We start from the raw sequence: 57,671 nt of genomic DNA on the forward strand, positions 1-57,671 counted from the left end.
AGCTCTGGCCCAACATCCTGGAAGCCGTCAAGAACCGCCGCCGCTTCACGTGGATCCTGCTCAGCCAGAACGCCCACGTGGCCGGCTTCGACGGCACCACCCTCCAGCTCGGCTTCGTCAACGCGGGTGCCCGCGACAACTTCGCGACCAGCGGCAGCGAAGAGGTGCTGCGGCAGGCGCTGGCCGAGCAGTTCAGCGTCCAGTGGAAGATCGAGGCCGTCATCGACCCGTCGGGCGGTGGAGGGGCGCCCCCGGCATCCGGCGGCTTCAACGGCGGCGGGGGCTACGGCGGAGGCGGCAACACCGGCGGCGGCAACACCGGCGGCTACGGCACCGGAAGCACGGCAGGCTACGGCGCCCCGGGCCCCCAGGCCCCCTCCTCCCCCCAGCCGACACCCGCCCCGGCGGCCCGGTCCACGCCGACGCCGGCCCCCGCACCGGCCCCTGCCCCGCAGCGGTCCGCGCCGGAACCCCCGCCGGTCTCCATCGAGGACGACATCCCCGAGGACGACGACCCCGATCTCAACGAGGCCGCCCTCTCGGGTCGCGAACTGATCGTGCGCGAGCTCGGGGCGACCGTGGTGGAGGAGATCACCAACGAATAAGACGAACAAGGGGACGCCCGAGGGACGCGCGCGAGAGCTCATCCGGTCTCATCTGGGAGGAACCTACGACTCCCCTCCCTCCACCCCTTAGTAACCCCCCACAAAAACCCCGTTAGGCTGACCCCGTGAAGGTCCTCGTCATCGGTAACGGCGCCCGCGAACACGCCCTGTGCCGCTCCCTGTCCCTCGACCCCGACGTCAGTGCCCTGCACTGCGCCCCCGGCAACGCCGGCATCGCCGAGGTCGCCGAGCTGCACCCGGTCGACGCCCTCGACGGCGCGGCGGTGACCGCGCTCGCACAGCGACTCGGTGCCGACCTGGTCGTCGTAGGCCCGGAGGCCCCGCTCGTCGCGGGGGTCTCCGACGCCGTGCGCGAGGTGGGCATCCCCGTCTTCGGCCCGTCCGGGGAGGCCGCGCAGCTCGAGGGCTCGAAGGCCTTCGCCAAGGACGTCATGGCCGCGGCCGGAGTCCCGACCGCCCGCTCCTACGTCTGCACGACCCCCGAGGAGGTCGCCGAGGCACTCGACGCCTTCGGCGCCCCGTACGTCGTCAAGGACGACGGACTCGCCGCGGGCAAGGGCGTCGTCGTGACCAGCGACATCGAGGCCGCGGCAGCGCATGCCAACGCCTGCGACCGGGTCGTCATCGAGGAGTTCCTGGACGGCCCCGAGGTCTCCCTCTTCGCCATCACCGACGGCGACACCGTTCTGCCCCTCCAGCCGGCCCAGGACTTCAAGCGCGCCCTGGACGGCGACGAGGGCCCGAACACCGGCGGCATGGGCGCCTACTCCCCGTTGCCCTGGGCCGACCCCAAGCTGGTCGACGAGGTCATGCAGACGGTCCTGCAGCCGACGGTCGACGAGATGCGCCGCCGCGGCACCCCCTTCTCCGGTCTGCTCTACGCCGGTCTCGCGATCACTTCGCGAGGCGTGCGGGTCATCGAGTTCAACGCCCGCTTCGGCGACCCCGAGACCCAGGTCGTCCTGGCCCGCCTCGAGACCCCGCTGGCCGGCATCCTGCTCGCCGCGGCCACCAGCAACCTGGCCGACCTGGAGCCGCTGCGCTGGAGCGGGGACGCCGCGGTCACCGTGGTCGTCGCCTCGCACAACTACCCCGCCACCCCGCGCACCGGCGACCCGATCACCGGCCTCGACGAGGTGGCCGCCGAGGACGCCCCGCACGCGTACGTCCTGCACGCAGGCACCAAGCGGGACGGCGACACCGTCGTCAGCGCCGGCGGCCGCGTCCTGTCGGTCACGGCGTCCGGCAAGGACCTCACCGAGGCCCGCGAGCGCGCCTACCGGGCGGTGGCCCGCATCCGGCTCGACGGTTCCCAGCACCGGACGGACATCGCGGCCAAGGCGGCGTCCGGAGCCTGAGAAGCTCGAAAACCGGGGCGAAAACCCCGCTGCCGAACAACCCGACCGGCCCCGGATCCGTCTAAGGATTCGGGGCCTGATCTTTGCTGTACGTCATCCACCTCTCCCCAAAGCCATTCCATCGAGTGACCGGGGCCCCATACGGCTGACGGGGGCCCGGGGCCCAACTAGGGTGCGGCGCAAGCGGTCCGGCACTTGGCCCACCGGCATTGCGATGTCAGTGACGGGTGCCACAGTGGGGGAGTGAGCAACGCCAGGACAGCTGGGCATTCAGGACGGCAGGGAGGGGGCGAGGTCCGGTCATGACCGGTATCGGTGTCGAGGTAGCCGCGCAGGCCGCGCGCTCCCGTGCCCTCGCCGTGCTGCGCATCCGCAGCCGTGCGCTGGCCGTGGCGCTGTTGCCCGCGGCGGTGGCCGTGGTGCTGCTCGCCGGAGGGTCCACCAGTCATCTCGTGGGCGGGTTCTGGGACACCGCCCGCCTGGCCATGACCGTTCTCGGGGCCGTGGTGCTGCTCGCCGCCGGAGCAGTGGCTCTGGTCATCGCCCGCGCCCGCCCCGCCGTCAGTCCGACCGTCGCGATCGCCGAGGAGTCCGCGCCCGACCTGTACCGCATGGTGCGTGACCTCGCCGACCGCCTGGACGTCCCGGCCCCCTCCGCGATAGCGCTCACCCCGGACTGCGACAGCTGGCTGGAGGACCGCACCCACCCCGCCCACGGCCCGCCCCCGCAGGAGGGCCGGGACGACGAGATCGCGGGCGTCCGCGGCTCCCACCGCCGTGTCCCGGCCGCACCGGTGCTGGTCATCGGCTCGCCGTTCCTGTGGTGGATGCGCGTCGGCGAACTGCGGGCGGTCCTCGCACCGGTCGTCGCCGGTACGGGCCCTTCGGCGCACCCCGACATAGCGGCGGCCCGCCGTTTCGTGCGGGGTCTGGACGCGGCTGTGGCCGTCGGCTCCGTCCCGGGCCGCTGTCCGCTCACCCGTGTGATGTGCGCGGGTGTCGCCTGGGTGGCCCGCCTCCTCCTGCGCAGCTGCCGGGAGCACGCGACCCAGATGGAGCGCGGGGTCGCGGCCGCGGCCGCCGAGCGTGCACAGGCTGTGGACTACGGCCTCAGGATCGTGGCCCAGGAACAGGTGGGCCTGGCGTACGCGGGCTGGGACCGGCTGCTGACCCGGGTCGCGCTCCCCGCCTGGAGGATGGGCCGCTGGCCCTCCCGCCTGGACGCGGGCGTGGTGGCCGCCCTCACCGAGCTGTCCCGCCGCGACCGCCTGGCCGAGGGTTTCGCCTCCCGCCTGGGTGAGCGCCCCGCCTGTGACCTGCTCGAAGAGCCCGGCGCGATCGACGAGGCCACCTCCCTCCTCGCCGCCCGCCTCTTCCACGGCGGCCCCGCGGAGACCGGCCAGGACTGGTCCCCGGTGGACTGGCAGGAGTACCCGGAAGAGGTCGTGGACCGAAAGTGGCGCCTGGACGCTGCCCGCCTCCACCGAGTCCTGGACGCCCAGGGCGTGAGCCCCACGCCGGGAACCGCCCCGCCGGAAGCCCACGGCCCCACCCTCTCCCGAGTCCTGGCCCACCTGTCGGCTCCCGGGCACACCGGCCCCACTCCACACCCCCCGACAGCCAACCGACCCGCCACCTCGACACCCACGTCGTCACCCGCTCCCACCACGACGGCCGGCGGCGGACTGACCTCGACGGACGACCCCGGCGCCGTCGAGCAGGGTCCGGCGTCCAGTGAGACCGCAGCATCTCGGCGTGATCCCGCTTCCATGGACCGCGCGGCGATGGCCGGTGGATTGACTTCGGCGGCGGACGCCGGCGCCGTCGAGCAAGGGCGCGAGCAGGGGCCGGCTCGGGCAGACGCGGGCGGTCCGGCGTCCGGCGAGAGCGCAGCACCTCTGCGTGATCCCGCTTCCACAGACCTCACCTCGATTCCGCCGGCCGACGGCGTGGCGACGACCGGTCGACCCGCCTCCCCGGACGCCGCCGGAGGCGCGCAGCACGAATCGGCTCAGGCGGACGCCGCACCCGCGACCGCCGCCCCTGAACCGATCCGGCACGACCGGACTCCCGCCACCCCCGTACCGGCTCCACCGGACGGCGCCGTGACGCCGGACCAGGACCGTGAACCGCCTTCGGCTGAGGCCCTGGCGGCCGCACAGCACGACGCGCCTTCGGCTGAGGCCCTGGCGGCCGCACAGCACGACGCGCCCTCGGCTGACGCCCTCGCGGCCGCACAGCACAACCCGGTCCCGCAGGACGAGCCCGCGGTAGCCGACCGTGAGACAGCTGCCGCCCTCCAGGAGCCACCCGCAGCCCCTGACGAATGTGACGCGGGTGGCGAAGGTGCCGTAGGCGAAGGCGCAGACGGCGAAGCCGAGACCCTCGCCGCGGCGCTCACCGCCGAGCTCGCCCGTGAGGAAGCCGCCGCCCCGCAGTCCCGCAGCACGCCCGACATCACCCCCTGGGACGACACCGCCCTCCCCCTCTTCCCGCTCCAGCCGCCCCGCAGCGCCCGAGAACTCCTCACCGACCACGTCACCGCGATGGTCTGCTGCGCCGCGATCGACACCGCCGGCGCCGCCCCGGGCCTGGACTGGCTCGACGGCCCGTCCCTCCTCATCAACGGTGAACGCGCCGCGGACCTCACCCCCCGCGTCCTCAGCCTCGTGGAGGACGGCGACCCGGCCCCTCTGCGCGCATGGCTGGTCAAGTCGGGGATACGGCCCGAGAAGCCGGTCCGCCTCGTCTGACGGATCCGGAGTGCCCGCTTCCACTTTCGGCCAATTCGCAACGAATAGTGACAGTCTGGGTGCGGAATGTGATGTGCTGAGACCGATCGCGCACATGGCACGGGCCTGTGCCAGCACAAAGCGCCGGGCAGGACGAACAACGGGGGCACGAGGGAGGGGAGCGACCATGGGCCCAGGACCGGAGCACATCCGCCGCTGGGAGTCGGGAGCACTCGCGCACGCCGTGACGGACCCCTTCGGCCAGGGCCCCGTCCCCTGGCTGCGCGGCAGCGAGACGTACTTCGACGACACCGGCCAGGTGGTCCCGTGGTACGTCGAGACGGACCCCGCCCACACCCCGAAGGAGGGCGCCCCGCGCATCCCCTCCCCCCGCACCGCCCCCGGCGGCGGCCCCCGTTCCGCCGACGACGTCCGCCGTCAGATCAAGGGCTTCACCTCGACCGGCGCGGTCGCCCCGGGGGAGGCCGTCGACTTCCACATCACCGTCGACCCGCCGCAGGAGTTCAGCGTCGACATCTACCGCATCGGCCACTACGGCGGCGACGGCGCGGCGAAGATCACCACCAGCCCCCGCCTCTCCGGCATCGTCCAGCCCGCGCCGCTGACCGCGGACCGCACGGTCTCCTGCCACCACTGGTGGCTGTCCTGGCGGCTGCAGATCCCGTCCTACTGGAGCGTCGGCGCATACGTCGCCGTCCTCACGACCGCCGACGGCTACCGCTCACACATCCCCTTCACGGTCCGCGACAACCATCCCGCGGACTTACTTCTCCTCCTGCCCGACGTCACCTGGCAGGCGTACAACCTCTATCCCGAGGACGGCCACACCGGCGCCAGCCTCTACCACGCCTGGGACGAACAGGGCCGGCTCCTCGGCGAGGCCGACGCCGCGACCATGGTCTCCTTCGACCGGCCGTACGCGGGCGCGGGCCTGCCGATGCACGTCGGCCACGCCTACGACTTCATCCGCTTCGCCGAGCGCTACGGCTACGACCTGGCCTACGCCGACGCCCGCGACCTGCACGCCGGCCACCTCGACCCCACCCGGTACCGCGGCCTGGTCTTCCCCGGCCACGACGAGTACTGGTCGACGGCCATGCGCCGCACGGTCGAGCGGGCCCGCGACAGCGGCACCTCTCTCGTCTTCCTGTCCGCCAACACCATGTACTGGCAGGTCGAGTTGGGCCCCTCGCCGTCCGGTGTCCCCGACCGTCTGCTGACCTGCCGCAAACGCAGGGGACCGGGCAAGCCGGCGCTCTGGCGCGAGGTCGACCGCCCCGAACAGCAGGTGGTCGGCATCCAGTACGCGGGAAGGGTGCCCGAGCCCCACCCCCTGATCGTCCGCAACGCCGAGCACTGGCTGTGGGAGGCGACCGCTGCCCACGAGGGCGACGAACTCGCCGGCCTGGTCGCGGGCGAGGCCGACCGCTACTTCCCGCGCACCCCGCTGCCGGAGCACGACGACCGCATCCTGCTCGCCCACTCGCCGTACGCCGACAGCGAGGGCGCCCTCCGCCACCAGGAGACGTCCCTCTACCGCGCCCCCTCCGGCGCCCTGGTCTTCGCCGCCGGCACCTTCGCCTGGTCCCCGGCACTGGACCGCCCGGGCCACGTCGACACCCGCGTCCAGCGCGCCACCGCCAATCTCCTGGACCGCATCTGCAAGCGTGACTGAGTTCTCACCCAGCAGCACACCAGCAGCACACCCACAGCTCCCTCAGCGCACCCCACGTCCAAGGTCAGCGCCCCGTACGGGACAATCGACCCGTTGGACATACTCACGGGGAGGAACCGTGTCCGGATTCGTAGAAAAGCCCGAACCGCTCCAGGTTCCGGGCCTGGTGCACCTGCACACCGGCAAGGTGCGCGAGCTGTACCAGAACGAGGCGGGCGACCTCGTGATGGTCGCCAGTGACCGTATCTCCGCCTTCGACTGGGTGCTGCCGACCGAGATCCCCGACAAGGGCCGCGTCCTCACCCAGCTGTCTCTGTGGTGGTTCGACCAGATCGCCGACCTGCTGCCGAACCACGTCCTGAGCACAGCCGTACCGGAAGGCGCCCCCGCCGACTGGGCGGGCCGCACCCTGGTCTGCAAGTCGCTCCGGATGATCCCCGTGGAAGCCGTCGCCCGCGGCTATCTCACCGGCTCCGGACTGCTGGAGTACAACGAGTCCCGTACGGTCTGCGGTCTCGCCCTCCCCGAGGGCCTGGTCGACGGCAGCGAGCTCCCCGCCCCGATCTTCACCCCGGCCACCAAGGCCGCCGTCGGCGAGCACGACGAGAACGTCTCCTACGAGGAGGTCGCCCGCCAGGTCGGCGCCGACACCGCGGCCCAGCTGCGCCAGGCGACCCTCGCGGTGTACTCGCGCGGCCGGGACATCGCCCGGGACCGTGGGATCATCCTCGCGGACACCAAGTTCGAGTTCGGCTTCGACGGGGAGACCCTCGTCGTCGGGGACGAGGTCCTCACCCCGGACTCCTCCCGCTTCTGGCCGGCCGATCAGTGGGAGCCGGGGCACGCGCAGCCGTCGTACGACAAGCAGTTCGTGCGCGACTGGCTGACCTCGGCGGAGTCCGGCTGGGACAGGAAGAGCGAGCAGCCCCCGCCGCCGCTGCCGCAGGAGGTCGTGGACCGCACCCGCGCCAAGTACATCGAGGCGTACGAGCGTCTGACGGGCACGAGCTGGTCGTAACGGAAAAGCCCCCCGGCGAAAACCGGGGGGCTTTTCCATGGAGCGAACGACGAGGTTCGAACTCGCGACCTCAACCTTGGCAAGGTTGCGCTCTACCAACTGAGCTACGTTCGCATGCGCCGTGGCGCGAGAACCACTATACCCAACCTCGCTCGCGCGCGAGCCGCACGGCCGTGTGACGGTTCTCCGCGCCCAGCTTGGAGACGGCCGACGAGAGGTAGTTCCGTACGGTCCCCTGCGACAGCGCGGCCCGTTCGGCGATCTCCGCGACGGGCGCCCCGTCGGCGGCGAGTTCCAGTACCTCGGCCTCCCGCACGGTCAGGGGAGAGGCCCCGGCGGAGATCGCGTCGGCGGCCAACTCGGGGTCGACGTAGCGGTTTCCCTCGTGCACCGTGCGGATGATCTCCGCGAGCCGCTGCGCGCTCACGGTCTTCGGAACGAAGCCCCGCACACCGGCCTCGAGCGCCCGCTTGAGATGCCCGGGCCGCCCGTGACTGGTGACGATCAGCACCTTGCACGAGGGCAGTTCGGTCCGCAGGGATGTGGCGACCTTCACACCGTCCGCGCCGGGCATCTGGAGATCGAGTACGGCCACGTCGGGCTCGTGCGCCCGGGCCATCGCCAGCGCCTCGGGACCGGTCGCCGCCTCCGCGACGATCGCGAGGTCGTCCTCCAGGGAGAGCAGCGCGGCGAGAGCGCCCCGAATCAGATGCTCGTCATCAGCGAGCAACACCCGCACGCTCACGAGCCCATCCCCTCCCACACCACGTCCACGGTCACGAGCCCGCCTGTACGGTCACGGACCATCTCCTCCAACGCCACGCGCCGGTCACGAGCCCGCCTCCGACACATCACCCGTACGGTCACGGACCATCCCCTCGAACAACGCCACGCGCACGCTCACGAGCCCAGCCCCTCCAACGCCACGCGCCGGTCACGACCCCGCCTCCGACACATCACCCGTACGGTCACGGACCATCCCCTCCAACGCCACGCGCACGCTCACGAGCCCAGCCCCTCCAACGCCGCCCGCACGGTCACGAGCCCACCCCCTCCGACACCACCCGCCCAGTCACGAGGCCCCCTCCGTCGTCACCAGCGGCACCTCCGCCATCAGCCGGAACACGCCCTCGCGGACCGGTCCCGCCTCCAGCCTCCCGGTCACGGCCGCGAGCCGCTCCCGCAGTCCCGTGAGTCCGGACCCGCCGGGGCCCTGCGACCGCGACGCCCCGTCGTTCTCCACGGTCAGCACCACCCGCTCCCCCTCTCTCCGCAGAGCCACCACGCACAGCTTGGCGTCCCCGTGCCGCAGGACGTTCGTGGTCGCTTCCCGCACCACCCAGCCGAGCGCCGACTGCACCTCGGCGGGCAGCCCGTTCGGCTCCCCGGTGACCACGCAGGTGATGCCCGCGGCGGTCAACACCCCTTGCGCTCCCGTGAGTTCGATCCCGAGATCGGCCTCCCGGTATCCCCGTACGACATCCCGCACCTCGCGCTGCGTCTCACTCGCGATCCGCTGCACCTCGGTCATCTGGTCCATGGCCTCGGCCCGTCCCCGACGCGCCAGCTGCACGGCCAGTTCGCTCTTCAGCGCGATCACGGCCAGGTTCCGCCCCATCACGTCGTGCAGGTCCCGCCCGAACCGCAGCCGTTCCTCGGCGACGGCGAGCCGCGCCCGGGTCTCTCGGGCCGTGTCGAGTTCGTAGACGGCGTTCAGGAGCCAGACGGAGAAGACGGAGGTGAAGGCGAGGAACCCGGCGGCGACCAGCACCACCATGCCGGTGACCAGCGACTCCGGGACGGCGTAACCCAGGGGAAAGCCACCGAGGACGGCGCCCGCGGCGAAGCCGCCCACCAGCGCGAGCACCCGCCGTCGCCTGCGGACGCCGAGCGCACCGATACCGGCCGCGAAGGTCAGCACGCCCACGAAGACCGCGCCCGCCGCCCTGTTCAGACCATCGTCGTCCGGACCCCGCTCGGCGATGCCGATCACCGCGACGGAGATGACGAGCGTGACCGCCGCGAGCACCCACAGCGTCCGCACCGGCTGCTCGCGCCGCCCCCGCGTCCAGTCGAGCGCCCGCGACGCGGTCACCGCACACACCACGGCATGCGCGCACACCAGCAGCACCAGCCAGACCGCGAGCTGCCCCGTCACCTGCCCGAAGACCGGCAGGCCGATCGAGGCGACGTAGATCAGCGCGAAGAAGTGGAACGACCAGCGCGTGTACGTCTCCACCTTCGCCGGCGTGCTCTTCCGCCGCCACCAGCCCCCTGCCTCGCGCATGCTCTCCCCGTACGTCAGCGCCTCGGCTCCCACCGGAACCACCGCTGTACAGCAAACACGGCCAGCACCGTCCAGGCCACCGCGGTCCCGATGGCGCCCAGGGCATCGTGCGCCGAGAGCGTGCCCGCCCAGCCGCCGCGGATCAAGGTGATCACGGGGGACAGCGGCAGCAGCTCGCACACCGACGCGAACCTGTCGGGCAGCATTTCCAGGGGCACGGCGACGCCCGAGAGGACCATCGAGATCATCACGAACGGCAGCGTGGTGACCTGCGCGCTCTCCACGGTCCGGGTCACGGCCGCCGTCACGGCCGCGAGCGCGACGCACAGCACCAGACCCAGCAGCAGTCCCAGAGCGGCGAGATGGGGCGCGCGCGGTGCGGGCACGTCGAGCAGGGCCGTGCTCGCGGCCACCAGCACCAGGGACTGTGTGAGCCCGGTCGCGCCGATCGGCAGCGCGGTGCCGCAGAGGATCTCGACGTCCCGCAGCTCCCCGGTGCGCAGCCGCTTGAGCACCAGTTCCTCGCGTCGGGAGGTGTAGATCCCGACGAGGGCGCCGTACACACCGAACAACAGGGCGAAGCCGACCGCGGCCGGCAGCAGCACCAGGCCGACGCTCAGCCCGGCCTCCTCGACGTCCATGTCGTCCACGACGGACCGCAGGCTGAACGGCAGCGCGAGCGGCACCAGCACGGCCGCGACGAGCGTGGCCTTGCTGCGTCCGAGCAGCGTGAACTCGGCGCGGGCGAGGGCGCCCAGCCTGCTTACGGGAGTGCTGGGAGTGGTGACCGTGCTCATACCGAGACCTCCTCGCGCGCCGCGATCCCCAGGAACGCCTCCTCCAGCGAGGCCGACCGCACATCGAGCCGCCGCAGTTCGACCCCGGCCCTGTCGGCCCACACCAGCAGTCCGGTGGCCGTCCGCTGCAACTCCCGCGTCCGCAGCCGTACGACGCCGCCGTCGATCTCGTGCCCGCTCACGCCCAGCTCCCCGAGCGGTGGCAGATCTCCCACGAAGTACCCCTCCGGCAGCTCGAACGAGATCCGCGCCGGCTGGGCGGCGGTCACCTCGGCAGGTGTCCCCGTGGCCGCGATCCGCCCCTCGTGGAGGATCGCCAGCCGGTCGGCGAGATCCTCGGCCTCCTCCAGATAGTGCGTGGTGAGCAGCACGGTCGTTCCCCGGTCCCGCAGTGCCCGCACCAACTCCCAGGTGTCCCGGCGCCCTTCGGCGTCGAGGCCGGTCGTCGGCTCGTCGAGGAACAGCACCTCGGGGTCGCCGAGCAGCGCGAGCGCCAGGTCGAGGCGCCGCCGCTCGCCTCCCGACAACTGCTTGACCCGTACACCGGTCCGCCGCGCGAGCCCGACGAGTTCCAGTACCTCCAGCGGCGGCCGGGCCCCGCTGACGCAGCCCGCCCACATCCGCGCGGTCTCGTCGACGGTCAGCTCGGACGGGAAGCCGCCCTCCTGGAGCATCACGCCGGTACGCGGGCGTACGGCGGCCCGCTCGGCGTACGGATCATGGCCCAGGACGCGGATCCGTCCGTCGGTCGGCCGGGCGAGCCCCTCGAGGAGTTCGACGGTGGAGGTCTTGCCGGCTCCGTTGGTGCCGAGCAGGGCGAAGACCTCTCCGCGGTCCACGGCGAAGCTGATCCCGCGCACGGCCTCGAACCCGCCCCCGTACACACGCCGCAGGCCGGTGACCTCAATCACGTGTTCGTGTTCGTCGGTGTTCATGAAGCCAGCGTCCCGGCGGACCGGATGCCACAGCAGTGCGCGCTGTCACCACTCCGTATGACAAATGTCAGACGGTGCACCGGACATGAAAAAGACCCCGGTCGCGATGACCGGGGTCTTCTTCATGGAGCGGACGACCAGGTTCGAACTGGCGACCTCAACCTTGGCAAGGTTGCGCTCTACCAACTGAGCTACGTCCGCATTGCCTCCGACCGGCTCTCACCGATCGGCGCGAGCATCATCCTACCCGATCCACCAGAGTGGTCCGGACGGTGATGCAGAGCGGGTGACAGGAATTGCACACTGCGCCTTCCCCCTGGAAGGGGGATGTTCTACTACTGAACTACACCCGCGTGTACTCCGTGAGCTGGGCCTTTCGGCCTCGCCCCTCGGCGTGCTCCAGACTCTAGCTGACCAGGTGGGGTGCAACGCAAGTCGGTTGGTCCGAGGGGCGGGTGACCCGGTGTCGGCAGGCCCTACTGGGCCTCGGTGAACGCCTCGTAGACCTTCTTGGGGATCCGTCCGCGGGCGGGGACGTCCATCTTGTTGGCCTGGGCCCAGGCCCGGACCGCCGCCGGGTCGGGAGCGACCTCGGTCTGCCGGTACGCCTTGCCGGACCTGGACCGCTTGCGGCCGGCCTCCACGTAGGGCTCGAGTGCCTTACGCAGTTTCTTGGCATTGGCTTGATTCAGGTCGATCTCGTACGACTTGCCGTCGAGTCCGAAGGCGATCGTTTCCGCCGCTTCCGAGCCGTCGATGTCGTCAAAGAGAGTGACCACGACCTTCTGCGCCACGAATATCGGTCCCTTCGTGCGGCACGCTGTCAATTCATTTGTACAGTGCCCGACAATGCATTGTGAAGCTCGACTAAATCCTTCCGCGTGTCCGAGCGCAATAGGTATCGGGTGTCGATCTGAGATCTTTCCGGGAAATTTTCACGGACGTCCGCCTCCATGCCGTGTCGTGATGGCCGTCACGTAGATTCCTCCAACTCAACGCGCGTAGAAATTTTGTGCGGGTAGTCTGAAGGAACCTGCTCAGCACCACACCACCGGGAGTGCCAGTGGCACGCGTCGTAGTCGACGTCATGCTCAAGCCGGAGATCCTCGACCCCCAGGGCCAGGCGGTGCAGCGTGCACTGCCGCGACTGGGTTTCGACGGCATCTCCGACGTACGTCAGGGAAAGCGATTCGAACTGGAAGTTGACGGACCGGTCGACGAGGCCGCGCTCGCCCGCATCCACGATCTTGCGGAATCCTTCCTCGCCAACACCGTGATCGAGGACTTCACCGTCAAGGTGGAGGAAGTCGCGGAGGCCGCGAAGTGACCGCTCGTATTGGCGTCGTCACTTTCCCCGGCAGCCTCGACGACCGGGACACCCAGCGCGCGATCCGCCTCGCGGGCGCCGAACCGGTCGCTCTCTGGCACAAGGACAAGGACCTCCACCAGGTCGACGCCGTGGTGCTGTGCGGCGGTTTCTCCTACGGCGACTATCTGCGTGCCGGTGCCATCGCGCGCTTCTCGCCGGTGATGGAGCCCCTCATCGAGCAGGCGAAGGCCGGCCTCCCGGTCCTCGGCATCTGCAACGGCTTCCAGATCCTCACCGAGGCCCACCTCCTCCCGGGCGGGATGCTCGGCAACGACCACCTCCACTTCATCTGCCGCGACCAGAAGCTGCGGGTGGAGAACGCGGACACCGCCTGGACGACCGACTACTCGGCCGGCCAGGAGATCAACATCCCGCTGAAGAACATGGACGGCCGGTACGTCGCCGACGAGTACACCCTCGACAAGCTGGAGGGAGAGGGCCGGGTCGCGTTCCGGTACCTCGACTTCAACCCGAACGGCTCGCTGCGGGACATCGCCGGCATCACCAACGAGGCGGGCAACGTCGTAGGCCTGATGCCGCACCCGGAGCACGCCGTGGAGCCGCTCATCGGCACCGGCCGCACCGACGGCCTCCCCTTCTTCACCTCGATCCTCAAGAAGCTGGTCAACGCATGAGCCGGACGCCTCTGGACACGGTCGAGCACGCGGCCGCGACCCCCGACGTCGAGCTGCCCTGGGCCGAACTCGGCCTGAAGAAGGACGAGTACGAGCGGGTCGTGGAGATCCTCGGCCGCCGGCCCACCGGTGCCGAGCTCGCCATGTACTCGGTCATGTGGTCCGAGCACTGCTCGTACAAGTCGTCGAAGGTGCACCTGCGCCAGTTCGGCGAGAAGGCCCCGCAGTCCGACGCCCTGCTCGTCGGCATCGGCGAGAACGCGGGCGTCGTGGACGTCGGCCAGGGTTACGCCGTGACCTTCAAGGTCGAGTCGCACAACCACCCCTCCTACGTCGAGCCCTACCAGGGCGCGGCCACGGGTGTCGGCGGCATCGTCCGCGACATCATCGCGATGGGTGCGCGGCCGGTGGCCGTGGTCGACCCCCTGCGCTTCGGCGCTGCCGACCACCCGGACACCAAGCGCGTGCTCCCCGGCGTCGTCGCCGGCATCGGCGGTTACGGCAACTGCCTGGGCCTGCCGAACATCGGCGGCGAGGTCGTCTTCGACGCCTGCTACCAGGGCAACCCGCTGGTCAACGCCGGTGCCATCGGCGTCATGCGGCACGAGGACATCCACCTCGCGAAGGCCTCCGGCGCGGGGAACAAGGTCATCCTGTACGGGGCCCGGACCGGCGGTGACGGCATCGGCGGCGCCTCGATCCTGGCGTCCGAGACCTTCGACGACGCCAAGCCGTCGAAGCGCCCCGCCGTGCAGGTCGGCGACCCCTTCCAGGAGAAGCTCCTCATCGAGTGCACCCTGGAGGCCTTCCAGGAGAAGCTGGTCGTCGGCATCCAGGACCTGGGCGCGGCCGGTCTTTCATGTGCCACCTCCGAGCTCGCCTCCAACGGCTCCGGCGGCATGCGCGTGACGCTGGACGACGTACCGTTGCGCGACTCGACCCTCTCGCCCGAGGAAATCCTCATGAGCGAGTCGCAGGAACGCATGTGCGCGGTCGTGGAGCCGGAGAAGGTCGACCGGTTCCTGGAGATCTGCGACAAGTGGGACGTCATCGCCACCGTCATCGGTGAGGTCACCGACGGCGACCGGCTGGAGATCTACTGGCACGGCGGCAAGATCGTCGACGTCGACCCGCGCACGGTCGCGCACGACGGCCCGGTCTACGAGCGCCCGTACGCCCGCCCGTCCTGGCAGGACGAGCTCCAGGCGGACGACGCGAACAAGCTGCCGCGGCCGGCGTCGAGCGAGGAGCTGAAGGACCAGGTCCTGAAGCTGGTGTCCTCCCCGAACCAGGCCTCCAAGAAGTGGATCACCTCGCAGTACGACCACTTCGTGCAGGGCAACACCGTGCTGGCCCAGCCGGAGGACTCCGGCATGATCCGCATCGACGAGTCGACGGGTCTGGGCGTGGCGATCGCGACGGACGGCAACGGCCGTTACGCGAAGCTGGACCCGTACACCGGCGCGCAGCTGGCGCTGGCGGAGGCGTACCGCAACGTGGCGACGACCGGCGCCAAGCCGCTCGCCGTCTCGGACTGCCTGAACTTCGGCTCCCCCGAGGACCCGGCCGTGATGTGGCAGTTCGCGGAGGCGATCCGTGGACTGGCCGACGGCTGCCTGCAGTTGGGCACGCCGGTCACGGGCGGCAACGTGTCCTTGTACAACCAGACGGGCGAGGTCGCCATCCACCCGACCCCCGTGGTCGCGGTCCTGGGTGTCATCGACGACGTCGCCCGCCGCACGCCGGCCGCCTTCCAGGAGGAGGGCCAGCTGCTCTACCTCCTCGGCGACACCCGTGAGGAGTTCGGCGGCTCGGCCTGGTCCCAGGTGATCCACGACCACCTCGGCGGCCTGCCCCCGAAGGTCGACCTGGAGCGCGAGCGCCTGCTCGCCGAGATCCTGATCTCCGCTTCCCGGGACGGCATGATCGACTCCGCGCACGACCTGTCCGACGGCGGCCTGATCCAGGCGGTCGTCGAGTCGGCGCTGCTCGGCGGCAAGGGTGCGCGCCTGATCGTCCCGGATGGTCTGGACGCCTTCACCCTCCTCTTCTCCGAGTCGGCGGGCCGCGCGGTCGTCGCCGTACCGCGCTCGGAGGAACTCCGCTTCAACGACATGTGCGGTGCGCGGGGCCTGCCGGTCACCCGCATCGGAGTCGTGGACGGGGACACCGTCGAGCTCCAGGGCGAGTTCGCACTGCCCCTGGAGGAGCTGCGCCGGGCGCACGAGGACACGATCCCGGCCCTGCTCAAGTAGGCCGTGACCGTACGACCCCGAAGGCCCCGCCCGTCGTCGTGACGGGCGGGGCCTTCGTCACGCCGCCACCGGCTCGCGCGCGAACCGGAAGTGCCGGGCTCGGCGGGGGCCTTGGGCAGCCGGATCGCCGGCAGGGCGGCCAGGGCCATCGGTCCGGCGCCGCTCCGGAACACCACGCCCGCCCGAACCCGACGATCACCCTTCCCTCCCCCTGCCCCTTCCCCGCCGACTAGGCTCACCGCCATGCCCACGGCCAGGAAGCGCGCCCGCGCCTACGACCCCGCCAAGATCCGCACGGCCGTCCAGGCCCAGCTCGGGAACGTACGGGAGGCCGTACGCACGCTGACCCCCGAGCAACTGGCGCTGCGGACGCGGCTGGGGGAGTGGACCGTACGGGAGCTGGTCGCGCACATCGGGATGGCGGTCACGGCCGTCCACCGGTCCCTGGACCGGCCCGCGCCCGCCCGGCAGGACGCCGTGCTGCTCGACTGGCCGTTCGCCACGTCCGCCAGCTCCGCGGCCATCGCCGACTTCACCCGGGGGCTGGCCCAGCAGCACCCCGACCTCGACGCGTACCTCACCGACGTCGACCGGACCCTGACCGAGCTGCTGGACACCCACCCCGGCACGCGGCTCCTGGAGACCAACGCCGGGGCGCTGCCGCTCGCCGACTACCTGGTCACCCGCACCGTCGAACTCGTCGTCCACACCGACGACCTGAGCGCCGCCGTCCCCGGCCTCGACATCCCCTACGACCGTCAGGCCCTCGCCGCCTGCACCCGCCTCCTCGCCGACGCCCTCGCCGCGAAGGCGCCCGGCGGTTCGACCGAGGTGCGGGTGCCGCCGTACGCCGTCGTGCAGTGCGTCGAGGGGCCGAAGCACACCCGGGGCACCCCGCCGAACGTCGTCGAGACCGACCCGCTGACCTGGATCCGGCTCGCCACCGGGCGGCTGACCTGGAAGGACGCGCTCCACGCGGCCGAGGTCAGCGCGAGCGGGGAGCGGGCGGACCTGGGCGGACTGCTCCCGCTGATGAGCTGAACCCTTCGCGGGGCTCGTGCGTCAAAGAGTCATGAAGCGGACGACATACGCCAAGTACGCGGCCGCAGCCCTGGCCGGGACCACCGTCCTGGCCGCCTGTGGCACGGAGACCGTGGGGACCAGGACCGAGGACGTCTCCACCATCGCGGACACCTCCTGGGTGCCCCGGAAGGTCACCGTCGACGGCAAGGACTACGTCCTGCCCGAGAAAGGTGCTCGGAGGAAGGCTCACATCGCCTTCGAGCCCGGCGCCTCCGAACCGGACGTCGGCGGCGGGAAGTCCGGTGGTTCCGTGGGCTGCAACAGCATTGGCGCCGATGTGGACATCCAGGGCGACACCGTGAAGGTCTCCGACCTCGCCATGACACTCATCGGCTGCCCAGGAGCGGTGGGGAGGTTCGAGGAGAAGTTCGTCGACGTCTTCGACAACGACCTCAAGGCCGAGCTGAAGGGGCCGTCAGGTGCCAGGACTCTCACCCTGACCAGCCCGCAGAACGACACCATCACCCTGCGCGAGAAGAAGGCCCCGGCCCTGAAGGGCACGCGCTGGTCTCTCGGCGAGAACGCCTACCTCACCCTCACCAGGAACAACACCGTCACCGGCAGCCTCGGCTGCAACACCTTCCACGGCAGGGCCACCGTCAAGGACGGCACCATCGCGTTCGGGCGCCTCGCGACCACGCGCATGATGTGTTCGGGCCCGGTGATGAAGACCGAGCGCGAGCTCGCCGGAATCCTCTCCGGCAAGGTCTCCTACCAGCAGGAACAGGATTCCCTGAAGATCACCGGCGCTTCCGGCGAGAGCGTTACGGCCCACGCGGAGTAAGAAAGCCCACTCTCCGCGAATTCGGACCAGTGGTCGATCTCGCCTACACTCGGAGCCGTGCCACGTGGTGACGGACGACTCAACCACGACCTGCTCCCCGGTGAGAAGGGCCCCCAGGACGCTTGTGGCGTCTTCGGTGTCTGGGCTCCGGGCGAAGAGGTCGCCAAGCTCACGTACTTCGGGCTCTACGCCCTCCAGCATCGGGGCCAGGAATCCGCGGGAATCGCGGTCAGCAATGGCTCCCAGATCCTCGTCTTCAAGGACATGGGCCTCGTTTCCCAGGTCTTCGACGAGACCTCTCTCGGTTCGCTCCAGGGTCACCTCGCGGTCGGTCACGCCCGCTACTCGACCACCGGTGCCTCCACCTGGGAGAACGCCCAGCCGACCTTCCGTGCCACCGCGCACGGTTCCATCGCGCTCGGCCACAACGGCAACCTGGTCAACACGGCGCAGCTCGCCGAGATGGTCGCCGACCTGCCCAAGCAGGAGGGCCGTAGCCCCCGTGTGGCCGCCACCAACGACACCGACCTGCTCACCGCGCTCCTCGCGGCCCAGGTCGACGAGGACGGCAAGCCCCTGACCATCGAGGAGGCGGCCCACTCCGTCCTCCCGAAGGTCCGCGGTGCCTTCTCCCTCGTCTTCATGGACGAGCACACCCTCTATGCCGCGCGCGACCCGCAGGGCATCCGCCCGCTGGTCCTCGGCCGCCTCGAGCGCGGCTGGGTCGTCGCCTCCGAGTCCGCCGCCCTCGACATCTGCGGCGCGAGCTACGTCCGCGAGATCGAGCCGGGCGAGTTCGTCGCCATCGACGAGAACGGCCTGCGCACCTCCCGATTCGCGGAAGCGAAGCCCAAGGGCTGTGTCTTCGAGTACGTCTATCTGGCGCGCCCCGACACCGACATCGCCGGCCGGAACGTGTACCTCTCCCGCGTGGAGATGGGCCGCAAGCTCGCCAAGGAAGCGCCCGTCGACGCCGACCTGGTCATAGCGACCCCGGAATCCGGCACCCCGGCGGCCATCGGCTACGCGGAGGCCTCCGGCATCCCCTTCGGTGCGGGCCTGGTGAAGAACGCCTATGTCGGCCGTACGTTCATCCAGCCCTCCCAGACCATTCGCCAGCTCGGCATCCGCCTGAAGCTGAACCCGCTCAAGGAAGTCATCAAGGGCAAGCGTCTGGTCGTCGTCGACGACTCGATCGTCCGCGGCAACACCCAGCGCGCCCTGGTCCGCATGCTCCGCGAGGCGGGCGCCGCCGAGGTCCACATCCGGATCTCCTCGCCGCCCGTGAAGTGGCCCTGCTTCTTCGGCATCGACTTCGCCACCCGCGCCGAGCTCATCGCCAACGGCATGACCATCGACGAGATCGGCACCTCGCTCGGCGCCGACTCCCTGGCGTACATCTCCATCGACGGCATGATCGAGGCGACCACCATCGCCAAGCCGAACCTCTGCCGCGCCTGCTTCGACGGCGAGTACCCGATGGAGCTCCCGGACCCCGAGCTGCTCGGCAAGCAGCTCCTGGAGACCGAGCTGGCCGCAGGGCCCGCCGCCACGGCCGCGGCCGACGCGATCCGTCGCCCGTAGGCAGCCCGTCATACCTGCCGTACGACACGAAGGTTCTCTACTGCCATGTCTGAGACAACTGGTGCCAGCTACGCAGCCGCGGGCGTCGACATCGAGGCGGGCGACCGCGCCGTAGAACTGATGAAGGAGTGGGTGAAGAAGACCCAGCGCCCCGAGGTCCTCGGCGGCCTCGGCGGTTTCGCCGGACTCTTCGACGCCTCCGCCCTCAAGCGCTTCGAGCGTCCCCTGCTCGCCTCCGCCACCGACGGCGTCGGCACCAAGGTCGACATCGCGCGTCAGCTGGGCATCTACGACACCATCGGCCACGACCTGGTCGCGATGGTCATGGACGACATCGTGGTGTGCGGTGCCGAGCCGCTGTTCATGACCGACTACATCTGTGTCGGCAAGGTCCACCCCGAGCGGGTCGCCGCGATCGTCAAGGGCATCGCCGAGGGCTGTGTGCTCGCCGGCTGCGCCCTGGTGGGCGGCGAGACGGCCGAGCACCCGGGTCTGCTCGGCCCGGACGACTTCGACGTCGCCGGCGCCGGTACGGGCGTCGTGGAGGCCGACCGGCTGCTCGGCGCGGATCGTATCCGTAAGGGTGACGCGGTCATCGCCATGGCCGCCTCGGGTCTTCACTCGAACGGGTACTCGCTCGTGCGGCATGTGCTCCTGAACCAGGCGGGCCTCGCTCTGGACGCCCGGATCGACGAGTTCGGCCGCACCCTCGGCGAGGAGCTCCTGGAGCCCACCAAGATCTACTCACTGGACTGCCTGGCCCTGATCCGCACGGCCGAGGTGCACGCCTTCTCACACGTCACCGGCGGCGGTCTGGCGGCCAACCTGGCCCGTGTGATCCCCGACGGCCTGCATGCCGTCGTGGACCGCACCACCTGGACCCCGGGCCCGGTCTTCGACCTCGTCGGCAAGACGGGTCAGGTCGAGCGCCTGGAGCTGGAGAAGACCCTGAACATGGGCGTCGGCATGATCGCGATCGTGCCCGAGGAGTCGGCGGACGTCGCCCTGGCCACCCTGGCCGACCGCGGGGTCGAGTCATGGGTCGCGGGCGAGATCACGGACCGCGGTGACCACACCACGGGTGCCGAACTCGTCGGTGACTACGCCTAGGAACTGACAGGCAGCGCAAAACCCGGTCCGGTGGTGTGGACCACCCCGGACCGGGTTACGCACAGCTGGGTCGTCAAGCTCCGCGGCGTTGAGACGAAGGACCGGACTCGTCGTCCTCGTCCTCGTCGTCGTTATAGAGATCCGCGTACTGGGCGTACGGGTCGTCTTCCTCGTCGTCGTCCTCGAACGGCTCGCCATTCGGCGGCTGACTCGAAGTCGAAGCGCCCAGCTCATTGGCCAGACGCGAGAGGTCAGTCCCGCCGCTGCTGTACTTCAGCTGGCGGGCGACCTTCGTCTGCTTGGCCTTTGCCCGGCCGCGCCCCATGGCTCGACCCCCTCGAATACGGGGCTCGGTGGCCCCAGAGTCTTGACACGCGTTCATGATCTAGAACGGGCTCTCCGCAGAGAGACCGGTCCGTAGGGCTTCCACGGTACCTGAGCCCACGCCCATACGGTACGTCGCCCGCAGCACGTGCCCTGGCCCAGAACCCTCGGGGAGCCCCGTCCCCGCTGGTCAACCGCGATTTTAACCACTTCTTCGCGGCCGACCCGCCGACGAACGTGAGAGTTCTCTCTAAGTGTGCGCCGACGGGTACCGGTCAAACGTCAGTGCGCCGGTTTCGTCGCCGCCTCATGCATCCGCTGCTCGGCGATCCGGTCGGCCGCGGCGGCCGGCGGAATCCCGTCTTCCTTCGCACGTGCGAAGATCGCCAGCGTGGTGTCGAAGATCTTCGCGGCCTTCGCCCGGCACCGTTCGAAGTCGAACCCGTGCAGTTCGTCGGCGACCTGGATGACTCCGCCGGCGTTCACCACGTAGTCCGGCGCGTAGAGGATCCCGCGGTCGGCGAGGTCCTTCTCCACGCCCGGGTGCTCGAGCTGGTTGTTGGCGGCGCCGCAGACGATCCTCGCGGTCAGCGCCGGAACGGAGACGTCGTTCAGGGCTCCGCCGAGCGCGCAGGGGGCGTAGATGTCGAGACCCTCGGTCCGGATCAGCGCGTCGGTGTCGGCGACGGGGGAGACGGAGGGGTGCCGGCCGGCGATCCGCTCCACGGCCTCCTGGCGTACGTCCGTGATCAGGACCTCGGCGCCCTCCTCGAGGAGGTGCTCCACGAGGTGGTGCCCGACCTTGCCGACGCCCGCGACGCCGATCCTGCGGTCGCGAAGCGACGGGTCGCCCCACAGGTGCTGGGCGCTGGCCCGCATGCCCTGGTAGACACCGAAGGCGGTGAGGACGGAGGAGTCGCCGGCGCCGCCGTTCTCGGGGGAGCGGCCGGTGGTCCAGCGGCACTCGCGTGCGACGACGTCCATGTCGGCGACGTACGTGCCGACGTCGCACGCGGTGACGTAGCGCCCGCCGAGCGAGGCCACGAAGCGACCGTAGGCGAGAAGCAGTTCCTCGCTCTTGTCGCGCTCCGGGTCGCCGATGATCACGGCCTTGCCACCGCCGTGGTCCAGCCCGGCCATGGCGTTCTTGTACGACATCCCGCGCGCGAGGTTCAGCGCGTCGGCGACGGCCTCCTGCTCGCTCGCGTACGGGTAGAAGCGGGTCCCGCCGAGGGCGGGGCCGAGCGCGGTGGAGTGGAGGGCGATGACGGCCTTGAGGCCGCTCTTGCGGTCCTGGCAGAGCACGACCTGCTCATGACCGCCCTGGTCCGAGTGGAACAGGGTGTGCAGCACGTCGGCAGCGGCGCCGGTTACGTCGGTCACTGTGGTGACTCCTGGGTACATTGCGGCGATGGGACACAGGCGCCCGTAAGGGTGGCGGGACCTGTGAGCACGAGATTAGGGCTTGTGGCGGCCCATGACCGTGCAGTGCTCAGGATCACCTTCTCCCGGGGGACGGGCGTGCGACGATTTGCATAGTTTTCCCGCACGTTTGTGTGCGGGTTTCGCAGGTTTTCCCGGCAGGCGGCGGGGGAGAGAGCAGGCGTGCCCAAGGTGTCCTCGGTGATCGTCCCGTACGCGACCTATCTGCGCGTGTACGAACCGCTGGCCGCCTTCCCCGAGCCCGAGCGCAGCCACTGGGCCCGTTACGCCCGTCGCCAGGAGCGTCCGTCGTACCAGGACGAACTGCGTCGCTCCCTGGCCGACTTGCTGCCCACCCCGCCGATCCCGGTGCCGGTGCACGAGAGCAGCGACGCCTTCGTGCTCGACGTGGACGGCGTGGTGTGCGTGTGCCCGTGGCGCACCCGGCTGCGCGGCTGGCTGGCCCTGGAGGAGCTCGGGGAGGAGCTGCCGGGGCCGGTCCTGGACGCGGTGCTGCCCGAGGTCGTACGCCGCCAGACCGCCCAGGACTACGAGCGCTGGCTCGCCCGGAACCCGGACGCCCGGCCCTGGATCCGCACCGCGACCTGGCAGGTGCCGCTGAACTGGTTCGTGCTCGTCTCGGACGAGGAGCGGCGCTTCGACAAGGGGTCCGGTGAGATCCCGCCGATGCTGCGCTACCGCACCCCCATGGTGCAGGCCCGGCGGCGCGTGGCGCGGGCTCTGAGGGCCCTCAAGGACGCGATCGACGAGGGACCGCTCATCGACGGTCTGATCGACGTGGGGCGCTGGCTGGAGGAGTTCCACCCGCGCTCGCTGGTCGAGCTGGACTACGGCGGTCTGGTGCATGTGCTGCCGCCCGGCGAGCTGGAGGACGACCACTCGGCGGCGGACGTGGCCGAGGGCATCGAGGCGCTCAGGCACGGCGACGGGGCCGCGGCGGGCGAGGCCTACGGGCGGCTCGTGGAGCGCTGGCGGGGCATCAGGGACCGGCGCTCGGCGAACTGAATGTGCGCCATGTCACGAACTGGCGTTTGACCTGACGCCCGTTTTGGGGTTTCGTCCTCGCTCAAGGCGTCAGCTTCCCCTGAAGTCTCACCGAGAAGGGACGTAGGTCCCGATCCGGGCGTAGGCCTCACGGAGTGTCAAGCGTGACGGACCGCACGTACCCGGCTCTTGCATCTCTTGCCCCTCCTCATGCCAAAATAGGACAAGGGGCCCGGGGGAGGTTCCGCTTTGGGGGGTCTGGTGACTCCTGATCGCCCTGTGACTGATCGTCACAGTGGCGTGACTGTCCGCTATGGCATGGTCCATCGGCTTCCGTCGCCGATGAACACCTGGGGGGCAATTCCATCGGTTTGGCCGACGCGGCTGGACGGATGGTGTAGTTGTAGTGCCGAGGACAAGCCGTTCGTCCTATAACCGACTCGACCCGCATCCGCCATTTCGGGCAACGCGGGTCAAGGTGCAGAATTTAGAGGAAAGAACCGAGAACGATCGGTTCTCCCGAGGAGGCCGCTCATGACCGCTCGCACCCCTGATGCCGAGCCGCTGCTGACCCCGGCTGAGGTCGCCACGATGTTCCGCGTGGACCCGAAGACGGTGACGCGGTGGGCGAAGGCCGGCAAGCTCACGTCGATCCGTACGCTCGGCGGGCACCGCCGTTACCGCGAGGCCGAGGTCCGCGCTCTGCTCGCGGGCATCCCGCAGCAGCGCAGCGAGGCCTGAACAACTGAATAACCGGGCAAACCGGCTGACCCCCCAGTTGGCCGCGCCGCCCGAACCCTGGCTCCAAGCGACGCGGGTCCTGCCCCAACAGGGTCCATTCTCCACCTCGTCGTCGATCGCGCTGGACTCCGCCGAGTCCAGCGCGATCTTTTTTGTGTGCGCAGGGTGGGCGGCCGGCAGCCCTGTGAGCGGGCTTGTCGAAGTCTGGGGAGGGCTGTCGGATCTCCTGTGAGGGGCCCCTGGCAGGTGTGCGAACAGGAGTGCAATTGCACATATTAAATTGACCTGTTGTAGGGGAGGGGTAAGTTCCACGGTTTCAAAAACTCATGCGGTGACTCCCGTCACATGCCGGAGTCCTTGTTACCCCCGGCTCCCGTGCGCTAAAGGAGGCGCGCGCCCCGGACTCCCGTCGGCGGGGCGGGGGTTGAGATCCGTCGACCGTCACGCCGTGGAGGGGCTCTCGTCCTCGACGGCCTCGTCCGGGGCCGGGGCGGTCCCTGGGGCGGAGTCCATCGCCAGCCGCAACAGGCGGTGGCAGATCGGGCAGTGGTGGGTCAGATGCCGGTACGAGGACGCGGCCGCCAGGTGTGCGCGCAGCAGTGCCCGCGTCTCGTGCCTGGCCGTTGCCGCCATACGCCACCTCCGGGCTCCGCTGGGAACGGGGGCCTGGTTTCTGGGTACCGGTGCGATGCGACGCCGTCAAGATGGCGTGGAGGCCGCCGGCCCCTCACAAACGGCCTCGTCCTCAAGCGCCGGACGGTCTGGGATTGCCTGGACCGCGCGTACACACACGAAGAAGGCCCGCTCCCCGTTTCCGGGGTGCGGGCCTGACTTCCACTGCGGTCCTGACGGGATTTGAACCCGCGGCCTCCACCTTGACAGGGTGGCGAGCACTCCAAACTGCTCCACAGGACCAGGTTTCGCGGCGCTTACTGCTGCGTTGCGCTGCGAGAAGGACTGTACAGGAGCAGGGAGGTCCTGGTCGAACTCACCCTGTGTGCGGGAGGCGTCACGGCGCCAGCGTGTCGATCGTCTTCACGATCCGCTTGTCGGAGATCGGGTACGCCGTGCCGAGCGCGTGGGCGAAATAGCTGACCCGCAGCTCCTCGATCATCCAGCGGACGTCCAGAACCTGCTGGGGCACGGGCCGGCCCTGCGGAAGCTGCTCCAGGAGCCAGGCGTACTCGTCCTGCATCTCGTGGACCTTCTCCATACGGGTCGTGTCCCGCTGGACGTTCGTCGGCATCTGCTGGAGACGGCGATCCGCCGCGACCAGGTAACGCATCAGGTCGGGCAGCCGGCGCAACCCCGTCGCCGTCACGAACCCCGGCTTCACCAGCGCGTCCAGCTGCGCCCGTACGTCCGCCAGGTTCGCCAGCAGCGCCGGGCTCCGTACGGCGTTCAGACGTCGCTCACAGGCCTGCCAGGCGGCGAGCACCTGCTGCACCTGCCCGACCGTACGAACCGTGGTGTCGACGATCTCGGCGCGCACCTTGTCGTACAGCTTCCGGTACGACTCCTCGTCCCACGCCGGCCCCCCGAAGTCCCCGATCAGCTTGTCCGCCGCAGCCGTCGCGCAGTCGTCGAACAGCGCCTGGATCGAGCCGTGCGGATTCGACGACAGGGCGAGCTTCTGGGGGTTCGTCAGCTTCTCGGACGCGAACTTCGCCGGGCTCACCGGGATGTTGCGCACGATCAGCCGCCGCGTGCCCTTCCCCATCGCCTCGGCCTGCTCCGCCTCCGTGTCGAAGAGCCGGACCGAGACGGTGTCGCCGTCGTCCACCAGCGCCGGGTACGCCTTCACCGGCTGGCCCGCGCGACGGGTCTCGAAGACGCGCGTGAGCGTGCCGATCGTCCAGTCCGTCAGGCCCTTGCGCTCCAGGGACTCGCCGCCCTCGCGGGACGCCGTCGCGGCCGCCGCCTGGGACAGGGCCTGCCGCGCCTTCGGCCTGAGCTTCAGCCGCAACGCCTCCAGGTCCTTGTCCTCGGCCAGATTCCGGCGCCGCTCGTCGACGATCCGGAAGGTGATCCGCAGATGCTCCGGGACCCGCGCCCAGTCGAAGTCCTCCGCGTCGAAGGGCACGCCGACCATGCGTTTCAGCTCGCGGGCCATCGTGACCGTCAAAGGCTCCTGGAGCGGGACGGCCGTATCCAGGAAGCGCCGCGCGAAGTTCGGCGCCGGTACGTAGTTGCGGCGGATCGGCTTGGGCAGGGAACGGATCAGCTCCGTCACCAACTCCTCCCGCAGACCCGGGATCTGCCAGTCGAAGCCCTCGTCCGTCACCTGGTTCAGGACCTGGAGCGGGATGTGGACCGTCACACCGTCCGCGTCGGCGCCCGGCTCGAACTGGTAGGTCACCCGGAACTTCAGAGGGCCCTGCCGCCACGAGTCGGGGTAGTCGGCCTTCGTGACCGCCTCCGCCGACTCCCGGATGAGCATCGCGCGCTCGAAGTCCAGGAACTCCGGCTGCTCGTGCCGCTTCCGCTTCCACCACGCGTCGAAGTGCGCCCCGGACACCACGTGTTCGGGTACGCGCTGGTCGTAGAAGTCGAACAGTGTGTCGTCGTCGACCACGATGTCCCGGCGCCGCGCCCGGTGCTCCAGCTCCTCGACCTCGCTGAGGAGCTTGCGGTTGTCGGCGAAGAACTTGTGGTGGGTGCGCCAGTCGCCCTCGACGAGGGCATTGCGGATGAAGAGCTCACGGCTCGACTCCGGATCGATACGGCCGTAGTTCACCTTCCGCTGGGCGACGATCGGCACGCCGTACAGCGTGACCTTCTCGTACGCCATCACCGCGGCCTGGTCCTTCTCCCAGTGCGGTTCGGAGTACGTCCGCTTCAGCAGGTGCTCGGCGAGCGGCTCGACCCACTCCGGCTCGATCTTCGCGTTGACGCGCGCCCAGAGACGTGAGGTCTCCACCAGCTCCGCCGACATGACGAACCGCGGCTGCTTCTTGAAGAGCGCCGAGCCCGGGAAGATCGCGAACTTGGCGCTCCGGGCGCCGAGATACTCGTTCTTGTTGCCGTCCTTCACGTCCTTCATGCCGATGTGCGAGAGCAGACCGGCGAGGAGGGAGACGTGGACGCTCTGGTCGGGCGCATCGTCCTCGTTGAGATGGATACCCATCTGCTTGGCGACCGTGCGCAGTTGGGAGTAGATGTCCTGCCACTCGCGGATGCGCAGGAAGTTCAGGTACTCCTGCTTGCACATCCGGCGGAAGGACGACGAGCCGCGCTCCTTCTGCTGCTCACGGACATAGCGCCACAGGTTGAGGTAGGCGAGGAAGTCGCTGGTCTCGTCCTTGAAGCGGGCGTGCTGCTGGTCGGCCTGGGTCTGCTTGTCTGCCGGGCGCTCGCGCGGGTCCTGGATGGAGAGCGCGGCGGCTATGACCATGACCTCGCGGACACAGCCGTTCTTGTCGGCCTCCAGGACCATACGGGCCAGGCGCGGGTCGACGGGCAGCTGGGCGAGCTTGCGGCCGGTGTCGGTCAGCCGCTTGCGCACGTCCTTCTGCGCCGGGTCCAACGCGCCCAGTTCCTGGAGGAGTTGGACGCCGTCGCGGATGTTGCGGTGGTCCGGCGGGTCGATGAACGGGAACTTCTCGATGTCGCCGAGGCCGGCCGCGGTCATCTGGAGGATGACGGAGGCGAGGTTCGTCCGCAGGATCTCGGCGTCCGTGAACTCCGGCCTGCCGTCGAAGTCCTCTTCGCTGTACAGCCGGATGCAGATGCCGTCCGACGTACGGCCGCAGCGGCCCTTGCGCTGGTTGGCGCTGGCCTGCGAGACCGGCTCGATGGGCAGCCGCTGGACCTTGGTGCGGTGGCTGTAACGGCTGATCCGGGCGAAGCCGGGGTCGATGACGTACTTGATGCCGGGGACGGTGAGGGAGGTCTCGGCGACGTTCGTCGCCAGAACGATCCTGCGCCCGGTGTGCTGCTGGAAGACGCGGTGCTGCTCGGCGTGCGAGAGGCGGGCGTACAGGGGCAGGACCTCGGTGCCCTGCCCATTAGCGCCTCCGGCGCGGGGGTAGTTCTTCTTCACCAGGGCGTCCGCCGTGTCCCGGATCTCCCGCTCACCGGAGAGGAAGACGAGGATGTCGCCCTTGCCCTCGCCCTGGAGCTCCTCGACGGCGTCGCAGATCGCGGTGATCTGGTCGCGGTCGGCGTCGTCGGAGTCGTCTTCGAGGAGCGGGCGGTAGCGCACCTCCACCGGATACGTCCGCCCGCTGACCTCGACGATCGGCGCGTCCCCGAAGTGGCGCGAGAACCGCTCGGGGTCGATGGTCGCGGACGTGATGACGACCTTCAGATCCGGCCGCTTCGGCAGCAGCTGGGCCAGATATCCGAGCAGGAAGTCGATGTTGAGGGACCGCTCGTGGGCCTCGTCGATGATGATCGTGTCGTAGGCGCGCAGCTCGCGGTCGGTCTGGATCTCGGCGAGCAGGATGCCGTCCGTCATCAGTTTCAGGAAGGTCGCGTCCTGGTTCACCTGGTCGGTGAACCGCACCTTCCAGCCGACGGCCTCGCCGAGCGGGGTGTCCAGCTCCTCGGCGACCCGCTCGGCGACCGTGCGGGCGGCGATACGACGGGGCTGGGTGTGCCCGATCATGCCCTTCACGCCCCGGCCGAGCTCCAGGCAGATCTTCGGGATCTGGGTGGTCTTGCCGGAGCCCGTCTCACCGGCCACGATCACGACCTGGTGATCACGGATGGCGGCCGCGATGTCGTCCTTCTTCTGGCTGACCGGGAGCTGCTCGGGATAGGACACGGCGGGCACGCGCGCACGGCGCGCGCTCACGCGTTCCTCGCCCTTGCCGACCTCCGCCTCGATCTCGGACAGCACGGCGGCCCGCGCCTCCGGCTTGCGGATCCTGCGCGCGCCTTCGAGCCTGCGCCCGAGCCGGTGCGCGTCGCGCAGGGACAGCTCGGTCAGGCGGGCGGCGAGATCCCCGAAGGCGGGGGTACCGGGGGCGGGGGCAGGATGCGTAGACATACGCGATCCAGGATCTCATCCCCGGGAAATTACTGGCGAACGGTTTTGTCCCCGCGGCCGGCCTGTCACGACACATACAACAAGACCCCGATCCGGGGATCGGGGTCTGTGCTGTGGCTGGGGCCGGGGTCGAACCGGCGACCTACCGCTTTTCAGGCGGTCGCTCGTACCAACTGAGCTACCCAGCCGAGAGGTTTCCGGGGAAACCTCAGCGGTCCTGACGGGATTTGAACCCGCGGCCTCCACCTTGACAGGGTGGCGAGCACTCCAAACTGCTCCACAGGACCAAGCGTTGTGCACGAACAGTGTCGCACACGGTGATGCGTGCCCCCAACGGGATTCGAACCCGTGCTACCGCCTTGAAAGGGCGGCGTCCTAGGCCGCTAGACGATGAGGGCTATCGGCCCGCCTGGGCGCTTCTCAGCGCGTCGGGGACGTGAGAAGCATATGGGATGCCGGGAGGTATCGCCAAAACGGTTTAGGGGGTGCCCGTGGGTGAGCCGGTGGGCGAACCCGTGGGCGAGGGGGTCGCTCCCGGCTGGTTGTCCTCCGGGAGGTGGCGGCTGACCTCCGCCGTCGTGAGGCCGAGGCCGCCGAGTTTGATCTCGTCCCAGGCCTGCAGGCGGCGGGTGTCGCGGTCCATGTAGAGGATCGACGCCTCGATGGGGTCGGGGTACTTGCCCTCGACGGCCCGTAGACCGCTGCCGCCGGTGGAGCCCTCCACCCGCAGCCGTGTGCCCTTCTTCATGACCTCCATCTCCTGGTGGTGGAGGTGGCCCGACAGGATCATCGGGACCTCGCCGTCGACCTCACGGGCCGCCGAGGGCTCGTGGGCGATCGCGAGGTCGACCGGCGTGCCGGCGGCCCGCTGCTCGCGCAGGGCCGCGGCCAGGCGGTCGCCCGCCGCCTCCTGGGACTCGTCGGCACCCGGGTTCGTGGAGCGGTCGGGGGTGAACTGGGGGTCGCCGATGCCCGCGAACCGCAGTCCGGCGATCGTCTCCGCCTTGCCGTTGTCCAGGACGTGGACCCGCTTCAGGGCCTCCATGTAGCGCTGGGTGGTGAGGGAGTCGTGGTTGCCGCGGACCCAGACGTAGGGCGCGCCGAGGTCGGGGATCGGGTCCAGGAAGCCGTTCTCCGCCGCCGTGCCGTGGTCCATGGTGTCGCCGGAGTCGACGATCACGTCGACCTTGTACTGCTCCACGAGCGAGGCGATGATCTTCCAGCTCGCGGGGTTCAGATGGATGTCGGAGACGTGCAGGACCCGGATGGTGGTGGGGTCCGGCTGGTAGGCGGGGAGGGTGGACGTGACGTCGTAGAGCTTCGTCACGTTCGTCACCAGGCGGGCCAACTCCTTCTGGTAGACGTCGAATTCGGTGACGATGCTGCGCGCGTTGCCGACCAGGGAAGGGGCGGAGGAGAGCAGTCCCGAGAACTTCGGCTCCAGGACGGATTCCGGGTTCCAGGTGGCGTACGCCGTGCCGCCGCAGGCCGCCAGGAGGGTCAGGGCGAGGCCGCCGGCCGCGAGGGCCCGGCGCGGGCGGCGGTAGACGGCGAGGCCGAGGGCCGTGGCGCCGGACACCACGGCGACGACGGAGCGGACGGCCAGATCGAGGGTGCCGTGCTCGACGTCCGTCGCGACCTCGTCCTGGAGGCCGGAGAGACGCTCGGGGTGGTCGACGAGGGCCTGGGAGCGTTCCGGGTCGAGCTGGTCGACGTTGACGTCGAGGCGGACGGGCGCCTGGTGGCTGTCCAGCTGGAGCGCGCCGAGCGGGGACACGTTGATCTTCGTGCCGCCGGAGAGGGACGGGCGCAGGGTCATCGTCGTGTTCATGGGGCCGACCGGGACCCGGACGTTGCCGACGATCAGCAGACCCAGCCATGCGCCCAGAAGGACGACGGCGACCAGGCCGAGGGCGCGGGCCCAGGGGTGCGGCTGCTGGACGAGCTCGACGGACGGGTGGGATCGGCGCCTGCCGTACTGGCGGGCGAGGGCTCGCGGGGGCTTGCGTAGGGCGTTCAGGATGCTCCGGGCGTTCAGGACTGCGGCGGGGACGCGGGCCATTGGTCCCGTATGCCCAAGTCCGCTCGTGGATATGCGGGCGTGCTCATGACTCTCGTACGGATGGTCGTACCGGAGAATGGGCGTGTGCTGGAGATGACGCGCGAGGAGTTCGAGGAACTGGTCGCCGAGGCCCTGGACCGGATTCCGCCGGAGTTGACGCGGCTGATGGACAACGTCGCGGTGTTCGTCGAGGACGAACCGCCGGCGGACGATCCCGAGCTGCTCGGGCTGTACGAGGGCACTCCGCTGACCGACCGGGGCGAGTGGTACGCCGGGGTGCTGCCGGACCGCATCACGATCTACCGGGGGCCGACGCTGCGGATGTGCGATGCGCGGGAGGACGTCGTCGCGGAGACCGAGGTGACGGTCGTGCACGAGATCGCCCATCACTTCGGGATCGACGACGCGCGGCTGCACGCACTCGGTTACGGCTGAGTCCGTTTCGAACGGGGCGCGTGTCCTCTTGTGGGCGGCGGGAGTTGGGCAGGTTGACTTTTTGACGACCGCCCTCGGAGGTGGCTGCTCGTGCGCCCCTTGTACGTACCCGTCCGTCTGGCCGCCACGGTCATGGCCGTCGCCGCCGCCGCGGGTTGCATGAGCGTGGGCGGGGACGGCGGAGACGGCGGCGCGAAGCCGTCGCACTCCGCCGGCGAGCGGGGCGGTGAGGCGCCGGACGGGGGATCCGCGGGCTCGGGCGGTTCCGTGGGGCTCGGCGGGGCGGGCCCGGACGGCAAGCACGGCAAGCACAAGGGCAAGGGCGGCGAGGAGCCGGCGTCCGCGTCGGCGTCGGCCTCGGCGAGTGCGCCGGCCTCCGCGGGGGCGAAGCCGGGGACGTCGGCCCAGCCGGTGCCGTCGGCGACGGGGAGCGACCCGGCGCCCACGCATACGCTCGATCCGGAGCCGCCGGCGTCCAGCGAGCCGCCCGCGTCGCCCACACCGTCGCCGCCGCCCGCCGAACCGTCGTCGTCGGCGCAGCCGGAGACGGGCCCGCAGCTGAGCCAGCGGGAGCCGGCGCCCACGGCGGGGTCGCCGGTGTGACGGACCCCGTGAAAGGCCCCGAGTGACCTCGGATACATACGAGAGGATCGGTTTGCCTTCGGGGGCGATGGGTGCGTATGGTTATAGATCGTTTGATCATTTGCCCGGCGCCAAAGCAGAAGCGCGCCGTGTGGCGCGTTCTCTCCCTTGCCGTGGCTGACCGCATAGAGGCGGTCGTATTGCGAATCACGGAGTTGACGGGCGCGTGCCGACGAGACTCCGGAAGGTTTCGCATACGCATGTCCATTTCCAGTACTGATCACGTCGTCGTGCCCGAGAACGAGGGCACGGAGGAGACTGTCGAGGTCACCTTCGCGGACCTCGGTCTCCCCGAGGGCGTTGTGCGCAAGCTCGCCCAGAACGGCGTGACCACCCCCTTCCCGATCCAGGCCGCGACCATCCCGGACGCCCTGGCCGGCAAGGACATCCTCGGCCGTGGCCGCACCGGCTCCGGCAAGACCCTCTCCTTCGGTCTGCCGGCCATGACGCGTCTCGCCGGTGGCCGCACCGAGAAGCACAAGCCGCGCGCCGTCATCCTCACCCCGACCCGTGAGCTCGCGATGCAGGTCGCGGACGCCCTCCAGCCCTACGGCGACGTCCTCGGCCTCAAGATGAAGGTCGTCTGCGGCGGTACGTCGATGGGCAACCAGATCTACGCCCTCGAGCGCGGCGTCGACATCCTCGTCGCCACCCCGGGCCGACTGCGCGACATCATCAACCGTGGCGCCTGCTCCCTGGAGAACGTCGAGGTCGCCGTCCTCGACGAGGCCGACCAGATGTCCGACCTGGGCTTCCTGCCCGAGGTCACCGAACTGCTCGACCAGATCCCGGCCGGCGGCCAGCGGATGCTGTTCTCGGCCACGATGGAGAACGAGATCTCCACGCTGGTCAAGCGCTACCTGAGCAACCCGGTCACGCACGAGGTCGACAGCGCCCAGGGCAACGTCACGACCATGTCGCACCACATCCTGATCGTGAAGCCCAAGGACAAGGCGCCGGTCACCGCGGCCATCGCCTCCCGCAAGGGCCGCACCATCATCTTCGTCCGCACCCAGCTGGGCGCCGACCGCATCGCCGAGCAGCTGTGCGACTCCGGTGTGAAGGCCGACGCGCTGCACGGCGGTATGACGCAGGGCGCGCGCACCCGTGTGCTGGAGGACTTCAAGAAGGGCTACGTCAACGCGCTCGTCGCGACCGACGTCGCCGCCCGTGGCATCCACGTCGACGGCATCGACCTGGTCCTGAACGTGGACCCGGCCGGCGACCACAAGGACTACCTGCACCGTGCAGGGCGTACCGCTCGCGCGGGCCGCACCGGCACGGTCGTGTCCCTGTCCCTGCCGCACCAGCGCCGGCAGATCTTCCGGCTGATGGAGGACGCGGGCGTCGACGCCGGGCGTCACATCATCAACTCCGGTACGGCCTTCGAGCCCGAGGTCGCCGAGATCACCGGCGCCCGGTCGATGACCGAGGTCCAGTCCGAGTCCGCGGCCAACGTGGCTCAGCAGGCCGAGCGCGAGGTCGCCCAGCTCACCAAGGAGCTCGAGCGGGCGCAGCGCCGCGCGACCGAGCTGCGTGAGGAGGCCGACCGCCTGGTGGCCCGGGCCGCCCGCGAGCGCGGTGAGGACCCGGAGTCGGCGGTCGCCGAGGCACAGGCCGTAGTGGCCGAGGCCTTGGTGTCGGCGGAGGCCGAGGCCGTGGTCGCCGAGCAGCCCGCCGAGCGTCCCGCGTACGAGCAGCCGCGTCAGCGCCGTGACGAGCGGGGCAACTACGAGCGCCGTGACGACCGTCGTGACGACCGTGGTGGCCGTTCGTTCGAGCGTCGTGACGACCGTGGCGGCTTCAACCGCGACCGCCGTGACGGCGAGCGGGGCGGGTTCCGCCGTGACGACCGTGGTGGCCGTTCCTTCGAGCGTCGTGACGACCGCCCCAGCGGCGGTGGTTTCAACCGTGACCGTCGTGACGACCGCCCCAGCGGCGGTGGTTTCAACCGTGACCGTCGCGACGAGCGTCCCTCGGGCGGGTTCCGCCGTGACGACCGTCCCTCGGGCGGCTTCAACCGTGACCGCCGTGACGACCGCCCCAGCGGCGGTGGTTTCAACCGTGACCGTCGTGACGAGCGTCCCTCGGGCGGCTTCCGCCGTGACGACCGCCCCTCGGGTGGCTTCAACCGCGACCGTCGCGACGAGCGGCCGTCCACCCACCGGGGCAGCGACCGTCCCTTCAACCGCGACCGTCAGGGCGACCGCCCCACCGGCGGAGGCTTCCGCTCCGGCGGCCACGACCGCCCGCACGGCCGTCGTGACGACCGCCCGGCCGGCTCCTCCTTCGGCCGCCGCGACGACAAGCCGCGCTGGAAGCGCAACGGCTGACGCCTGCTGACCCCTCAGGGATCCGGAAGGGCCCGTACGACTTCGGTCGTGCGGGCCCTTTTCGCATACGTAATCGACTACCGGTGCCTGTGGGGCAGTTGTTAACATCCGTTGGATTGCGTGGCGGAGTGTGGCCGAGGGGGAAGACGACGAGGCCTGCCGACGCGCCTTTTCTGACTTCCCTGGGGAGGGACCCTTGACCCGGCATGCCCGGATCGCACTCACTCTTGCCTCGCTGGCCGCTCTGAGCGCCGGCACCCTGACGTCCGCGGTCCCGGCGGCCGCGGACACCACCCCGACGCCGATCGCCACGGACGGCGTCTGGGGCATCGACTACGCGGGCGGCTATCTGACCAGCGTCGAACACCGGCCCGACGGCGAGCAGTACGTGGTCGGCCGGCAGCTCTCGCCCGACGGCGCCGGCGTGCTGGAGCAGGCCACCCGCGGATTCGCCGGCACCTACGCCGACGGCACCCACCTGCAGCGGGTGCCCTGCGACGCGGGCGAGTGCGTGCCGCTGCGGTCGCTCGGTACTCAGAGCGTCGGCTACTTCCGGGTCGACGAGTACGGCAGGGAGCGCGCCCAGATCTGGGTGGAGCCGGACTCCTACCGCTCGGACGAACCGGACGTCACCGGCGGCCGGTTCGTGGACACCACCGGCCGCTACTACGTCTACAACGCCGCCTCCACCGGCAAGCAGTACGTCGACGCCGTGAACCGGTACCGCGCCGAGGACGACCGCCTGACCCGTTCCGTCACCGCCGCCTCCGTATGGGGCTCGGCGCTGTGGACGCCGGGTTCCGGCAACGGCGTCGTCACGCAGTACGACCTGGAGGGCAAGAAGACGGTCGCGACCGTCTCCACCGGAGCCCCCTGCACCGTCAAGGAGCTCCAGGTCATCGGCCGCTGGATCTACTGGAACTGCGGTCCGACGGGCTCCGCGGGAGTGTACGACCGTACGGCGAAGAAGAACATCAAGGTGCCCTCGGGCCCCGCGCTCGTCGGTGACGGCTACCTCGTCCAGCACGACCTGAGCGCCGGCAAGCTGATGCTGACGGACTATCACTCCGGTACGGCCGCCGCCGCGCGCGCGATCGCCGACCTGCCGGCCGGGAACACCGCCGACCAGCGGCGGCTGACCTGGTCGGTGGACAAGCTCGGCGGGGGCGTCGCCTACGTCGGCGCGGACCACGCGATCCGGATCGTGCCGAGCGGGGTGCCCACCCAGTCGCTCGGGAAGATCGAGTCGGATCTGGACGACAACCTCTTCGACGCCGCCGGACGCAACAGCGGCAACATGGAGTGGAACAGCACCTTTCAGCTGAACAAGCCGGCCGGCTGGACCTTCACGGTGAAGGACGCCCAGGGCCGCACCGACCGCACCCTCAAGGGCAGCGGCACGGCGATCACCGTCTCCTGGGACGGGAGGACGACGTCGGGCGCGTACGCGTACAACGGCCCGAAGACCTGGACCCTGACCGCCACCGCCGCCGACGGCGCGGGCACCTACACCACGAGCGGCAAGCTCACGCTCACCGGCGGCCGCCAGGGCCACCACGACCAGGGCGGCTACGCCTACGGCGAGTTGGCCACCCTCAACTCCTCGGGCACCCTGAGCCTCCAGTACACCAACGGCACAGGCAAGTTCGACTGGAAGCAGAGCGCGTCCGGCTGGCCCGCCGGGACGGTCGCCTTCCCCTTCGGCGACATGGGCAAGGACCGCTGCGCCGAGATGCTGGTCCGGGTGCCCAACGGCGAGCTGCGCCGCTACGCGGGCAAGTGCGGGGAGTCGTCGTACGCCCCGGCGAGCAGCCACACCTCCCTCGGCACCGGCTGGAACGCCTACAACGTCCTCACCGCCCCCGGCGACCTGACCGGCGACGGCCGTACCGATCTGCTGGCCCGCAAGGCATCCACCGGTGACGTCTACCTGTTCGCCAACGACGGGGCGAGCAAGCTCAAGCCTGGTGTGAAGATCCGCAGCTGGGCGACGTACAAGAAGATCGTCGGCGCCGGTGACCTCAACGGTGACGGCTTCGGGGACGTCCTGGTGCAGGACAAGGCCGGGACGCTGTGGCGTTACGACGGCACCGGCACCGGCCAGGTCAAGGAGCGGGTGAAGGTCTTCTCCAACTGGGGGACCTCCTACAACGTGGTCGTCGGCGTCGGAGACATCACCGGGGACGGGAAGAACGACCTGGTCTCCCGGGACACCGGCGGCAACCTGTACCGCAACAACGGCGACGGCAAGGGGTCGTTCGGGGCCCGCACGAAGATCGCCACCGGCTGGCAGACCTACAAGGGGATCTTCTGATGCGGCACCTGATCAGAACGGGGGCCGCGGTCGGCATCCTGGCGCTGGGTCTCGGGCTCGCCCCGGCCCTCGCCGCACCGGCCGAGGCGGACACCCCGGGACAGCTCGACATCACGCCCAACTGGCGTGCCGTGCCCCGTGAGGACTCGCTGGGCTCCTTCGGCGCGACCGGGTTCGTGCATTCGCCCGAGGACGCCGATCCCAGCTTCGGGCAGGAGTTCCAGTGGACCCGGTTCGACACCGGCCAGACCACGACCCCGCTCGGCTACGGCAACGACGAGGACGCCGGTTTCGCCGAGTTCGGGGCCGAGTCGGACTACGTGGCCCACCACTACCTGGGCTCGATCGACATCCAGAACATGGCGGACGGCACCACGCACCGGTTCACCGTGCCCTATGGTTCGGGCGACCTCTTCCAGGGCCTGCTCGGCTCCACGGTCGTGGTCGAGGACTACACGGACAACGACCTCCAGACGGTGGACAGCTGGTACCTGTTGCCCGCCGACAACCCGGTCGTCGACGCCAAGGTCACCGTCACCGACTGGCCCGAGGGCACGGACCTCAAACAGGTGAGGCTGGTCGCGGGCGACGCGCGGGAGGCCGTCGTACGCTTCGCCACCTCGGCCGCCGACGCGGAGAACGGCCGCTACGACCGGCTCGGTCTGATCGACCTGACAACCGGTCGGCTGCGCACGCTCGCCGCGAACACCGGCTGGGCCCCGTATGTGGCACTCGCCGGGGACGACCTGCTCTGGATCGACTCCGACCGCGTGGCGCACCTGCGTTCCCGCACCGACCTGGACGCTCCCGAGCGGACCTTCCCGGTCCCCTCCGACCTGGACATCTCGAAGATCGGGCTGCTCGACGGCCAGTTGCTGGCCTTCACCCAGGCCGACGGCCTCGACGCGGCACTCAAGCGGAGCCTGGTCGCGCTCTCGTTCGACGGGCAGCGCCGGACCCTGCTGGAGAAGGCCGACAAGGAGGCCGTGCAGATCGCGGGTGGCGGTGTCGCGGTGATCGGCGGGACCTCGTCGGCGGACTGGTACGTCCAGAAGGTCACCGTCGGCGCGGACGGCCTGCCGCGGCTGGAGAAAGTGCGGCGGCTGGACCCGGTCGCGGCGGGCGTGGACGCGGTCGCGCTGAGCGCGGGGACCCTGTCCACCGTGGAGAAGGAGGGGCCGCAGGGCGCCGGGTTCTACCACCGCACCCTCAGCCCCGCCCAGGCGCCCACCTCCGCGTCCGGCCCGGTGTGGGTGGGACGGGAGAGCGGCCGGTCGTACGACTACACGGTCTGCGGGCAGATGGCCTGCACCCAGCTCCTCAACAGCGGTGACGGGCGCACGGTCTACCAGGTCCGCAACTACCAGAACAACCCGCAGGTCGAGATCGTCGGCCGCCGCGGACCCGACCGGGCGGACCGGGCGCTGACCGGGAACTTCGACGGCCGGCTCACCGAGGCCACGGGCCGCTACGCCGTCTACCAGAGCGGCCGGCCGACGGTCCCCGGGGACCCGGTGACGGACGGGGTGACGATCGTCGTCGACCTCGACACCGGCTCGGTCATCGACCAGCGGCCGGAGACCGGCGCGACCGTGTGGGGCGGCACGCTCTACGCGGCCACGGCCACGGCGGGCACGGTCGCCCGCAAGGACCTCGCCACCGGCAAGGACACCGGCACCCTCGACACGGGCGCGCCCTGTGTACCGGTCGAACTCCAGAGCGCCGGGCCGTGGCTCTACTGGACCTGTGAGCAGTTCCGGCAGCACGGCGTGGTCAACGTGAACACCGGCGAGAAGATCGCGCTGCCCGCCGGCCGGGGCGGCCTGCTCGGCGACGGCTACTTCGTCAACCAGCGCTACACCGGCTCGGGCCTGCGCCTGACCGAGTTCCAGAGTGGCGGTACCGCCGTCACGCGTGACCTCGGCATCCCGATGTCGACCGACGGCAGCGAGACCCGCCGCCGTACCTGGGCCGTGGACCGCTTCGGCGGCGGCATCGCCTACGTGGACAAGGAGAACCTCGTCCACGTCGTGCCGAGCGGCGTTGCCGCCTCACCGCTGACCGCGACCCAGGCCGTCACGCCGACCGCGTTCAAGGCGGCGGACACCTGGAAGGCGTCCTGGCAGCTGTCCAAGCCCGCCGCTTCGTGGAAGCTGACGTTGAAGGCGGCAGACGGCACGGTGGTCCGCACGCTCGGCGCAGGCGAGTCCCGCAGCTCCGTCACCGCCGCCTGGGACGGCAGGACCACCACGGGCGCGTACGCGCCCAACGGGACGTACACCTGGACGCTCACCGTCCAGCCCGCCGACGGCCGGGGCGCGCCCCTGACCGCGACCGGCAGAGCGGCCCTCTCGGGCGGCGCGGCCGTCCGCCACGACCACGTCGGCGACGACGGCGTCGGTGACCTGCTCACCCTCGACTCCTCCGGCGCCCTGGCCTTCCAGAAGGGCACGGGCAAGGGGACGTTCTCGGGGAAGGTGAGCGCGAGCGGCTGGCCCACGTCGGTCACGGCGGTGCCGTTCGGTGACCTGAGCGGCGACCGCTGCAACGACGTGCTCGTACGGTCGGGCAGTGGCGCCCTGCGCCTGTACAAGCCCGGCTGCGGGGCCGCGGTGAAGCCGTCGACGTCGTACACCTCGCTCGGGACCAGCGGCTGGAACCAGTACGACGTGCTGACCTCGGCCGGTGACGTCACCAAGGACGGCCGCCCGGACCTGATCGCGCGGAACGCCTCCACTGGGGCGGTGTACCTGTACAAGGGCACCGGCTCGGGAAAGCTCTCCGCGCGGGTGAAGCTCTACGACAACTGGAAGACGTACAAGAAGGTCGTGGGCGCCGGGGACCTCAACGGCGACGGCATCGGTGACCTGTTGGCGCAGGACACGGCCAACACGGTGTACCGGTACTACGGCAGGGGCGAGGGAACGTTCTCGGCGCGGACCAAGCTGTTCGCGAACTGGGGCGGGTCGTACAACGCCGTGGTCGGGGTCGGGGACGTCACCGGGGACGGGAAGAACGACCTGGTCTCCCGGGACACCGGCGGCAATCTGTACCGCAACGACGGCAACGGCAAGGGGTCGTTCGGGGCCCGGGTGAAGATCGCGAGCGGCTGGCAGGGCTACAAGGGCCTTTTCTAGCCAAGTTGTGATGCATGTCACGCCCCCGGTGAGGGAATCGCTGGGGGCATGACAGATGACGGCATAGCGAGTGGGCTCTCTGACGAAGAACGGCTTGCCCAGCTCGGCTACACGCAGGTCCTGGCCCGCCGCATGTCGGCGTTCTCCAACTACGCGGTCTCCTTCACGATCATCTCGGTCCTGTCGGGCTGCCTGACCCTCTATCTCTTCGGCATGAACACGGGCGGTCCGGCCGTGATCACCTGGGGCTGGGTCGCCGTAGGCCTGATGACCCTGTTCGTCGGCCTGTCGATGGCCGAGATCTGTTCGGCGTACCCGACGTCCGCGGGCCTGTACTTCTGGGCCCACCGCCTGGCCCCGCCCCGGACCGCGGCCGCCTGGGCGTGGTTCACGGGCTGGTTCAACGTGCTCGGCCAGGTGGCGGTGACGGCGGGCATCGACTTCGGCGCCGCGTCCTTCCTCGGGGCCTATCTGAACCTGCAGTTCGACTTCGAGGTGACGCCCGGCCGGACCGTGCTGCTGTTCGCCGCGATCCTGATCCTGCACGGCCTGCTGAACACGTTCGGCGTACGGATCGTGGCCCTGCTGAACAGCGTGAGCGTGTGGTGGCACGTGGTCGGCGTGGCGGTGATCGTCGGAGCCCTCACCTTCGCCCCGGACCACCACCAGTCGGCGTCCTTCGTCTTCGGCGAGTTCGTGAACAACACGGGCTGGGGCAGCGGCTTCTACGTGGTCCTGCTCGGCCTCCTGATGGCCCAGTACACCTTCACCGGCTACGACGCCTCCGCCCACATGACCGAGGAGACCCACGACGCGTCGACGGCCGGACCGAAGGGCATCGTCCAGTCGATCTGGACGTCGTGGATAGCCGGCTTCGTCCTGTTGCTGGGCTTCACGTTCGCGATCCAGTCGTACGACGGCGCGCTCAACTCACCGACGGGCGCGCCGCCGGCCCAGATCCTCCTCGACGCGCTCGGCGCCACGGCCGGCAAACTCCTGCTGCTGGTCGTCATCGGCGCCCAGTTGTTCTGCGGAATGGCCTCGGTGACCGCCAACAGCCGCATGATCTACGCCTTCTCGCGTGACGGCGCGCTGCCGTTCTCGCACGTGTGGCACACGGTGAGCCCCCGCACCCGGACCCCGGTGGCGGCCGTGTGGCTGGCCGCGGCGGGGGCACTGCTGCTCGGTCTGCCGTACCTGATCAACTACACGGCCTATGCGGCGGTGACGTCCGTCGCGGTGATCGGGCTGTACATCGCCTACGTCATCCCGACGTTGCTGCGGCTGCGCAAGGGTGACGCCTTCGCCCGCGGACCGTGGCACCTGGGCCGCTGGTCGCGTGCGATCGGCGTGGTCTCGGTGGCGTGGGTCGCGGTCATCACGGTGCTGTTCATGCTTCCGCAGGTCTCCCCGGTCACCTGGGAGACCTTCAACTACGCTCCGGTCGCCGTCCTGGTCGTCCTCGGCTTCGCCTGGACCTGGTGGGTGGCCTCGGCCCGCCACTGGTTCCTGAACCCCGATCACGAACGCACCAGGGCCCGCGAGGCGGCCCGCGTGAACGCCCCCGAACCGGTCGATCCCTGACCTTCCACCCCGTTCCGCCGCCCCGACGCGGCCGTGTCCCCGATACCCGATCGGAGACACGGCCACGTCCCGCTATGCTCGGGGAGGCAACATCGCCTGGGCCCTTAGCTCAATTGGCAGAGCAGTGGACTTTTAATCCATTGGTTGTGGGTTCGAGTCCCACAGGGCCTACCCCGAAGCCCCAGTTCAGGCCACTTCTGAGCTGGGGCTCGCAGCATTTTGGGGAGCTCGCTGATCGTTGGCTCGCCCTGTGCTCGCCCGAAATGCAGACGATCAAGACGTGGAGCGGCCCCGGTCGGCGACAGAATCGGCCGACCGGGGCCACTGCAGCTGTCAGGTGCCGGCCTGGACGATGAGTGTGCCCACCGTGCGCGGGCCGGGCGGCGCGGCCAGCACCTGCGTGCGCACGTCCGTGTAGCCGTACCGGTCGAGCAGCTGCTCCCACACCTCCGGCTCGTAGTCCCAGCGCTTCACGACGAGCGGGTCCTCGTCGGAGCCGCGCGGAATGTACGACGCCTGGCAGCCATAGCAGCCCTCGACCGGGGGCCGCTGGGAGAAGACGAACCGGCCACCCGGGCGCAGCCGCTCACGGATGGCGGGCAGCAGTAGCGCCGGGTCGGTGAACCAGGCGACGCCGTACACCGAATACACAGCATCGAAGCCGTCCAGGTCCTCCTGCAGGAAGCGAACCGCCTCCGCGCGGAGCAGCTCCAGTCCCGACATCCGCCCCCACCGCTCGCGCGCCGCGGCCAGCTGCCTGGGCGAGACGTCGACACCGACGGCCCGCATGCCGAGGGCGGCCAGGTGGGCGGCGTTGCCGCCCTTGCCGCAGCCGAGATCCAAGACCCGGCCGCCGCCTGGAAGCTCGAGGAGTTCGGCGCCAGGGCCGTGGTCTTCGTACTGGGTCCAGTTGAACCAGGTCGTCTCGCCGCGGGCGTTCGTTCGCCGGCGCTCGGGCCTCTGTCGTGCGTAGGTGTCCCAGGCGACCGCCGTGTCTGTCACTGCCTGCTCCGCTCCTAGGGCCAGCCGCCCGGTACGAGACCGGACGGCTGGAGTGTCCTACATCTTGTGCCGGTGTGTCAGCCGCTCTTCGGGCTGTCGTGGCATCCCGCGTGGCACTGGTTGCAGTCAGCGGTGGACTGCCAGAGTTCGGCGTCGACCGTGTACCCGGCGGCCTGGATCGCGCTCACGGTCCGCTCGCGCGCTGCCGCCGCGCCGCCCGGCATCTGCTCGTCCTCCTCGGTGGGGACGTGGTGGACGAACCGGCCGACGGTCTTCTGGCAGAAGGCGGCGTAGTCGGCGGTGTGCAGGATGAAGGCGTGCCAGCCGTAGTCGACCAGCTCGCTCGGTACGAGGGAGTGGCCGGGCTGCTGGCCGGAGGTGGCGATGAACGCGGCGGCCTGGCCGACGATGCGGCGCGCGGTCTCGTCGGTGATCTCCGGGTGGTCGGTGGTGACGCGGCGGACGAGCCGGTTCATCACCTCGGGGTCAACGATGGTGGTCGGGTCGGTGGTGCCCACGGGACGTTCCAACGTAATGGTCACGTGTTTCCTCCTGGTGTGGACGGTTGCCCTCGGGGCTGAGGGCCTTGCCCCGCCCGCCGTGGGGGACGGACGGGAGATGGTGGGGACGACGGCGCATTCGGGGCAGGCGTAGACCTCGATGTCGAGGACGTGCGCGCCTTGTCGGCCGCGCGATACGCCCGTGCTCACGGCGCCGCGCCACAGGGCTTTGCCGCACCAGCAGCAGGCCCGCCCGGAGTACTGCTCGTAGGACAGGCCCGTAGCGGGCGGCGGCTCGGGTTTCCAGCTCACGGCCGGTCGGCGAGCGGCGTCAGGTCGTAGGCCTCGCGGCACGGCCGGCAGGCGAAGCAGTTCCCTCCGGAACCGGATCCCTGCTCACGCACCTGGATCAGCCGGATGCCCTGGGCGTGGCCCTGGTGCCATGCGCACCAGCCGTAGCCGGTGGGGGTGTTCGTGATACCCGCTGTCTGCGTAGGCTCGGCCATGTCGACTCCAACCAGTCGGCCACCCCCGGGGCCGTTCGCGCGGCTGCCGGGTTCTTACGTATCTCCGGACGCTAGGAGTGGGGTGTGCACCACGGCCAGCTATGTGCAGATGTTTGCAAGCGGGGCCTTTGCTGCGGTGGTTGACGCGTTCGTGCCCTTGACCAGCACCCCCACCTGCGTGACGGTGGGGCAAAGAACTGCACATCACGTGGATGGAGACAGACGTGCCGCTACGGTTCATCGGGATCGACCCCGACACGAAGACAGCAGACTCCCCCACCGTGTGGGTCGACCAGGAGAAGCAGGAACTCGTCCTCCAGGGATGGAAGCCGGGCCCCGAGCTCGAAGCAGAGTGCGCGGCGTTCGAGGTACCGGGGCATGCCGTCGGAATCCCGGACGACGAGGCCGTGATCCGGATCCCCGCCAGGATGGTGCAGATGATCAGGGAGGCGTGCGATGCCGTCGAGCGAGCCGACGATCGCTGAGCTCATGGCCGACTGCACGCGCTCTGCCGTGCATCTCGAGATGCGGGACCACTACGGAGTCGCCGAAGAGGCCGCCGACTTCCGGGCCTGGCTGGAGACCGGCCGACTCGACACCGACCCCGCCTCGCCTGACTGGGCACCCTGGGTCAGCCTCGTCTCCCAGGCCCGCAGCCGCGGCGTCGCCGTGCGGCGCGCCCGCATCGTGTCCGAGCCCGTCTCCGACTACATCCGCTACGAGCTCGCCTCCACCGTCGTGAACCTGCTGGCGGGCGAGGACGTCCGCTGGCTGCCCCGCCGCCGTGCCTCCGACCTCGCCCTCCCGGGCAACGACTTCTGGCTCTTCGACGACCAGGTGATCCGCTGGGGGTACTTCTCCGGCAACGGCGCCATGGTCGGCCACGAGACGTCCGACGACCCCGCCGCTGCCAAGCTGTGTTCGGAGGCGTTCGCTGCCGTCTGGGACCGCGCGATCCCCCACGACCAGTACGACATCCGCTGACAAGAAAGCATCGGTCGCCAGCCCATGCCTGCCTCGCCGTCCTCCTCTGCCCAGGCCGCACGTGAAACCGTCGCCCACCGGCTGCGCGACCTCCGCAAGGAAGCCGGCCTGACGGTCGTGCAGCTGGCTGCCGCGTGTGGCTGGCACTACTCGAAGACCTCCCGCATCGAGAACGCCCTCACCGGCCCGTCGGCAACCGACATCCGCCGATGGTGCGCCGCCACCCACGCCCACGACCAGGCGCAGGACCTCGTCGTCCAGTCCATCAACGCCGAGTCGATGTACCGGGAGTGGCGCGACCAGGTCCGTTCCGGACTGCGGCACCTCCAGGAGAGCCGAGTGCAGGTCTTCCGCGCGACGGAGTCCCACCGCATGTACTCGGCCGGCCTCGTCCCCGGCCTTCTCCAGACCGAGGGGTACGCGCTGGCCGTCCTCGGGATCGCCGCGAGCGTCCACGGCCTGGACGTCGACGACAGCGCGCAGGCCGCGCGAGCCCGCGTCGAGCGCTCCCGCATTGTCCACGAGCAGGGCCACCGCTTCGTCGTGGTCATCGAAGAGCCGGTGCTGTACTGCCAGATCGCCGACGCGGACGCGATGGCCGCCCAACTCGGCTACCTGCTCACCGCCGGCGCACTGCCCGCAGTGTCCCTCGGCATCATCCCCATGACGATCCGGCGCACGCACTGGCCGGAGGAGACCTTCCACATCTACGACGACAGGTTTGTGTCCGTCGAGCTCGTGTCCGCCGAGGTGAGCGTGACCCAGCCCGGCGAAGTCACCCAGTACTTGGAGACGTTCGACCGACTGCGGGCCATGGCCGTGTACGGCGCCGACGCCCGCGCCCTGATCCTTCGCGCCATCGAAGCCCTGCACTGAGCCTGGAAGCACGAAAGCGCCCCCCCGCCCTCCCGAAGGAGAGCGGGGCCGCGGTCGTCATGGCTACTGGCGACGGCTCGGGTCGAGGCCCATGGACCACCGTTGCCGTTGCCCGGCTCCGGGTCGGGGGCGCCGTCCTGGCGGCACACCTTCGCGTAGGGGTCATGAGACGGTGCACAAATGGCAGTCACGACTTCGAATTCCACCGCGAGCCCGCTCATCGACTGCTCCCCACCTCGGACACCAGCCTCTCCGTCTCGCACCGCGAAGTCTGTACCACGCGAGGTACATTTCGTGATCACCCTCGGCTTCACCTATGCGATCAGACGCGCACGCGGCTAAACCCAACGAGGGCCTCTTTGAGGCGCCGCGTACAAGACTCGCCGCCATGAGGGTTCGGGTCAGCATCAGAGTTGATGCATTTGCTGATCTTGAAGATCCGCGTCACGGGAACGAGGCTGAGCCGATGCACCCAGGCTGACCGTCGAACAGGCCTGTGTCTGTAGGGTCGAGCCTACTTTTTGTGATCTTGGATGGATCCGCAAGCGTGGCCCGTCTGGGGTGTTCCGCGCAGTTCATGCCGGGTGCTCTGTGTGAGCCAGGACTTTTATCCATTGGTTGTGGGTTCGAGTCCCACAGGGCCTACCGGTGGTGGGCCGAGGGGTGGGCCTCCAGCCCGCTGCGTCGTTCCCGGGCCTGTGCGGGAGCGGGTCCGCCGTCGGGCGGCTGAGCGTCTGCGCTCCGAATTATTCAATAGCTGTGCCCGTGAGGTGAGATTTCAACCGAACGCGCGGACAGGTTCTCTGACGTAAAAAGCAGCGTGGGACTTCTTACCGCACACGGGCCGTTGCGGCGTGCTACTGTCGATCTCAGTTGCAGGTGTGGTTGCCGGAAGGTTCATTTTCCGACGGGTTAATCACCGCGATTCCCCAAAGGAGATATGACATGGCTGCCGGTACTGTGAAATGGTTCAACGCGGAAAAGGGCTTCGGCTTCATCGAGCAGGACGGTGGCGGCGCTGACGTGTTCGCCCACTACTCGAACATCGTCGCCCAAGGCTTCCGCGAGCTGCAGGAAGGTCAGAAGGTGACCTTCGACATTGCGCAGGGCCAGAAGGGCCCGACGGCCGAGAACATCGTTCCCGCCTGACGCGCACACGCACTTGCAGCTGGGGCCCGCATCCTTCGGGGTGCGGGCCCCAGCTGCTCGCATTTCCGGCGTTTCCCGCAGTGTTTTTCCCGTGCCCGTACAAATTCGTCGTCGGCGAGATTCGCTGTCGCGTTCCACCGGCCTTTTCTTGCAATTCACCGTGCCGCTCATCGCTGCGGGAATTCCTTGATATGTGCCGCATCGAGGAAGGTTCCGCATGAACCGCACACGCACGAACGACCGCTTCGCCCGCACCCGTAACGGCAGTGCCGACTCCGGAAGGGGTGGCGGGCGGTTCGGTTCGCCGGCCCCGCGCCGGTCCGGCGGGCCGAGCCGTTCCGGTGGTCAGGGCCGCCGACCCGCCGCGGTACAGGGGGAGTTCGCCCTTCCCCGGTCCGTCACCCCCGCGCTTCCCGCCGTGGCGGGCTTCGCCGAGCTCGACATGCCCGGGGAACTGCTGGCCGCGCTCGGCTCGGAGGGCGTGACCGTACCGTTCCCGATCCAGGCGGCGACGCTGCCGAACTCCCTGGCCGGCCGGGACGTCCTCGGCCGCGGCCGCACCGGCTCCGGCAAGACCCTCGCCTTCGGGCTGGCGCTGCTGGCCCGTACGGCAGGTCGGCGCGCCGAGCCCAGGCAGCCGCTGGGGCTGGTCCTCGTCCCGACGCGTGAGCTGGCGCAGCAGGTCACCGACGCACTCACCCCGTACGCCCGCTCCCTGAAGCTGCGGCTCGCCACGGTCGTGGGCGGGATGTCGATCGGCCGGCAGGCGAGCGCCCTGCGCGGGGGCGCCGAGGTCGTCGTCGCCACCCCGGGACGCCTCAAGGACCTCATCGACCGGGGTGACTGCCGGCTGAACCAGGTCTCCATCACCGTCCTGGACGAGGCCGACCAGATGGCCGACATGGGCTTCATGCCGCAGGTCACCGCCCTGCTCGACCAGGTACGCCCCGAGGGCCAGCGCATGCTGTTCTCCGCCACCCTCGACCGCAACGTCGACCTGCTCGTGCGCCGCTACCTCAGCGACCCCGTCGTCCACTCCGTCGACCCCTCTGCGGGCGCGGTCACGACGATGGAGCACCACGTGCTGCATGTCCACGGCGCCGACAAGCACACGGCCACCACCGAGATCGCCGCCCGCGAGGGCCGCGTGATCATGTTCCTCGACACCAAGCACGCCGTCGACCGCCTCACCGAGCACCTCCTGAACAGCGGGGTACGGGCCGCGGCCCTGCACGGCGGCAAGTCCCAGCCGCAGCGCACCCGCACGCTGACGCAGTTCAAGTCCGGGCACGTCAACGTGCTGGTGGCGACCAACGTCGCGGCGCGCGGCATCCACGTCGACAACCTCGACCTCGTCGTCAACGTCGATCCGCCGACCGACCACAAGGACTACCTGCACCGCGGCGGCCGTACGGCCCGCGCCGGCGAGTCCGGCAGCGTCGTCACCCTGGTCACCCCGAACCAGCGCCGCGACATGACCCGCCTCATGGCGGCGGCCGGCATCGTCCCGCTGACCACCCAGGTCCGCGTCGGTGACGAGGCCCTGCACCGCATCACCGGCGCCCAGGCCCCGTCCGGCATCCCGGTCGTCATCACCGCACCGGTGGTCGAACGCCCCAAGAAGCGCGGCGCCACCTCACGCGGTCGACGCCGCCCCGCCTCGGCGGCCCGCCGCGTGCCCGCACGGCAGTCCGCCGTCGGTGCGGCGGCCTAGCACCTTCGTGATCAGGAAGCCGGCCCATCTCCGCAGGAGGAACCCTTTGACGCTGGTCCAGACGCAGACCCGCCCCGTGAGCGCCCACCCGGGGCACGGCACGCCGGCCGACACCAGGGACGTGGCCCCGCCACGGGTCTGGGGGGACATGACGGTTGAGGTGGCGCTGTCCGTGATGGCCGCCGCCCGTACGGGCCGGCTGGTCGTCTGTGACGAGGACGGCCAGCGCGTCGGCCTGGTCACCCGGGCCCAGCTCACCGCCGTGCGCGACAGCCTCGGATACACGGACCGCATCCGCCTGCGTGACGTCACCGACGGCAACGGGCTCCTCGCGCTGTTCCGCTGAACCGCTCCACTGCCGTCGCGGCTCCGTCTCCTCGTCCCCCTTCTCCCTGTGAGGCATCATGCGCTGTGTCATCGCCCGCTTCCCGTTCGACCTGACCAAGAGCGGCGTGCTGGAATCGATGAAGGGTGTGAAACCCGAACCGGTCACCGGCGAGTCCGTGATCATCGGACGTCGCCACTATCCCCTCAAGCAGGTCGGCCAGGTGATCACCCGTCAGGACCGCCGCGATTTCAGTGCCGGTGAAGTCCTTCGGGCCATGGTCCAGCTCGGCTTCACCTGCCGCGCCGTGCCCGAGGCCGCACCGGCGCACGGCATGAGCCCGTTGCAGCGGGCTTCCGCGATGCTCGGCACCCCCTTGTCCGTCTGAACCCCCTTGTCCGTCTGGCCGACGGGACAGGGCCTCGGGGCCCCTCCTCACGCGTATGGCCGGAAACGACGCGGGAGTTTCCTATGGTGGCGGCGGGTGCGGACCGGTAGCGTCTGTGCCAGCTGTCGTGGTTCGGAGTTCCCCTTGCCCACGCCCTAGGTGTGGGCGCTTTGCTGTGCTGTGCCGCAGGGACCAGGGCGATCACCTCCGTCTTCCCCACAGGGGGAGGGCGTTCATCGACTGGAAGGCATGACTATGGCTACGGGAACTGTGAAGTGGTTCAACGCGGAGAAGGGTTTCGGCTTCATCGCCCAGGACGGCGGCGGTCCGGACGTCTTCGCGCACTACTCCGCGATCAACTCCTCGGGCTTCCGTGAGCTCCAGGAGGGCCAGACCGTGACGTTCGACGTCGTCCAGGGCCAGAAGGGCCCGCAGGCGGAGAACATCACCACTGCCTGACCTTTCTCGTGACGTTCGGGGCCGCGCGGCGCACGCCGCGCGGCCCCGACGTTTTCAGTGATGTTTCTTGGCCACAGCTTGATCAGACGTATCTCCTCGCTTTGACCTGCCATGTCCGTGGCGTGCCTAGGCTTGGCCCGCCTTGGGGGTCCGGAGGGGGAGTTGAAGATGGTGCGACGAAGATCGCTCGCTTTCGTCGGGGTGGCCGCGCTGGTGCCGCTGGTCGCTTCCGCCGTCTCCGCGCAGGCGGCGTCGGGCTCACTGGCCGTCACCACGCTGGGGCGGCACGGCGCCAAGGTCCCGACGACGGTCACCGTGGTGGCCGTGCCGTCGGGACGGACGTACAGCGTCGCGTCGGGCAAGCGGATCAGCCTGCCGGCGGGGCGCTACCTCGCGATGACCGACATCTGGGAGCACGGCACGGAGGGGCTGGGCACCGACACCCTCGGCGCGCAGGTCGTCCAGGTGTCGGGCAGTACGTCGGTGACGCTCGACGCGCGCAAGGGCAAGGCCGTCAAGGTGTCCCTCGACACGCCCGCCGACGTGACCGGCCCGCCGCGGATCAGCGCGCGGGTGTGTGCCGCCACCGTCAGCAACATGCCCTCCGCCTTCAGTTCGGGCGGCTGGAACGACCAGGGATCCCTCTACGCCATCCCGAACTCCTCCAGGCTGCTGCAGTTCGGCTATCTGGCGCAGTGGTCGGGCAACGACAGCTACGTCGCCGTGAAGAACACGACGGGCATCCCGGCCGCGCCCGGCGGGTCGTTCAAGCGGTCGAACCTGGCCACGATGCGCTTCTCGGTGCGCAGCGGCACGCAGATGGCCCGTCAGAACGACACCGCGCTCCAGGCGATGCCCAGGACCGACGACTGCACGACTGACCTGATGACCGAGGTCCGCGACGACAGCGCCCCGTACAGTGCCACCGTCCATGTGACCCCGGGGACCTGGCAGCCGCGCGACGACCTCATCGCGAGCAACGGCGACGACGTCGGCGGCGGTTTCCCGAAGGTCAGGACGCTGAAGGCGGGACAGAGCTTCACCGAGTCCTTCGGTCGGGCCGCATGGAGCCCGATGCACTACCTGCCGACGGTCGGGGAGAAGTCCGTCACCTTCGTCCCGGACGCCCTGATCGGCGACCCCGACGTCGGGGTCAATGGGGCCGACCCGACGAAGGAGACGGTGGTCCTGTCCAAGGGAAGCACCACCGTCAAGAAGCAGACCCTGACCAACTGGGGTACCGGCGACGCCGAGTTCTCCGCCGGCATCCGCTCGGTCGGCTGGTACGACCTGACCGTCGACGCCCATCGCTACCGTCCCGGCATCACCTTCCCCGCCGGCATGCTGTCGTCGCGCGTCACCCTCGACTGGCACTTCAAGGCCGACCCGAACAAGGCGATGGTCGCGCCGGTCTTCATGACCCGCTTTCTGCCCACCGGTCTGAACAGCCGTAACCAGGCCACGCCGAACAGCACCACCACGGTCGACGTGAGCGCCGGGCGCGGTTCCCAGGGGCCGGATGTGAGGTTCGCCGCGGTGACCGCCAAGTCGGTGCGGGTCTGGTCGTCCGCCGACGGTGGCAGGACCTGGAAGGCGGCGACCGTCACGCACTCCGGCTCGACCTGGCAGGCATCCGTCCACAACCCGGCGTCCGGTGCGGTCGCCCTGCGCTCCGAGGTGACCGACGCCGCCGGGGACCGTTCGGAGGAGACGGTGTACCGGGCCTACGCCGTCGGCTGAGACCGGCGGGGCGTGGGTTCACAGCAGGTGGCGGTTGGGTGCCTTCGCGCGGCTCTCGTACTCGCCCAGCACCACCACGTCCACGCCCGCCCCCGTGAGCAACCCGGTCCCGTCGGCGCCCGCCACGAACGTGTCCGGCTCCCGCCACGCCGTCACCACCCGGCGCACTCCCGCGTCCAGGATCAGCCGGGCGCAGGGGAAGGGGCGGGACGCCCGCCGGGTACAGGGTTCCAGGCTCGTGTACACCGTGGCCGTGGCCAAGCGGGGGTCGGCCGGATCGATCTTCGCCAGGGCCGCCTCCTCGGCGTGGACCACCGGATCGCCGGCCTCCCTGGAGTGGCCGCGGGCCAGCTCCGTGCCGTCGGCGGCCACCACCAGCGCGCCCACGCTGAACGCCGTCCGTGAGGTCGGGCACCGGGTCGCCAGCTCGCAGGCCAGGGAGAGCCAGTGGCGGTCCGCGGGGGACGCGTGCAGGCCCGCGCCGGGGGCGGTGGGTTCGTAGCGCATGAGGACCACGTCCTCGATCCGGCGGGACTCCACGAGGCGGAGGCGGCCTGCCTGGTAGGTGCCCGGGCCGAAGAGGCGGGGGGCGTCCGGGCTGCCCACGAAGAGGGGGGCGAGGACCAGCTGCAACTCGTCGGCCAGGCCCTGCTGGAGAAGCTGGGTGTGGACCCGGCCGCCGCCCTCCACCATCAGGCGGTCCACGCCGCGCTCCTCGTGCAGGTGCTCCAGCAGGCGGTGCCAGTCCAGTTCGGGACCGAGAGAGACCACGTCGGCCGCAAGCCCGAGGGAGCGGGCCCGCTCCGCGCCCTTGTCCGTCGTACAGACGAGCTTCTCGCCGCCCGTGTGCCAGAAGTTCGCGGACGGGTCCAGGTCTCCCGAGCCGCTGACCGTGACCTTGAGGGGGTACGGCGGCTTCCCGGCGCCGACCCGGGCCGCGCGGCGTGCCTCGGAGTTCACCAGCAGGCGGGGGTTGTCGGCGCGGATCGTGCCCGCGCCGATGAGGATGGCGTCCACGGAGGCGCGGACCTCGTCGACGCGGTCGAAGTCGGCCGGGCCGGACAGCAGGAGGCGGTCGGGACCGGTGTCGTCGAGGTAGCCGTCGAGGGAGACCGCGGCGGAGAGGAGGACGTAGGGATGGGGCATCGGGGCTGTCCCTCTCGAAAACGGATGGCGGGTCTTGGTTCAAGTTTGAAGCAAACCTACACTGGGGGCATGACGACCCGCTGGCTCAGCCCCGACGAGCAACGCGCCTGGCGCGCGTACATCGCGGCCTCGCTCCTCCTGGAGGACACCATCGACCGGCAGCTCCAACAGGAGGCCGGCATGCCGCACCTGTACTACTCCATCCTGGCCAACCTCTCCGAGACGCCGGAGCGGCGGCTGCGGATGACCGAGCTCGCCGAGGGGCTGAAGATCACCCGGCCCCGGCTGACGTACGCCGTCGCCCGGCTGGAGAAGGACGGGCTGGTGCGCCGCGAGAGCTGCCAGTGGGACAAGCGCGGCAGTGTCGCGGTCCTCACGGACGAGGGGCTGGCGGTGCTGGAGCGGGCGGCGCCCGGGCATGTGGAGACGGTCCGTGCCGCGCTCTTCGACCGGCTCACCCCCGAGCAGGTGGGGCAGCTGGAGCAGATCTTCACGAGCGTCACCGAAGGACTCCAGGGTGACGGCGGCGGCTCCGAGGAGGTCCCCTGGCGCCGGCGCTCGTCCCCGTCCTGTTCGTAAGGAACGCCCCGCGTGACGAGCGCCATCAATCCATTGCTTCAAATTTAAAGCATGGGGTAGGGTCTCGGATCAGTAGAACTGCTTCAAATCTGAAGCAGGTGTGCCTACGAACCGGAGTACCCGCATGCCCGACCTGCCCGCCGCCACCCAGCGCTCCCGCGTCCGTGTCCCGCTGCGCTTCGGGGACGGCTACCGCGTAGACGCCGAGCTCGTCACCTTCCACGGCCTGACCGACGGCCAGGAGCACCTCGCCGTCGTTCTCGGCGACCCGGGTCCCGTCCCGCTGGTGCGCCTGCACTCCGAGTGCCTCACCGGCGACGTCTTCGGCTCCGCCCGCTGCGACTGCGGCCCGCAGCTGCGCGAGGCGGTCGAGCGCATCGCCGAGCGCGGCGGCGTCCTGCTCTACCTCCGCCAGGAGGGCCGCGGCATCGGCCTCTACAACAAGCTCGACGCGTACGCCCTTCAGGACCAGGGCCTCGACACCTACGCCGCGAACACCGCGCTGGGCCTGCCCGAGGACGCCCGCGACTACACGGCGGCCGCGCAGATGCTCCGGGCCCTGGGCATCGGAGAGCTCGACCTGCTCTCCAACAACCCCGACAAGGCGGGCCAGTTGCGCGACCTCGGCATCGACGTCCGCGACCGTGTCCCCACCGGTGTCTTCACCACCGCCCACAACGTCCGGTACCTGCGCGCGAAGGTCCTGCAGACCCAGCACACGCTGCCGCTGGGGGAGTTGACCGAGCTCGGCGTCGGATGAGCGTCACTTGGGCGTGTGCGCCAGATACGCCAGTACCGCCAGCACCCGCCGGTGGCCGCTGTCGCTCGGCGGCAGGCCCAGCTTGAGGAAGACGTTGCCGATGTGCTTGCTGACCGCGCGCTCGGTGACGACGAGGGTCTTCGCGATGGTGGTGTTGTCGTGGCCCTCGGCCATCAGCTTCAGTACCTCGCGCTCGCGCGGGGTGAGGGAGTCGAGGGGGGTGTCGCGGCGGCGGGTGAGGAGTTCGGTGACGACCTCGGGGTCGAGCGCGGTGCCGCCGGCCGCGACCCGCTCCAGCGCGTCGAGGAACTCGTCGACCCGGCCGACCCGGTCCTTCAGGAGGTAGCCGACCCCGCTGCTGCCACCGCCGAGCAGTTCGGCGGCGTACGACTCCTCGACGTACTGCGAGAGCACCAGCACAGGGAGTCCGGGGATCCGCTCGCGCGCCTCGAGGGCGGCCCGCAGCCCCTCGTCGCGGAAGCCGGGCGGCATGCGTACGTCGAGCACCGCCACGTCCGGCCGGTGCTCCAGGACAGCGGGCAGGATGTCCGGACCGGTGCCGACGACGGCCACCACCTCGTGCCCGGAGGACGTCAGCAGGAGGACGAGCCCCTCTCTCAGGAGGGCATTGTCCTCGGCGATCACCACACGCACGGCAGCTCCACATCGATCACGGTCGGGCCCCCGGCGGGGCTGGTCACGTCGAAGGTCCCGTCGAGCGCGGCGACCCTGCGCCGCATCCCGAGCAGCCCTGAACCCGCGGACTCGTCGGCGCCGCCCCGGCCCTCGTCCCGCACCCGCACGGTCAGGCCGCGCCGGGTGCGGGCGAGCCGGACCTCGGCACGGTCCGCCCCGCTGTACTTGGCCACATTGGTGAGGGACTCGGCGACCACGAAGTAGGCCGCGGCCTCCACCGCCGCGGGCGCCCGGGTGCCCGCGTCCAGACCGCCGTCCTCGACGCCGACCATGAGCCCGCTGCTCGACGCCAGGGCCCGCACCGCACCCACGAGACCCCGGTCGGTGAGGATCGGCGGATGGATGCCGCGCACCACCTGCCGCAACTCCGTCAGCGCCTGTTCGGCCTGGTCCTGGGCGTCGTCCAGCAGCCTGCGGGCGGCGTCGGGGTCACGGTCGTAGGCCCGCTTGGCGAGTCCGATCCGCATCGAGAGTGCCACGAGGTTGGCCTGGGCGCCGTCGTGCAGGTCCCGCTCGATGCGGCGCAGTTCGGCCTCGTGTGCGGCGATGGCGTCGGCCCGGGTCTCCTTCAGCTCCTCGACCCGCCGGGCCAGCCTGGCCTTCGGGGAGGGCACGAGCAGCGCGGTCGACCAACGGGCCTCGGTGTCCGCGAGCTTCACGATCAGCGGCAGGACGACCGGGTCGCGGCCCAGGACCCCGGCCCCCACACCGTCGACCACCAGGCCGAGGGGCCACAGCGGGAGGGCGAGGGCGAGGAGAGCGCCGTAGAGGTAGTAGGCGACCATCCAGCGGAAGTCCCTGAGCGTGCCGGGGTCGTGCACGGAAATCCCCAGCCGCTCGCGGAGCGTGCCGGTCATCGGCGTGTACGCCTCGGGGATCTCCCGGCCCGTCCACAGGGCGGTCAGATGGCGCTTGGCGCCCGCGATCCGCCGTATCAGCAGCACGGCCTCGGGCAGCAGCCAGCAGCCGACCACGGCGACCGTACCGATGGCGGCGATCAGCAGCACGGTGATGAAGATGTACACGCCGAAGCACATCGCCGCGGCCACCACGAGGTGCACGGTCGCCATCGCCGCACGCCGCACCGACTTCCCCATGCGGCTCACGCTAGATGATCGGGCCCGGGAGCACGGTGTAGCCCGCTACACCATCGGGACCCGGGCGGGGCTCACTCCGGGCGGCCGTCCTCGGCGTCGCCGTGGTCGCGGACCCAGTTCCGGTGGGCGTTCGAGCCCTCGCGGCCGGGAGAGAGCTTGAGTACGGCCCCGTCGTCGATCTGCTCCAGGCTCGTCACCACATAGGGAGAACCCGCCCGCACCGCCAGCCGGATGCTGCCGTTGCCGAACTCCGTCACCCGCAGCGTCCGGCCGCCGGAGAGCGGGATGTCCCGCTTGTCGATCTCCACCGGTCGCTCGTCGGCTGCCGCCATGAGCCCCTCCTCGTCTCCGTGAGGGGCGCCACGGTACGCCGCCCTCACCGGGCCGTTCGGCCCGACCGGACCCGCGCCGCGCCCCAGCCGTCCCCTCCTGGCCGCACGGCCCCGGGCTCACCGCCGCCTGCACCAGGGCCCCGCTCACCCCGGCCGGGACCGGAAGTCGCCCTCACCACCCTGGAGAACCGGCTCGGCGTCTCCGTCCCGGCGGTGCACCAGCCCACCGAGGGGTCCCGGCCGCCTCCGAAACAACCCTGGCGCGAACCACCCCGCGGATGACGTATGCTGGTCACACAACGACGCGGGGTGGAGCAGCTCGGTAGCTCGCTGGGCTCATAACCCAGAGGTCGCAGGTTCAAATCCTGTCCCCGCTACTGAAGGCTCAGGGCCGGAATCCAGTGAATGGATTCCGGCCCTGAGTGTTTCCCCCGGCCGGGCCACCCGGCTCGCCTCCTGCGTCCGCTCCGGGAAACCTGGAGGCGTGGAGCAGGAGGGGCCGATCTCGTACGCGCGCACCTTCGTTCGCCTGCTCCCGGCGCTGCTGCTCGTCGCGGGAGGGTGCTACGACTACCTCACCTCGTCCCAGTTCTCCGCCGCGCCCCTGTTCACCGCCGCGCCTCTGGTCGCGGCCCCGCTCTACTCCCGGCGCGGCACCGTCCTCACGGGCGTCGCGACCGTCCTCGTCGTCCTCGCGGTCCACCTGCGGCTCGGCATCCTCCTCGAAGTCGACGCCGTCACCGAGCTGGTCACGGTGGTGACGGTCGCCGTCCTCGCGGTCCTCATCAATCTCCTGGTCCGCCGCAGCAGCGAACGGCTCGCTTCCCAGCGCGAGATCGCCGAGGCCGCACAGCGGGCGGTGCTGCCCGGGCCCCCCGGGCGGATCGGCGGGTTCGACATCGCGGTGCGCTACGAGGCGGCCCAGGCGGACGCGTTCATCGGCGGTGACCTGTACGCCGTGCAGGACAGCCCGCACGGCGTACGGATGATCGTCGGGGACGTGCGCGGCAAGGGGATGGGTGCGGTGGCGGCCGTCGCGATCGTCATCGGGGCGTTCCGGGAGGCCGCCGAGCAGGAGACCACGCTGGAGGCCGTCGCCCGGCGGCTGGAGCGGGCGCTGGCGCGGGAGGCGACGCGGCGGGAAAGCGTCGAGGTCTTCGAGGGGTTCACCACGGCCGTCCTCGCCGAACTCCCGCACGACGACGGGGTCGTACGGATCGTCAACCGCGGGCACCCGCCGCCCCTGTTGCTGCACACGGACGGCGGGGTGCGCGCGCTGCCCGCCCAGGACCCCGCGCTGCCGCTCGGCATGGGCGACCTCGGCACCTGGCCCGACCGGGGCGAGGAGCACGGCTTTCCCGGTGGGGCCACACTGCTGCTGTATACGGACGGACTGTCCGAGGCGCGGGACCGGCACGGTCGGTTCTACGACCCCGAGGCGCGGCTGGCCGGCCGGGCCTTGCTGGAGCCCGGCGCACTGCTCGCCGCCCTCGTGGGGGAGGCGCGTCGGCATTCCGGGGGCTTCCTCACCGACGACCTGGCGCTGCTCGCCGTACGACGGCCTTTGTGACGTGGGGTGAGCGGGTGAGCGCCCTCCGCATAACCACTGACGTGCAGTCAAAACCTGTGGGTTGCCTGAGGCGAGGTCAACTCGCCCGTTTTTCACCGTTCATGGGCCGTAAGTCCTGCGGGATTTCGTTAATGATCAAGCGGAACAGCTTGGAATCGGGCCCCCGGGTCTATTAACGTTCGATAACGCAGCGCGGTCGTCCCAGCCGTCACAAGAGACGGCTCCGTGCTCACGCGCCGAATTCCGCAAGGGAACCGGGGAACCACCAACTTGGGGTGAATCGCTCGTACTCCGCCGTGGCAGCACGGCGGGTATACGCGCGTAGGAGACCTTCCTGCTCCGAACCCGTCAGCTAACCCGGTAGGCGAGAAGGAAGGAAAGGAGTGCGCCCACGTGGCGAACCCGCCTGCCCCTGAGGCTCCGTTCGAGCCCGGTCAGCGCAGTACCGACACACTTGTGTACGGCGGCTACCGCGCCGATGACGAGGCCCCACTGGGGGAGTGGAACCCCACTGCGGAGACCCTCCCCGCCGTACGTGGCCGGCACCGCGTCGCCAAGCAGCGTGGCGGGGGATTCGCCCGCAGCTC

The 57,671-nt window shown here is 70.2% G+C and carries 50 protein-coding genes, 9 tRNA genes and 1 riboswitch (2 of these 60 running past the window's edge); of the genes, 35 read left to right on the forward strand and 24 right to left on the reverse strand.

Annotated elements, in window-relative coordinates; translation table 11 throughout:
* The 5 genes from OG841_RS24455 to OG841_RS24475 form a co-directional block, all read left to right on the forward strand.
* Positions 1-605 carry the 3' end of a DNA polymerase III subunit gamma and tau gene (locus OG841_RS24455; RefSeq protein ID WP_371566865.1) on the forward strand. Its footprint begins 1,855 nt before the window's first position, so 605 of the gene's 2,460 nt are visible here — the last part of the coding sequence; its start codon lies beyond the left edge, outside the window; the stop codon is at positions 603-605.
* Between the two features lie 125 nt (positions 606-730).
* Positions 731-1,984: a phosphoribosylamine--glycine ligase gene (purD, locus tag OG841_RS24460; RefSeq protein ID WP_328639521.1), complete on the forward strand. Its 1,254-nt coding sequence runs from the start codon at positions 731-733 to the stop codon at positions 1,982-1,984.
* Between the two features lie 302 nt (positions 1,985-2,286).
* A complete protein-coding gene (locus tag OG841_RS24465) occupies positions 2,287-4,737 on the forward strand; it encodes a hypothetical protein (protein WP_371566866.1) in 2,451 nt (816 codons plus the stop codon).
* Between the two features lie 166 nt (positions 4,738-4,903).
* Complete coding sequence (locus tag OG841_RS24470; RefSeq protein WP_328639519.1) at positions 4,904-6,412, forward strand: N,N-dimethylformamidase beta subunit family domain-containing protein; 1,509 nt, start codon at positions 4,904-4,906, stop codon at positions 6,410-6,412.
* A gap of 118 nt (positions 6,413-6,530) precedes the next feature.
* The gene (locus tag OG841_RS24475; protein ID WP_371566867.1) at positions 6,531-7,430 is read left to right on the forward strand and encodes a phosphoribosylaminoimidazolesuccinocarboxamide synthase; all 900 of its coding nucleotides are present in this window, start codon (positions 6,531-6,533) and stop codon (positions 7,428-7,430) included.
* Positions 7,431-7,468: 38 nt separating this feature from the next.
* On the opposite strand, the gene OG841_RS24480 is transcribed toward OG841_RS24475, so the two are convergent.
* The 8 genes from OG841_RS24480 to OG841_RS24515 all read right to left on the reverse strand — a co-directional run bounded on the left by OG841_RS24480 (position 7,469) and on the right by OG841_RS24515 (position 12,243).
* A tRNA-Gly gene (locus OG841_RS24480) sits at positions 7,469-7,544 on the reverse strand.
* A 22-nt stretch (positions 7,545-7,566) separates the two neighbouring features.
* Positions 7,567-8,175, reverse strand: coding sequence for a response regulator transcription factor (locus OG841_RS24485; RefSeq protein ID WP_328639517.1), 609 nt, complete (start codon positions 8,173-8,175; stop codon positions 7,567-7,569).
* Positions 8,176-8,502: 327 nt separating this feature from the next.
* Positions 8,503-9,717: a sensor histidine kinase gene (locus tag OG841_RS24490; RefSeq protein ID WP_328639516.1), complete on the reverse strand. Its 1,215-nt coding sequence runs from the start codon at positions 9,715-9,717 to the stop codon at positions 8,503-8,505.
* Between the two features lie 14 nt (positions 9,718-9,731).
* The gene (locus OG841_RS24495) at positions 9,732-10,514 is read right to left on the reverse strand and encodes an ABC transporter permease (RefSeq protein WP_328639515.1); all 783 of its coding nucleotides are present in this window, start codon (positions 10,512-10,514) and stop codon (positions 9,732-9,734) included.
* Positions 10,511-11,449, reverse strand: a complete 939-nt coding sequence (locus tag OG841_RS24500; protein WP_328639514.1) for an ABC transporter ATP-binding protein — start codon at positions 11,447-11,449, stop codon at positions 10,511-10,513. Before OG841_RS24500 ends, OG841_RS24495 begins: the two co-directional genes overlap by 4 nt.
* Before the next feature lie 125 nt (positions 11,450-11,574).
* Positions 11,575-11,650 (reverse strand) — tRNA-Gly (locus tag OG841_RS24505).
* A gap of 80 nt (positions 11,651-11,730) precedes the next feature.
* Positions 11,731-11,802 (reverse strand) — tRNA-Gly (locus OG841_RS24510).
* A 123-nt stretch (positions 11,803-11,925) separates the two neighbouring features.
* On the reverse strand, positions 11,926-12,243 hold the full coding sequence (locus OG841_RS24515) for a histone-like nucleoid-structuring protein Lsr2 (protein WP_328639513.1): 318 nt from the start codon (positions 12,241-12,243) through the stop codon (positions 11,926-11,928).
* Between the two features lie 269 nt (positions 12,244-12,512).
* On the opposite strand from OG841_RS24515, the gene purS reads away from it, so the two are divergent.
* From purS to purM, 7 genes are all read left to right on the forward strand, one after another.
* Positions 12,513-12,776 carry a phosphoribosylformylglycinamidine synthase subunit PurS gene (purS, locus tag OG841_RS24520; protein WP_007383088.1) on the forward strand — a complete coding sequence of 88 codons (264 nt, stop codon included), beginning with the start codon at positions 12,513-12,515 and terminating at the stop codon, positions 12,774-12,776.
* A complete protein-coding gene (gene purQ, locus OG841_RS24525) occupies positions 12,773-13,453 on the forward strand; it encodes a phosphoribosylformylglycinamidine synthase subunit PurQ (RefSeq protein WP_062041424.1) in 681 nt (226 codons plus the stop codon). The genes purS and purQ overlap by 4 nt, the downstream gene beginning before the upstream one ends.
* Positions 13,450-15,708, forward strand: coding sequence for a phosphoribosylformylglycinamidine synthase subunit PurL (gene purL, locus OG841_RS24530; protein WP_328639512.1), 2,259 nt, complete (start codon positions 13,450-13,452; stop codon positions 15,706-15,708). The genes purQ and purL overlap by 4 nt, the downstream gene beginning before the upstream one ends.
* Positions 15,709-15,951: 243 nt before the next feature.
* Positions 15,952-16,749: a maleylpyruvate isomerase family mycothiol-dependent enzyme gene (locus OG841_RS24535; RefSeq protein ID WP_371566868.1), complete on the forward strand. Its 798-nt coding sequence runs from the start codon at positions 15,952-15,954 to the stop codon at positions 16,747-16,749.
* Between the two features lie 31 nt (positions 16,750-16,780).
* The gene (locus OG841_RS24540; RefSeq protein WP_371566869.1) at positions 16,781-17,575 is read left to right on the forward strand and encodes an META domain-containing protein; all 795 of its coding nucleotides are present in this window, start codon (positions 16,781-16,783) and stop codon (positions 17,573-17,575) included.
* 57 nt (positions 17,576-17,632) lie between these two features.
* Positions 17,633-19,159, forward strand: coding sequence for an amidophosphoribosyltransferase (gene purF, locus OG841_RS24545; protein ID WP_057609342.1), 1,527 nt, complete (start codon positions 17,633-17,635; stop codon positions 19,157-19,159).
* A 45-nt stretch (positions 19,160-19,204) separates the two neighbouring features.
* The gene (purM, locus tag OG841_RS24550) at positions 19,205-20,269 is read left to right on the forward strand and encodes a phosphoribosylformylglycinamidine cyclo-ligase (protein ID WP_371566870.1); all 1,065 of its coding nucleotides are present in this window, start codon (positions 19,205-19,207) and stop codon (positions 20,267-20,269) included.
* Between the two features lie 73 nt (positions 20,270-20,342).
* On the opposite strand, the gene OG841_RS24555 is transcribed toward purM, so the two are convergent.
* Positions 20,343-20,594 (reverse strand): DUF3073 domain-containing protein, encoded by a 252-nt coding sequence (locus OG841_RS24555; protein WP_007383081.1) that lies wholly within the window; start codon positions 20,592-20,594, stop codon positions 20,343-20,345.
* Between the two features lie 281 nt (positions 20,595-20,875).
* Positions 20,876-21,976 carry a Leu/Phe/Val dehydrogenase gene (locus OG841_RS24560; RefSeq protein WP_328639508.1) on the reverse strand — a complete coding sequence of 367 codons (1,101 nt, stop codon included), beginning with the start codon at positions 21,974-21,976 and terminating at the stop codon, positions 20,876-20,878.
* 222 nt (positions 21,977-22,198) lie between these two features.
* On the opposite strand from OG841_RS24560, the gene OG841_RS24565 reads away from it, so the two are divergent.
* Positions 22,199-23,041 (forward strand): hypothetical protein, encoded by an 843-nt coding sequence (locus tag OG841_RS24565; RefSeq protein WP_328639507.1) that lies wholly within the window; start codon positions 22,199-22,201, stop codon positions 23,039-23,041.
* Positions 23,042-23,554: 513 nt separating this feature from the next.
* Entirely contained in the window at positions 23,555-23,761 is a 207-nt protein-coding gene (gene bldC / locus OG841_RS24570) for a developmental transcriptional regulator BldC (RefSeq protein ID WP_003949541.1), read from the forward strand.
* Positions 23,762-24,202: 441 nt separating this feature from the next.
* Here the strand turns inward: bldC and OG841_RS24575 are convergent, their stop codons facing one another.
* The 7 genes from OG841_RS24575 to OG841_RS24605 all read right to left on the reverse strand — a co-directional run bounded on the left by OG841_RS24575 (position 24,203) and on the right by OG841_RS24605 (position 30,816).
* Positions 24,203-24,394 (reverse strand): DUF6274 family protein, encoded by a 192-nt coding sequence (locus OG841_RS24575; RefSeq protein ID WP_328639506.1) that lies wholly within the window; start codon positions 24,392-24,394, stop codon positions 24,203-24,205.
* A gap of 207 nt (positions 24,395-24,601) precedes the next feature.
* A tRNA-Asp gene (locus OG841_RS24580) sits at positions 24,602-24,676 on the reverse strand.
* A 94-nt stretch (positions 24,677-24,770) separates the two neighbouring features.
* Positions 24,771-28,754, reverse strand: coding sequence for an ATP-dependent RNA helicase HrpA (gene hrpA, locus OG841_RS24585; RefSeq protein WP_371566872.1), 3,984 nt, complete (start codon positions 28,752-28,754; stop codon positions 24,771-24,773).
* Positions 28,755-28,868: 114 nt separating this feature from the next.
* Positions 28,869-28,942 (reverse strand) — tRNA-Phe (locus OG841_RS24590).
* 24 nt (positions 28,943-28,966) lie between these two features.
* Positions 28,967-29,041 (reverse strand) — tRNA-Asp (locus OG841_RS24595).
* A 38-nt stretch (positions 29,042-29,079) separates the two neighbouring features.
* Positions 29,080-29,152: transfer RNA gene (locus OG841_RS24600), tRNA-Glu, on the reverse strand.
* An 80-nt stretch (positions 29,153-29,232) separates the two neighbouring features.
* On the reverse strand, positions 29,233-30,816 hold the full coding sequence (locus OG841_RS24605) for a metallophosphoesterase family protein (RefSeq protein ID WP_328639504.1): 1,584 nt from the start codon (positions 30,814-30,816) through the stop codon (positions 29,233-29,235).
* Between the two features lie 84 nt (positions 30,817-30,900).
* Between OG841_RS24605 and OG841_RS24610 the strand changes: the two genes are divergently transcribed.
* The 7 genes from OG841_RS24610 to OG841_RS24640 all read left to right on the forward strand — a co-directional run bounded on the left by OG841_RS24610 (position 30,901) and on the right by OG841_RS24640 (position 41,432).
* Positions 30,901-31,251 carry a metallopeptidase family protein gene (locus OG841_RS24610; protein WP_266394251.1) on the forward strand — a complete coding sequence of 117 codons (351 nt, stop codon included), beginning with the start codon at positions 30,901-30,903 and terminating at the stop codon, positions 31,249-31,251.
* A gap of 90 nt (positions 31,252-31,341) precedes the next feature.
* Positions 31,342-31,854, forward strand: coding sequence for a hypothetical protein (locus tag OG841_RS24615; protein WP_371566873.1), 513 nt, complete (start codon positions 31,342-31,344; stop codon positions 31,852-31,854).
* 239 nt (positions 31,855-32,093) lie between these two features.
* Positions 32,094-34,226 (forward strand): DEAD/DEAH box helicase, encoded by a 2,133-nt coding sequence (locus tag OG841_RS24620; RefSeq protein ID WP_328639502.1) that lies wholly within the window; start codon positions 32,094-32,096, stop codon positions 34,224-34,226.
* Positions 34,227-34,422: 196 nt separating this feature from the next.
* On the forward strand, positions 34,423-36,540 hold the full coding sequence (locus OG841_RS24625) for an FG-GAP repeat domain-containing protein (protein WP_371566874.1): 2,118 nt from the start codon (positions 34,423-34,425) through the stop codon (positions 36,538-36,540).
* A complete protein-coding gene (locus tag OG841_RS24630) occupies positions 36,540-39,677 on the forward strand; it encodes an FG-GAP-like repeat-containing protein (RefSeq protein ID WP_371566875.1) in 3,138 nt (1,045 codons plus the stop codon). The genes OG841_RS24625 and OG841_RS24630 overlap by 1 nt, the downstream gene beginning before the upstream one ends.
* A 48-nt stretch (positions 39,678-39,725) precedes the next feature.
* Entirely contained in the window at positions 39,726-41,261 is a 1,536-nt protein-coding gene (locus OG841_RS24635; RefSeq protein WP_365116255.1) for an amino acid permease, read from the forward strand.
* 98 nt (positions 41,262-41,359) lie between these two features.
* Positions 41,360-41,432: transfer RNA gene (locus tag OG841_RS24640), tRNA-Lys, on the forward strand.
* A 162-nt stretch (positions 41,433-41,594) separates the two neighbouring features.
* Here OG841_RS24640 and OG841_RS24645 read toward each other — a convergent pair.
* From OG841_RS24645 to OG841_RS24655, 3 genes are all read right to left on the reverse strand, one after another.
* Positions 41,595-42,263 (reverse strand): class I SAM-dependent methyltransferase, encoded by a 669-nt coding sequence (locus tag OG841_RS24645; RefSeq protein ID WP_328639498.1) that lies wholly within the window; start codon positions 42,261-42,263, stop codon positions 41,595-41,597.
* Between the two features lie 77 nt (positions 42,264-42,340).
* Positions 42,341-42,805, reverse strand: coding sequence for a glycine-rich domain-containing protein (locus OG841_RS24650; RefSeq protein WP_328639497.1), 465 nt, complete (start codon positions 42,803-42,805; stop codon positions 42,341-42,343).
* A 266-nt stretch (positions 42,806-43,071) separates the two neighbouring features.
* Positions 43,072-43,269 (reverse strand): hypothetical protein, encoded by a 198-nt coding sequence (locus OG841_RS24655; RefSeq protein ID WP_328639496.1) that lies wholly within the window; start codon positions 43,267-43,269, stop codon positions 43,072-43,074.
* Positions 43,270-43,493: 224 nt separating this feature from the next.
* Between OG841_RS24655 and OG841_RS24660 the strand changes: the two genes are divergently transcribed.
* From OG841_RS24660 to OG841_RS24700, 9 genes are all read left to right on the forward strand, one after another.
* On the forward strand, positions 43,494-43,754 hold the full coding sequence (locus OG841_RS24660; RefSeq protein WP_328639495.1) for a hypothetical protein: 261 nt from the start codon (positions 43,494-43,496) through the stop codon (positions 43,752-43,754).
* A complete protein-coding gene (locus tag OG841_RS24665) occupies positions 43,726-44,253 on the forward strand; it encodes a DUF6879 family protein (RefSeq protein WP_328639494.1) in 528 nt (175 codons plus the stop codon). Before OG841_RS24660 ends, OG841_RS24665 begins: the two co-directional genes overlap by 29 nt.
* Positions 44,254-44,277: 24 nt before the next feature.
* Positions 44,278-45,129, forward strand: coding sequence for a helix-turn-helix domain-containing protein (locus OG841_RS24670; RefSeq protein WP_328639493.1), 852 nt, complete (start codon positions 44,278-44,280; stop codon positions 45,127-45,129).
* 945 nt (positions 45,130-46,074) lie between these two features.
* Entirely contained in the window at positions 46,075-46,278 is a 204-nt protein-coding gene (locus OG841_RS24675) for a cold-shock protein (protein ID WP_371566876.1), read from the forward strand.
* A gap of 217 nt (positions 46,279-46,495) precedes the next feature.
* A complete protein-coding gene (locus OG841_RS24680) occupies positions 46,496-47,992 on the forward strand; it encodes a DEAD/DEAH box helicase (RefSeq protein WP_365116173.1) in 1,497 nt (498 codons plus the stop codon).
* Between the two features lie 46 nt (positions 47,993-48,038).
* On the forward strand, positions 48,039-48,338 hold the full coding sequence (locus OG841_RS24685) for a CBS domain-containing protein (protein ID WP_371566877.1): 300 nt from the start codon (positions 48,039-48,041) through the stop codon (positions 48,336-48,338).
* Positions 48,339-48,396: 58 nt separating this feature from the next.
* On the forward strand, positions 48,397-48,705 hold the full coding sequence (locus OG841_RS24690) for an SCO5918 family protein (RefSeq protein WP_371566878.1): 309 nt from the start codon (positions 48,397-48,399) through the stop codon (positions 48,703-48,705).
* Between the two features lie 255 nt (positions 48,706-48,960).
* Positions 48,961-49,164 (forward strand): cold-shock protein, encoded by a 204-nt coding sequence (locus OG841_RS24695; protein ID WP_069766207.1) that lies wholly within the window; start codon positions 48,961-48,963, stop codon positions 49,162-49,164.
* A gap of 168 nt (positions 49,165-49,332) precedes the next feature.
* Positions 49,333-50,904: a hypothetical protein gene (locus OG841_RS24700; RefSeq protein WP_371566879.1), complete on the forward strand. Its 1,572-nt coding sequence runs from the start codon at positions 49,333-49,335 to the stop codon at positions 50,902-50,904.
* An 18-nt stretch (positions 50,905-50,922) separates the two neighbouring features.
* Here the strand turns inward: OG841_RS24700 and OG841_RS24705 are convergent, their stop codons facing one another.
* Positions 50,923-52,050, reverse strand: a complete 1,128-nt coding sequence (locus OG841_RS24705; RefSeq protein ID WP_371566880.1) for a dihydrofolate reductase family protein — start codon at positions 52,048-52,050, stop codon at positions 50,923-50,925.
* A 69-nt stretch (positions 52,051-52,119) separates the two neighbouring features.
* On the opposite strand from OG841_RS24705, the gene OG841_RS24710 reads away from it, so the two are divergent.
* Complete coding sequence (locus OG841_RS24710; protein WP_328639489.1) at positions 52,120-52,629, forward strand: MarR family winged helix-turn-helix transcriptional regulator; 510 nt, start codon at positions 52,120-52,122, stop codon at positions 52,627-52,629.
* 124 nt (positions 52,630-52,753) lie between these two features.
* A complete protein-coding gene (locus tag OG841_RS24715) occupies positions 52,754-53,389 on the forward strand; it encodes a GTP cyclohydrolase II (protein WP_266562846.1) in 636 nt (211 codons plus the stop codon).
* A gap of 3 nt (positions 53,390-53,392) precedes the next feature.
* Here OG841_RS24715 and OG841_RS24720 read toward each other — a convergent pair whose 3' ends face one another.
* The 3 genes from OG841_RS24720 to OG841_RS24730 form a co-directional block, all read right to left on the reverse strand.
* The gene (locus OG841_RS24720; protein WP_266517152.1) at positions 53,393-54,043 is read right to left on the reverse strand and encodes a LuxR C-terminal-related transcriptional regulator; all 651 of its coding nucleotides are present in this window, start codon (positions 54,041-54,043) and stop codon (positions 53,393-53,395) included.
* Positions 54,031-55,182, reverse strand: coding sequence for a sensor histidine kinase (locus tag OG841_RS24725; protein WP_371566881.1), 1,152 nt, complete (start codon positions 55,180-55,182; stop codon positions 54,031-54,033). Before OG841_RS24725 ends, OG841_RS24720 begins: the two co-directional genes overlap by 13 nt.
* A 71-nt stretch (positions 55,183-55,253) precedes the next feature.
* The gene (locus OG841_RS24730; protein ID WP_328639487.1) at positions 55,254-55,514 is read right to left on the reverse strand and encodes a hypothetical protein; all 261 of its coding nucleotides are present in this window, start codon (positions 55,512-55,514) and stop codon (positions 55,254-55,256) included.
* 303 nt (positions 55,515-55,817) lie between these two features.
* On the opposite strand from OG841_RS24730, the gene OG841_RS24735 reads away from it, so the two are divergent.
* From OG841_RS24735 to OG841_RS24745, 3 genes are all read left to right on the forward strand, one after another.
* Positions 55,818-55,891: transfer RNA gene (locus OG841_RS24735), tRNA-Met, on the forward strand.
* Between the two features lie 107 nt (positions 55,892-55,998).
* On the forward strand, positions 55,999-57,084 hold the full coding sequence (locus tag OG841_RS24740; RefSeq protein WP_371566882.1) for a PP2C family protein-serine/threonine phosphatase: 1,086 nt from the start codon (positions 55,999-56,001) through the stop codon (positions 57,082-57,084).
* A 224-nt stretch (positions 57,085-57,308) separates the two neighbouring features.
* Positions 57,309-57,466, forward strand: a riboswitch (cyclic di-AMP (ydaO/yuaA leader).
* Positions 57,467-57,477: 11 nt separating this feature from the next.
* Positions 57,478-57,671: the beginning of a M23 family metallopeptidase gene (locus tag OG841_RS24745; protein WP_328639485.1), read on the forward strand. 841 nt of this gene lie beyond the right edge of the window; 194 of the gene's 1,035 nt are visible here — the first part of the coding sequence; its start codon is at positions 57,478-57,480; the stop codon falls past the right edge of the window.

It is taken from the genome of Streptomyces canus, from assembly GCF_041435015.1.
Classification (GTDB): Bacteria; Actinomycetota; Actinomycetes; order Streptomycetales; family Streptomycetaceae; genus Streptomyces; species Streptomyces canus_G.

Excerpts from the sequence above, each read along its gene's own strand:
- OG841_RS24620 (WP_328639502.1), top strand. The coding sequence starts at position 32,094 with ATGTCCATTTCCAGTACTGATCACGTCGTCGTGCCCGAGAACGAGGGC.
- OG841_RS24470 (WP_328639519.1), top strand. The coding sequence starts at position 4,904 with ATGGGCCCAGGACCGGAGCACATCCGCCGCTGGGAGTCGGGAGCACTC.
- purL (WP_328639512.1), top strand. The coding sequence starts at position 13,450 with ATGAGCCGGACGCCTCTGGACACGGTCGAGCACGCGGCCGCGACCCCC.
- OG841_RS24555 (WP_007383081.1), bottom strand. The coding sequence starts at position 20,594 with ATGGGGCGCGGCCGGGCAAAGGCCAAGCAGACGAAGGTCGCCCGCCAG.
- OG841_RS24665 (WP_328639494.1), top strand. The coding sequence starts at position 43,726 with ATGCCGTCGAGCGAGCCGACGATCGCTGAGCTCATGGCCGACTGCACG.
- OG841_RS24500 (WP_328639514.1), bottom strand. The coding sequence starts at position 11,449 with ATGAACACCGACGAACACGAACACGTGATTGAGGTCACCGGCCTGCGG.
- OG841_RS24710 (WP_328639489.1), top strand. The coding sequence starts at position 52,120 with ATGACGACCCGCTGGCTCAGCCCCGACGAGCAACGCGCCTGGCGCGCG.
- bldC (WP_003949541.1), top strand. The coding sequence starts at position 23,555 with ATGACCGCTCGCACCCCTGATGCCGAGCCGCTGCTGACCCCGGCTGAG.
- purM (WP_371566870.1), top strand. The coding sequence starts at position 19,205 with ATGTCTGAGACAACTGGTGCCAGCTACGCAGCCGCGGGCGTCGACATC.
- OG841_RS24705 (WP_371566880.1), bottom strand. The coding sequence starts at position 52,050 with ATGCCCCATCCCTACGTCCTCCTCTCCGCCGCGGTCTCCCTCGACGGC.
- OG841_RS24655 (WP_328639496.1), bottom strand. The coding sequence starts at position 43,269 with ATGGCCGAGCCTACGCAGACAGCGGGTATCACGAACACCCCCACCGGC.
- OG841_RS24535 (WP_371566868.1), top strand. The coding sequence starts at position 15,952 with ATGCCCACGGCCAGGAAGCGCGCCCGCGCCTACGACCCCGCCAAGATC.
- hrpA (WP_371566872.1), bottom strand. The coding sequence starts at position 28,754 with ATGTCTACGCATCCTGCCCCCGCCCCCGGTACCCCCGCCTTCGGGGAT.
- OG841_RS24715 (WP_266562846.1), top strand. The coding sequence starts at position 52,754 with ATGCCCGACCTGCCCGCCGCCACCCAGCGCTCCCGCGTCCGTGTCCCG.
- OG841_RS24670 (WP_328639493.1), top strand. The coding sequence starts at position 44,278 with ATGCCTGCCTCGCCGTCCTCCTCTGCCCAGGCCGCACGTGAAACCGTC.
- OG841_RS24725 (WP_371566881.1), bottom strand. The coding sequence starts at position 55,182 with ATGGGGAAGTCGGTGCGGCGTGCGGCGATGGCGACCGTGCACCTCGTG.
- OG841_RS24490 (WP_328639516.1), bottom strand. The coding sequence starts at position 9,717 with ATGCGCGAGGCAGGGGGCTGGTGGCGGCGGAAGAGCACGCCGGCGAAG.
- OG841_RS24690 (WP_371566878.1), top strand. The coding sequence starts at position 48,397 with ATGCGCTGTGTCATCGCCCGCTTCCCGTTCGACCTGACCAAGAGCGGC.
- OG841_RS24700 (WP_371566879.1), top strand. The coding sequence starts at position 49,333 with ATGGTGCGACGAAGATCGCTCGCTTTCGTCGGGGTGGCCGCGCTGGTG.
- OG841_RS24675 (WP_371566876.1), top strand. The coding sequence starts at position 46,075 with ATGGCTGCCGGTACTGTGAAATGGTTCAACGCGGAAAAGGGCTTCGGC.
- OG841_RS24630 (WP_371566875.1), top strand. The coding sequence starts at position 36,540 with ATGCGGCACCTGATCAGAACGGGGGCCGCGGTCGGCATCCTGGCGCTG.
- OG841_RS24575 (WP_328639506.1), bottom strand. The coding sequence starts at position 24,394 with ATGGCGGCAACGGCCAGGCACGAGACGCGGGCACTGCTGCGCGCACAC.
- OG841_RS24465 (WP_371566866.1), top strand. The coding sequence starts at position 2,287 with ATGACCGGTATCGGTGTCGAGGTAGCCGCGCAGGCCGCGCGCTCCCGT.
- OG841_RS24605 (WP_328639504.1), bottom strand. The coding sequence starts at position 30,816 with ATGGCCCGCGTCCCCGCCGCAGTCCTGAACGCCCGGAGCATCCTGAAC.
- OG841_RS24730 (WP_328639487.1), bottom strand. The coding sequence starts at position 55,514 with ATGGCGGCAGCCGACGAGCGACCGGTGGAGATCGACAAGCGGGACATC.
- OG841_RS24635 (WP_365116255.1), top strand. The coding sequence starts at position 39,726 with ATGACAGATGACGGCATAGCGAGTGGGCTCTCTGACGAAGAACGGCTT.
- OG841_RS24695 (WP_069766207.1), top strand. The coding sequence starts at position 48,961 with ATGGCTACGGGAACTGTGAAGTGGTTCAACGCGGAGAAGGGTTTCGGC.
- OG841_RS24680 (WP_365116173.1), top strand. The coding sequence starts at position 46,496 with ATGAACCGCACACGCACGAACGACCGCTTCGCCCGCACCCGTAACGGC.
- OG841_RS24495 (WP_328639515.1), bottom strand. The coding sequence starts at position 10,514 with ATGAGCACGGTCACCACTCCCAGCACTCCCGTAAGCAGGCTGGGCGCC.
- OG841_RS24540 (WP_371566869.1), top strand. The coding sequence starts at position 16,781 with ATGAAGCGGACGACATACGCCAAGTACGCGGCCGCAGCCCTGGCCGGG.